Source organism: Roseivivax sp., from assembly GCF_054552075.1.
Map to the genome: position 1 here is coordinate 111805 of NZ_JBTOLZ010000001.1, position 55688 is coordinate 167492.

Here is a 55688-nt window from a genome sequence, read left to right on the forward strand (position 1 = left end):
GGCGACAAGGCGCAGCAGACCATCCAGCAGACCGCCCGCTCGCACGGGGTGAGCCTTCTGGAGGGCGCGCGCATCGCCGCCGAGGAAGGCGCGATCAAGGGCAAGGGTGGCGTCGCGCTCAAGGCGCTGGTCGACGACCTGGCGCGCTGGGGCCGGATGGTGCGCGGCCCGCTGGTGCAGGTCGAGACCGACCCCGACGCGGTGCTCGACACAGAGGCCGGGCCCGAGGCGGTGCGCTACGAGTACGGCCCGCCCGAGATCAGCCACATGGAGCTGGCCGAGATCGTGCTCGACGAATCGGGCTATACGGGCATGTGGCAGAACGACAAGACGCCCGAGGCGCCGGGCCGGCTCGAGAACCTCAAGGAGCTGGTGAAGGCGCTCGAGGGCTTCGAGAACCTGCAGGGGTTCCTCGAACACGTCAGCCTGGTCATGGACAACGAAAGCGACGACGGCGGGGCCAAGGTCTCGATCATGACGCTGCACGCGGCCAAGGGTCTGGAGTTTCCGGCGGTCTTCCTGCCGGGCTGGGAAGACGGGCTCTTCCCCTCGCAGCGCTCGATGGACGAACAGGGGCTGAAGGGCCTCGAGGAAGAGCGGCGGCTGGCCTATGTCGGCATCACCCGTGCCGAGGAGGTCTGCACGATCTCCTTTGCCGGAAACCGGCGGGTCTTCGGCCAGTGGCAAAGCCAGATGCCCTCGCGTTTCATCGACGAGCTGCCCGAGGCCCATGTCGAGGTGTTGACCCCGCCGGGGCTTTATGGCGGCGGCTACGGGGCGGCGGGCATGGCGGCCCATGCCTCGCCCGAGATCATGGCGCGTTCGGCCAGCGACCTGCACGACCGCGCGAGCCGCGCCGATGTCTACAACAGCCCCGGCTGGAAGCGGCTGCAGGCGCGCTCGGGCGAACGCCCGATGAGCCAGCCCCGCGAGGCGCGCCACCAGGTGATCGACCTCGACGCGACCTCGTCCTACGTGATGGGCGAGCGGGTCTTTCACCAGAAGTTCGGCTATGGCGCCATCGTCGGCATCGAGGGCGACAAGCTCGAGGTCGACTTCGAGAAGGCGGGCACCAAGAAGGTCGTGTCGCGCTTCGTCTGCGCCGCCGACGACGTGCCGTTCTGAGACCCGGCGCCCTGTCCGGCGCCCGGTCCGGCAGCAGTGGCGAGGCGCTGGCGTCCTCCCCGCACACTGCGGTGCCGCGAACGCTTGCTGCCGCCTGCCCGCATCTGCAATATGCGACGTCAGGCGGGGAAGAGCTGCGAGCCTAGATGGATATCTTTCAATTCAGCCAGGACACCGCGGCCTATATCACCATGGCCGTCATCCTGGGCATGCTGATCCTCTTCGTGACCGAGCTCTACCCGGTCGAGGTGGTGGCGATCGGCGGGGTGGCGGTGCTTCTGGTGCTGGGCGCGCTGCCCTATGAGGCGGCGCTCTCGGTCCTGTCGAACAACGCGCCCTGGACCATCGCGGCGATGTTCGTGGTCATGGGGGCGCTGGTCCGAACCGGGGCCCTCGAGGCCTTCACCAATTACGCGCAGGACAAGGCGCAGAAGCGGCCGAAGCTCGCGCTGTTCTCGATCATGGTGGTGGTGGTCGCCGCCTCGGCGGTGATGAACAACACTCCTGTGGTCGTGGTCATGCTGCCGATCTTCGTGCAGCTTGCCCGGACCTTGGGGCTCGCCCCATCCAAGTTGTTGATCCCGCTCAGTTACGCGGCGATCCTCGGGGGCATGCTGACGCTGATCGGCACCTCGACGAACCTGCTGGTCGACGGCGTCGCGCGGAGCCGCGGGCTCGAGCCCTTCACCATCTTCGAGGTCACGCCACTGGCCATCGTGCTGGTGCTGGTGGGGGTCACCTACCTGTATTTCATGGGGCCCCTGGTCCTGCCCGAGCGCTCCTCCATGGCGGGGATGCTGCAGGACCGCAGCCGGATGAAGTTCTTCACCGAAGCGGTGATCCCGCCCGATTCCAACCTGGTCGGCCGCGAGGTGCTGAGCGTCCAGCTTTTCAAGCGCGAGGGCGTGCGGCTGATCGACGTGATCCGCGGCGACCAGTCGCTGCGCCGCAACCTGCAGGGCGTCGAGCTCGAGGTCGGCGACCGGGTGGTCCTGCGGACCCAGATGACCGAGCTTCTGAGCCTCCAGCGCAACAAGTCGCTGAAGCGCGTCGACCAGGTTTCCTCGGTCGAGACGACCACGGTCGAGGTGCTGATCACCCCGGGCTGCAAGATGGTCGGCCGCTCGCTCGGCGCGCTGCGGCTGCGGCGGCGTTTCGGCGTCTACCCGCTGGCGGTGCACCGGCGGAACCAGAACATCGGGCGGCAGCTCGATGACCTGGTGGTGCGGGTCGGCGACACGCTGCTTCTTGAAGGCGCGCCAGACGACATCAAGCGCCTGGCCGAGGAAATGGCCCTGGTCGATGTCTCCCAGCCCTCGGCCCGGGCCTTCCGGCGCGGTCATGCGCCGATCGCGGTCCTGGCTCTGGCGGGCATCGTGGTGCTGGCGGCCCTGGGCGTCGCCCCGATCCTGGCCTTGGCCGTGGTGGCGGTCGCGGTGGTGCTCCTGACCCGCTGCATCGACGCCGACGAGGCGTTTTCCTTCGTCGAGGGCCAGCTCCTGGCGCTGATCTTCGCCATGCTCGCCATCGGCGCCGCGCTTGAGGAGACCGGCGCCGTGGGCATGATCGCGGGCTGGATCGCGCCCTGGATGCAGGGTCTCGACGGGGTTTTCGTGATCCTCGCGGTCTTCGCGCTGACCAGCGTGTTGACCGAGATGGTCTCGAACAACGCGGTGGCGGTGGTGATGACACCGATCGCCATTTCGCTGGCCGAGGCGCTGGGCATCGACCCCCGGCCGCTGGTCGTGGCGGTCATGGTGGCGGCCTCCTGCGCCTTCGCGACGCCCATCGGCTACCAGACGAACACGCTGGTCTATGGCCCGGGCGGCTACCAGTTCACCGATTTCCTCAAGGTGGGCGTGCCGATGAATATCCTGATCGCGGTGGTCTCTTCGCTGATGATCCCGATGATCTGGCCGTTGACGCCCTGAGAACCTTCCCTTCGATCCGGTAAAGCGCGGCGGGCTCACCGCCCCGGAACCCGCGTGCCCGCAGGCTTGTCCTGTCCGGGGCGCGCCGGGTCGTGCCTCTGGTCGGTCCGTGGCGCGGCCCCGGCAACCGGACGTCAGGGGCAGAGCGGAGGGACCCAAACATGAGCCTGATCGACCCCATGGGCCGCGAAAGCGCGCTCGAGGAGGAACGCCTCGCGTTCCTCGAAACCCTGGCCGAGCTGCGGCTGGCGCTGGGGGATCTCAAGGAAAAGATCCGCGCGGGCGAGATCGGCCGCGACGACAAGAGCCAGGGCAAGAAGCTCCTGGAAGAAAGCCGCTACTGGCTTAGGGCCCTGAGGGAAACGGAGGCTGAACTTGTCCGTATCGAACGCGAAAAGGCCGGGATCGCCGGCGACTGGGGGCTCGATCTCGAGGCCGCCCGCGAGGAACTTCGCTGCCGGCTGGCCCGGCTGCCGCGCTGCGGCTGCGCCCTGGGCGGCGGGGATGGGACTTGATCCCGGCACCGAGATCGCGCTGCCTTACCTCTTCGAGCTCTGGGCGCTGCCGCATCAGCTGGCCCCGCCGGGCGACTGGCGCAGCTGGGTGATCCTGGGCGGGCGCGGCGCGGGCAAGACCCGGGCCGGGTCCGAATGGGTGCGGACCGAGGTCGAGGGGCCGCGCCCGCGCGATCCCGGGCGGTGCCGGCGGCTGGCACTTCTGGGCGAGACGCTCGACCAGGTGCGCGAGGTCATGGTCTTCGGCGACAGCGGCATCCTGGCCTGCTGCCCGCCCGACCGGCGGCCGGTCTGGCAGGCCACACGGCGCTGCCTCGTCTGGCCGAACGGCGCCGAGGCCATGGCCTTTTCGGCGCAGGAGCCCGAGGCGCTCCGCGGTCCGCAGTTCGATGCCGCCTGGGCCGACGAGCTGGCCAAGTGGCGCAAGGCCGAGGAGGTCTGGGACATGCTGCAATTCGGGTTGCGGCTGGGCGCGCTGCCGCAGGCCTGCGTGACCACCACGCCGCGCAATGTGCCCGCGCTGAAGCGGCTTCTGGCGCGGGGCTCGACGGTGGTCAGCCATGCGCCGACCGCGGCCAACCGCGCCAATCTCGCGGCGAGCTTCCTGGCCGAGATGGAGGCGCGATACGCCGGCACCCGGCTCGGCCGCCAGGAGCTCGAGGGCGCGCTCCTGGAGGATGTGCCGGGCGCGCTCTGGACCCGCGACATGCTGGCGGCGGCGGGGTGCTCCGAGGTGCCCGAGCTGGCGCGCGTCTTGGTGGCGGTGGACCCGCCCGCGACCGGGCACCGGACCTCGGACGCCTGCGGGATCGTGGTCGCAGGGCTCGCGCGGGGTGGCGGGGCGGTGGTCCTCGAGGATGCCACCGTCCAGGGCGTCAGCCCCAAGGGCTGGGCCGAGGCCGCGCTGGGGGCCATGGCCCGCTGGCAGGCCGAGCGCATGGTCGCCGAGGTCAACCAGGGCGGCGACATGGTCGAGGCGGTCCTGCGCGCCATCGACCCCGAGGTCGCCCTGCGCAAGGTCCGCGCCTCCCGCGGCAAGGTGGCCCGCGCCGAGCCGGTCGCGGCGCTTTACGAACAGGGCCGGGTGGCGCATCTGCGCGGACTTGGCGCGCTCGAGGACGAGATGTGCCGGATGACCGCGACGGGCTACGAGGGGCAGGGCTCGCCCGACCGGGTCGATGCGCTGGTCTGGGCGCTGAGCGAGCTGTGCCTCGGGACGGGGAAGCGGGGCGTGCCGGGGGTGCGGGGGTTGTGAGGGGGGCTGGCGCGGGGCAAGACCATCGTGCACCATCTGCAACCCACGCCCTTCTTTTTGCGCCCGAATAGCACCGAAGGTGCCGGGCGCGCGCCGGACCGGCCCCTTGGGCCGGCGCTCTTGTGGGTGGCGCGCATAGCATGTCCCTAGCCCTGACCTTGTCGGGATAAAGCGCTTAGCCCCGAGGTCGGCAGCGCCGGCCCCCGGTCCGGCGCGCGCCCTCTGTGGCGCGTGTTGAGAGGAGGGGGCTGCGCTGGGAGGGCCTTGGCCGGGAGGACGCGCTATCGTTGTCTGTCTGTCGCGGCCTCCGTCCCGGCGAGCGTTCTCGATGTCCCCCGCCGAACCAGGATGTGCCTCTCGCCCCAGCGCCCACTCCCTCCCCCCCGTTGCGCCCCCACACCCCCCACCGCGCGCCCCGCTCAGACGTGGTTAACCGCCCAACCCCGATCCTGCCTCTCATGCCGCGGGGACATGCCCGGCGGCGAGCAGCGAGGGCCGGGCCAGATGGGCGTCAACTTCTTCCGCAAGACCGCAGCATCCGCGCCGGCGGCCAAGGCCTCGGCCACCGGCCCGATCCTCGCGCAGGCCAGCGTCGGGCGCATCGCCTGGTCGCCGCGCGACAGCGCCTCGCTGACCCGCACGGGCTTTGCCGGCAACCCGATCGGTTTCCGCGCGGTGAAGCTGGTGGCCGAGGCCGCCGCCGCCCTGCCGCTGGTCCTGCAGGACGCCCGCCAGCGCTACGAGAGCCACCCGCTCCTGGCGCTGCTTTCCCGGCCGAACCCCGGCCAGGGGCAGGCCGAGCTTCTCGAGGCGCTCTACGGACAGCTGCTCCTCGCCGGCGACGGCTACCTCGAGGTCGTCTCGACCGCCACCGGCCGGCCGCTCGAGCTGCACGTGCTGCGCTCCGACCGGATGCGGCTGGTGCCGGGGCCCGACGGCTGGCCCGAGGCCTATGATTACACCGTCGGCGGCCGCACCCACCGCTTCCCCGCCGAGGCGCCCGCGGGCGCGATCTGCCACCTGAAATGCTTCCATCCGCAGGACGACCACTACGGGCTCTCGCCGCTGCAGCCCGCGGCCCAGGCGCTCGACGTGCACAACGCCGCCTCGCGCTGGTCGAAGGGGCTGCTCGACAATGCCGCCAGGCCCTCGGGGGCGATCGTCTACACCGGGGGCGAGGGGCCGGGCACGCTCAGCCCCGAGCAATACGACCGGCTGGTGGGCGAGATGGAGGCCTACCACATGGGCGCGCGCAACGCCGGGCGGCCGATGCTGCTCGAGGGCGGGCTCGACTGGAAGCCCATGGGCTTCTCGCCCTCGGACATGGAGTTCCACAAGTCCAAGGAGGCCGCCGCCCGCGAGATCGCGGTCGCCTTCGGGGTGCCGCCGATGCTCCTGGGCATCCCCGGAGAGGCCACCTATGCCAACTACCAGGAGGCCCATCGCGCCTTCTACCGGCTGACCGTGCTGCCGCTGGCGACCCGTGTCGCCGCGCGGCTCGGGGCCTGGCTCTCGGCGCATCTCGGCGCCGATCTGAGCCTCAAGCCCGACCTCGACCAGGTGCCGGCGCTCGCCGCCGAGCGCGACCAGCAATGGGCCCGGATCGCCGGGGCGGACTTCCTGAGCGCGGGCGAAAAGCGCCGTCTCCTGGGGCTGCCGCCGCTGGCCGAGGGCGAGGGCGAGGCACAGCCATGAGTGCGCCTCGCCGCCCTGCTGAGAGCTTCGACTGCGCCCCCGGGCTGCAGCTCGCCGCGCACGAGCGGCTCTCGGAGCTGCAGTTCGCCACGCTCGGCCAGCGGCTCGACCGGATCGAGGCGCTGATCGCCCGGCTCGAGCGACGGCTCTGGCTCGCGGTCTACGGCGTGGTGGCGGCGATCCTGGTGCAGGGCGCGGCCGGTCTTCTGAGCGTGGTCCCGTGAGGCGGGGGAAAGGGCAAGTCATGGAACTGGAACATAAATTATGCCGCTTCGAGGCGCCGGTCACGGTCGGCGAGGGGCTCGAGCTCGCGGGCTACGCCTCGCGCTTCGGGGCCTGCGACCAGGGCGGCGACGTGGTGGCGCCGGGGGCCTATGCGGCCTCGCTGAAGCGGCTCGCCCAGGAGGGGCGCGCGGTGCGGATGCTCTGGCAGCACGACCCCGCCCAGCCGATCGGCGTCTGGTCCGAGGTGGCCGAGGACGCCACCGGGCTGCGCGTGAAAGGCCGGCTCCTGCGCGGGGTGGCCCGCGCCGAGGAGGCCGCCGAACTGGTGCGCGCGGGCGCCATCGACGGGCTGTCGATCGGCTACCGCACGCTCCGCGCCACCAAGAACGACCGGGGCCAGCGGGTCCTGACCGAACTGGAGCTTTGGGAGGTCTCTCTGGTGACCTTCCCGATGCTTCCCAGTGCGCGGGTCGCGGGCAAGGGCGACAGCCCCGGCGCCGCGGCCTGGCGCGAGCTGGCGGAGACGCTCCGGCGGCTCCGTCGCGAGATGGCGGGCGAAGGCGCCGCGCCGGGGCAGAAGGGAGCCAAGGGATGAGCGACAGGGATGCGACCGCGCCGCGGAGCGGTGACGGCGGCGCGATGGCCGAGGTCGGCCAGGCGCTGGCCGGGCTGATCGGCGACATCACCGCGATGCGGGCCGACCTCTACGAGAAACTCGACACACAGGAAGAGCGACTGACCATGCTTGATCGAAAATCCGCCATCCGCGCGGCCCGCCCGGCGCTGGCCGGGGCCACGCCCGCCGGGGCGCCGCACCAGGAAGCCTTCACCGCCTATCTGCGCAGCGGCGAGGAGGAGGCCCTGCGCGGCCTGACCCTCGAGGGCAAGGCGATGACCACCCAGGTCAATTCCGACGGCGGCTATCTTGTCGACCCCGAGACCTCGGCCAGCATCGCCGCGGTGCTCTCGGCCAGCGGCTCGATCCGCGCGGTGGCCAATGTCGTCAACGTCGAGGCCAGCTCCTACGACGTGCTGATCGACCGCAACGACGCCGGCGCGGGCTGGGCCAACGAGACCGCCGCCACCAGCGAGACCGGCACGCCCACGATCGAGCGGATCTCGGTGCCGCTCTTCGAGCTGAACGCCATGCCCAAGGCCTCTCAGCGGCTGCTCGACGACGCGGCCTTCGACGTGGAGGCCTGGCTCGCCGCGCGGATCGCCGAGAAATTCGCCCGTGCCGAGGCGGCGGCCTTCGTCTCGGGCGACGGGATCGACAAGCCCACGGGCTTCCTGACCCATCCGCAGGTCGACGAGGCGGCCTGGGCCTGGGGCCAGATCGGCACCGTGCCGAGCGGCGCCACGGCGGATGTGGGCGACGGCGACGCGCTGATCGAACTGGTCTATGCGCTCGGGGCCGAATACCGCGCGGGCGGGGTCTTCGTGATGAACTCCAAGACCGCGGGCGCGCTGCGCAAGCTCAAGGACGCCGACGGCCGGCACCTCTGGTCGGATGGCTTCGCCAGCGCCGAGCCGGCGCGGCTCCTGGGCTACCGGGTGGTGATCGCCGAGGACATGCCCGAGATCGCCGCCGGGGCCACGCCCATCGCCTTCGGGGATTTCCGCGCCGGCTACACGATCGCCGAACGGCCCGACCTGCGGGTCCTGCGCGACCCCTTCAGCGCCAAGCCGCATGTGCTGTTCTACGCCACCAAGCGCGTCGGCGGCGACGTGTCGGACTTCGCCGCGATCAAGCTTCTGCGCATCGCCGCGAGCTGATCCCCGCGCCCGAACCCCGGGGGGGCGGCGGAGCCCTGTGCCCGCCGCCCCCCTCCAAGACCCTGATCCCAGACCCGTGCCCGCCCCGATCCGAGGACACCCCCCGCGATGATGCTGACCGAAGAGACCCCCGTGCCCGAGGCCGCGCTGCCGGTCGATGCGCTGAAGCGGCACCTCAGGATGGGCTCGGGCTTTGCCGAGGACGACCTGCAGGACGCGGTCCTGGCCTCCTTCCTGCGCGCCGCGCTGACCGCCATCGAGGGCCGCACCGCCCGCGCGCTGATCGCCCGGCGTTTCCTGCTGACGCTCTCGGGCTGGCGCCGGGCCGAGGGGCAGGCGCTGGGCCTGGCCCCGGTCACCGCGATCGAGAGCCTGACCCTGATCGACCGCACCGGTGCGGCAGAACTCGTGCCCGCGACGCGCTACCGGCTCGACCGGGACGGGCAGGGCGCGCGGATCTGCCCCCTGGGGGCGGAGCTGCCCGCCGTGCCCGAGGGCGGCAGCGCCGAGCTGCGCTTCACCGCGGGTTACGGCGCCGATTTCGACGCGCTGCCGCCGGATCTCGCCCAGGCGGTGCTGATGCTGGCGGCGCATTTCTACGACCACCGGACCGACACGGCGCTGCCGGCGGGCTGCATGCCCTTCGGGGTCTCGAGCCTGCTTGCGCGCTACCGCCCGGTGCGGCTGGGGTTCTCGGCATGAGCGCGCCTCAGCTCTCGCGCCGGGTGACGCTGGAACGCCGGCTGACCGCGCCCGACGGCGTGGGCGGGCAGGCGGGTGGCTGGCAGGCGCTCGGCACCCTCTGGGCCGAGATGACGCCGCGCGCGGGCCGCGAGGGCCGCGGCGCGGGCGGGACGCTTGCGCGCGCCGGCTACCGCGTCACCATCCGCGCCCTGCCCGAGGGCAGCGCCTCGCGTCCCCGCGTCACCGACCGGCTGCGGCTCGGCGGGCGGGTGTTCGAGATCCTCGCGGTGCAGGAGGCCGATGCCGCCGCCCGCTACCTGGTCCTGACCGTGGAAGAGAGGGCGGGCGCATGAGCTACGCGATCTCCGAGGCGCTGCAAACGGCGCTTTTCGCCCGGCTGAGCGGCGATCCCGCGCTCACCGCGCTGGTCGGCGCCCATGTCTACGACGCCCTGCCCGAGGGCGCGCTGCCCGAGACCTATGTGACCCTCGGCCCCGAGGTGGTGCGCGACGCCTCCGACATGGGCGGCCGGGGCGCTTGGCACGAGGTCGAGGTCAACGTCTACTCCAGCGCCGCGGGCTTCCGCGACGCCAAGCGCGCGGCCGCCGCCATCGGCGCGGCGCTCGAGGCCCCGGGGCTGACCCTCGGCCAGGGCCGGCTTGTCGCGCTCACCTTCCGCAAGGCCGAGGCCCGCCACGTCCGCGACGGGCGCCGCCGCATCGCGCTGCGCTACCGCGCCCGCGTCGAGGCCACCTGAGACAGATCCCAAAGGAGAGCACCATGAGCGCCCAGAACGGCAAGGACCTTCTGATCAAGGTCGACCAGACCGGCGACGGCCAGTTCGTCACCATGGCGGGGCTGCGCGCCACGCGCATCGCCTTCAACGCCGAGCAGGTCGATGTGACCTCGCTCGAAAGCCAGGGCGGCTGGCGCGAGCTCCTGGGCGGGGCGGGGGTGAAAAGCGCCGCGCTCTCGGGTTCGGGGGTGTTCCGTGACGCGGCCACCGACGAACGCGCGCGGCAGATCTTCTTCGCCGCCGAGACGCCCGATTTCCAGGTGGTGATCCCGGATTTCGGCACCGTCACCGGGCCCTTCCAGCTCACCGCGCTGGAATATGCCGGCACCCACGACGGCGAGGCGACCTTCGAGGTTTCGCTCGCCTCGGCGGGGCTGCTGAACTTCGTCGCGGACGCGGGCTGAGCCCATGGCGAACCCCTGGCGCGGCGAGGTGGAGATCGAGATCGACGGGCGGGCCCATGTCATGCGGCTGACGCTCGGCGCGCTGGCCGAGCTGGAGGCGGCGCTGGGCACCGACAGCCTGGTGGCCCTGGCCGAACGCTTCGAGGCCGGGCGCTTTTCCAGCCGCGACGTGCTGGCGCTGATCGTCGCGGGGCTGCGCGGCGGCGGCTGGCAGGGCGGGCCGCGCGACCTCATGGCGGCCGAGATCGCCGGCGGGCCGGTGGCGGCCTCGCGCGCCGCCGCGCTGCTGCTAGCACGCGCCTTCGCGCTGCCCGACGAGGGGGACGCGCGATGAGCCCGCGCTTCGACTGGCCCGGGCTGATGCGCGCCATGCTGGCCCCGCCCGGCGGGCTCTCGCCCGAGCGGTTCTGGGCCCTGACCCCCGCCGAGCTGCGGCTGATCCTCGGCGCCCGCGCCGGGCCGCCGCCCATGGGCCGCGCGCGGCTCGATGCGCTGATGCACGCCTTTCCCGACCTGCCCAAGGAGACCCGCCCATGACCGACCCCGAGACCTTCGAAGCCGAGATCGACGCGCTCGACACCGCCCTGGCCGGGGCCAGCGGCATGGCGGCGGGCTTCAACGCCGAGATGCGGCGCATCCACGAGACCTTCGCGGCCACCGGCGGCGGGGTGCGGCGGCTGCAACGGGCGCTGTCCTCGGGGCTGTCCTCGGCGATCGACGGGGTGATCCTCGACGGGATGAGCCTCAGCCAGGCGCTGAACCAGGTCGCCCAGGCCATGGTCGACACCGCCTATCGCGCCGCCATCGACCCGGTAACAGATCACCTGGGCGGGCTGGTGTCGAGCGGGGTCAACGCGGTCCTCGGCGCGCATTCGCCCTTCGCCAAGGGCGCGGGCTTCGCCCAGGGGCGGGTCATGCCCTTCGCCTCGGGCGGGGTGGTCTCGGGGCCGGTCAGCTTCCCGATGCGCGGCGGGATGGGGCTCATGGGCGAGGCCGGGCCCGAGGCGATCCTGCCGCTGGCGCGCGGTGCCGACGGCAAGCTCGGCGTGCGCGCGGGCGGGGCCCAAGGCGCCCCGGTGCAGGTGGTGATGCATGTCACCACGCCCGATCTTGCCAGTTTCGAACGCTCGCAAAGCCAGATCGCCGCCCGCATGGCGCGGATGATCGGCCAGAGCGGGCGCAACCGCTAAGCCGGAGGGGCCAAGCGATGTTCCACGACGTGAGATTTCCCCCGCGGCTGAGCTTCGGCGCGCTGGGCGGGCCCGAGCGCCGCACCGAGGTGGTGACCCTCGCCAACGGCCACGAAGAGCGCAACACCCCCTGGGCGCAGTCGCGCCGCCGCTACGACGCGGGCGTCGGCCTCAGCGCGCCCGACGACATCGCCGAGGTGGTGGCCTTCTTCGAGGCCCGGCAGGGCCGGCTGCATGCCTTCCGCTGGAAGGACTGGGCCGACTTCAAGTCCTGCGCCCCCTCACGCGCGGTGCACTTCGAGGACCAGGTGATCGCCGAGGGCGACGGCGAGACCGCGGAGTTCCAGCTGGTCAAGCTTTACCGCTCGGGCGCCGAGAGCTACCGGCGCGAGATCACCAAGCCCGTGCCGGGCAGCGTGCGCCTGGGGCTGCACGACACCGAGCGCAGCGCCGGGGTGGATTTCACCGTCGACCATGCCACCGGGCTGGTGCGGTTTTTCGAGCCGCCGATCGCCGGAGTGGCGGTGACCGCGGGCTTCGAGTTCGACGTGCCGGTGCGCTTCGACACCGATGCGATCCGCAGCAGCGCGGCGACCTTCCAGGCGGGCGAGGTGCCCGACGTGCCGGTTGTGGAGGTGCGGGCATGAGCGGCCAGGGCGACGGCGCGGCGCTGCTCGATCACCTGGCCGGCGGGATCACCCATGTGGTGCGCTGCTGGGAGGTCACGCGCCCCGACGGGCTGCGGCTGGGCTTCACCGACCACGACCGCGACCTGGCCTTCGGCGGGCTGATCTTTCGCGCCGACACCGGGTTGACCGCCCGGGCGCTGGAACAGGGCAGCGGCCTGTCCGTCGACAACTCCGAGGCGCTGGGCGCGCTGTCGGATGCGGCGATCTCCGAGGCCGACATCGAGGCCGGGCGCTACGACGGCGCCGAGGTGCTGGCCTGGCTGGTGAACTGGCAGGACATCACCGCGCGGCAGGTGCTGTTCCGCGGCACCATCGGCGAGATCCGCCGCGCGGGCGGCACCTTCCAGGCCGAGCTGCGCGGCCTCTCGGACCGGCTCAACCGGCCCATGGGGCGTATCTTCCAGCGCCCCTGCACGGCGGTCCTGGGCGATGCCAGCTGCCGCTTCGACACCGGGGTGCCGGGCTATGCCTGGGAGGGGCCACTCGGGGCGCAGGATGCCGAGGGGGCGATCATGCTAAAGGACGCGGGCGGCTTCGTCGACGGTTGGTTCGCGCGCGGGCGGCTCGAGGTGACCTCGGGGGCGGCTGCGGGTCTTTCGAGCTGGATCAAGGAGGACCGCCGCGAGGGCATGACCCGCCGGCTGACCCTCTGGGAGCCCCTGCGCGCGCCGCTGGCCCCCGGTGACGGGCTGCGCCTCGTGGCGGGCTGCGACAAGCGGTTCGAGACCTGCCGCGAGAAGTTCGACAACCTCCTGAACTACCAGGGCTTTCCCGACATTCCCGGCGACGACTGGCTGGTCGTGCATCCCGCCAATACCGGCGAGACCTCGGGCGGGAGTCGGCGATGAGCGGGGCGCGCATCGTGGCCGAGGCGCGCGGCTGGATCGGCACGCCCTACTTGCACCAGGCCTCGGTCCGGGGCGCGGGCTGCGACTGCCTCGGGTTGATCCGCGGCCTCTGGCGCGAGTGGCACGGCACCGAGCCCGAGGCGGTGCCCGCCTACAGCCGCGACTGGGCCGAGCCGCGCGGCGAGGAGGCGCTCTGGCAGGCGGCGCTGCGGCATCTCGCCCCCGTGGCCCCCGAGGCCCCCTGGCAGCCCGGGCAGATCCTGCTTTTCCGCATGCGCGCGGGCGCGGTCGCCAAGCACCTGGGGCTCCTCTCCGAGGCCGGCCAAACGCCGCGCTTCATCCATGCCTATTCCGGCCATGGCGTCGTCGAATCGGCGCTCACCGCGCCCTGGGCCCGCCGCGTGGTGGCGCGCTTCTCCTTCCCCGACCCCGCGAAAGGTCCCGACTGATGGCAACCATCCTTCTCTCCGCCGCGGGCGCGGCCTTTGGCGGCTCGCTCGGCGGCTCCTTCCTGGGGCTCTCCATGGTCGCCTGGGGGCGCTTCGCGGGGGCGGCGCTGGGCCGGGCGATCGACCAGTCGCTGCTCGGCCAGGGCAGCGAGAGGGTCGAGACCGGCCGGGTCGAACGCTTCCACCTGGCCAATTCCGGCGAGGGCCGCGCGATCCCGCGGCTCTGGGGGCGGGCGCGGGTCGGCGGGCAGGTGATCTGGACCACCGGTTTCACCGAGACCACCCGCACCGAGGGCGGCGACGGCGGCAAGGGCGCGCCCGCGACGCCCGAGATCACCACCTACCACTACTCGGTCAGCCTGGCGCTGGCGCTCTGCGAAGGGCCCATTGCCGGGGTCAACCGGGCCTGGGCGGACGGGGTGGAGATCTCGCTCGAGGACCTGATGATCCGGGTCTACACCGGCGATGCGGACCAGATGCCCGACCCCAAGATGGAGGCGGTCGAGGGCGCGGGCCAGGTGCCCGCCTATCGCGGCACCGCTTACGTGGTGATCGAGGATCTGAAGCTCGAGGACTTCGGCAACCGGGTGCCGCAGCTCTCCTTCGAGGTGGTCAAGCCCGCCACCGCCGAGGACGACATGCCCGCGCTCCTGAAGGGCGTGGCGCTTCTGCCGGGCAGCGGCGAATACACGCTGGCCACTTCAAAGCTCTATTACGGCGGCGGCAGCGATCCTTCCGGCGCGATCAATGTCACCACCGCCGCCGAGGTCGCCGATCTGACCCGCGCGCTCGATGCGCTGGGCGACCAGGCGCCGGGCTGCGAGGCGGTGTCGCTGGTGGTGAGCTGGTTCGGTGACGACCTGCGCTGCGGGCTCTGCGAGCTGCGCCCCAAGGTCGAGCAGCGCACCGACGAGGCCGGCGGCATGCCCTGGTCGGTCGCGGGGCTGACCCGCACCAGCGCCTTCCAGGTGCCGCATCTGGACGACAAGCCGGTCTACGGCGGCACCCCCGCCGACGGCGCGGTGATCGAGGCGATCGAGACGCTGAAGGCGCGCGGCAAGGCGGTGATGTTCTACCCCTTCATCCTGATGGACCAGCTCGCGGGCAACGGCAAAACCGACCCCTATGGCCGCGCCGAACAGCCGCCGCTCCCTTGGCGCGGGCGGATCACCCTGGCGCGCGCACCGGGGCAGGCGGGCTCGACCGAGGGCACCGCGCTGGCCCGGGCCGAGGTGGCGGCTTTCCTCGGCACCGCGCGGGCGGTGGATTTCACCGTCAGCGGGCGCAAGATCACCTATTCCGGCCCCGCCGAATGGAGCTTTTCGCGCTTCATCCTGCACCAGGCCGCGCTGGCCCGGGCGGCGGGCGGGGTCGAGGCCTTCTGCATCGGCTCCGAGCTGCGCGGGCTGACCGCGATCCGCGACCACGAGGGCTTTCCCTTCGTCGCGGGCCTTACCGATCTGCTGGTCGAGGTGCGCGCGCTCCTCGGCCCCGAGGTCAAGCTGACCTATGCCGCCGATTGGTCCGAATACGCCAACCACCGGCCCGAGGACGGCTCGGGGGATCTCTATTTCCACCTCGACCCGCTCTGGGCGCACCCGGACTTGGATTTCATCGGCATCGACAACTACATGCCGCTCTCCGACTGGCGCGAGGGGGCGGACCACCTCGACGCGGAGGCCGGGTGGGACCGGGTGCATGAGCTCGCCTATCTCGACGCCAATATCGAGGGCGGCGAGGGGTTCGACTGGTATTACTCCAGCCCCGAGGCCGAGGCCGCCCAACGCCGCAGCCCGATCCGCGACAGCGCCCATGGCGAGGACTGGGTGTTCCGCAACAAGGACCTGCACGGCTGGTGGAGCCATTCGCACCACGACCGCATCGGCGGCATCCGCCAGGCCGCGCCCACCGCCTGGGTCGCGGGCTCGAAGCCCATCTGGTTCACCGAGCTTGGCTGCCCTGCCGTCGACAAGGGCACCAACCAACCGAATGTCTTCCTCGACCCGAAGTCCTCGGAAAGCGCGCTGCCGCGCGGCTCCAACGGGCTCCCGGACGTGGACATCCAGCGCCAGTATCTGCGCGCCATGCACCTGCATTGGGGCGATCCCGCCAACAACCCGGTCTCGCCGCTCTACGGCGGGCCGATGGTCGAGATGTCCCGCGCCTTCGTCTGGGCCTGGGACGCGCGGCCCTTCCCCTGGTTCCCGAGCCTCACCGAACGCTGGAGCGATGGGGTCAACTACCGGCGCGGGCATTGGATCACCGGGCGGCTCTCCTCGCGGCGGCTGGCGGACGTGGTGGCCGAAATCTGCGCGGGCGCGGGGCTGACCGCCTATGACACCGGCGACCTCGTCGGCATGGTGCGCGGCTATGTGATCCCCGAGGTCTCGGACGCCCGCCAGGCGCTGCAACCCCTGATGCTGGTCTATGGCTTCGACGCGGTGGAGCGCGAGGGCTGCCTGGTCTTCCTGATGCGCGAGGGGCGCGAGGCACAGGCGCTCGACCCCGAGCGGCTCGCCGAGCACCCCGACCTCGACCAGCCGCTGGTCCAGACCCGCGCCGGGGAGGCGGCGCTGTCGGGCCGGGTGCGGCTGCATTTCTACGAGGCCGAGGGCGATCACGACACCGTCGCCGAAGAGGCCGTCCTGCCCCAGGACCGGACCCATGCGGTGGCGGAAAGCGAGGTCACCCTGGCGCTCACCCGCGCCGAGGGGCGGCAGGTGGTGGAGCGTTGGCTCGCCGAGGCGCGGCTGGCGCGCGACCGGCTGAGCCTCGCCTTGCCGCCCTCGCGGCTGGGCCTGCGCGCGGGCGACGTGCTGGCGCTGCCCGGCCCGGGCGGCCCCGTCACCGCCCGCGTCGACCGGGTCGAGGTCACCGACCGGCAGCTGATCGAGGCGGTGCGCATCGACCCCGCCGCCTATACCCCCGCCGCCATGGCCGAGAGCCCGGCCCGGCTGACGCCTTACCTGGCCGCGACCCCGGTCACGGCGGTCTTCCTCGACCTGCCGCTCCTGACCGGGGACGAGCTGCCCCATGCCCCGCATGTCGCCGCCAGCGCCGAGCCCTGGCCCGGGTCGGTGGCGCTTTTCTCGGCGCTTGAGGATGCGGACTACCGGCTGAACCGGCTGCTGCCGCGCCGCGCGCTCATGGGCGAGACGAAAACCCCGCTGCTGCGCGCGCCTGCCGGGCGCTACGACATGGGCCCGGCGCTCGAGGTGGCGCTGGGGCCGGGGACGCTGCAGTCGATCTCGGAGGCGGCGCTTTTCGGCGGTGGCTATGCCTTCGCGCTGGGCGACGGCAGCCCCGGCAACTGGGAGGTCTTCCAGGCCCGCGACGTGCAGGCGCTGGGCGGCGGGCGCTGGCTTCTCTCGGCGCGGCTGCGCGGGCAGGCGGGCAGCGACGCGCTGATGCCCGAGGTCTGGCCCGCCGGCTCGCGCATCGTGCGGCTGGGCGGGGCGCTGGAACAGATCGACCTGGCCGCGAGCGAGCGGCGGCAGCCCCGGCATTACCGCTACGGTCCGGCCTCGCGGCCGATCGACGATCCGACCTATGCCCATGTCGTGCATGCCTTCGAGGGGATCGGCCTGCGGCCCTATGCGCCGGTGCACCTGAGCGCCCGGGCCTCGGGCGGCGATCTTGCGATCGGCTGGATCCGCCGGACCCGGATCGACGGCGACGACTGGGACCGGCCCGAGGTGCCCCTGGGCGAGGAGCGCGAGGCCTACCTGGTGCGGGTGACCCGCGCCGGCGTGCTCCTGCGCGAGGCCGAGGTCGTCACGCCCGCCTGGACCTACCCCGGCGCCGACCGCGCGGCGGACCTGGCGGGCGGGCCGGTGACGCTTTCGGTGGCGCAGCTCTCGGCGCGTTTCGGCCCGGGGCCTGCGGCGGGACTGGTGATCACCGCCTGAGGCAGGCCCCTCAGCTGGCGCAGGAGATGCAGCGCCGCGCCGTCGGATCGAGCGCCAGGCGTTTCTCGGCGATCCCCTCGCCGCAATCCTCGCAATAGCCGAACTCGCCCTCGGCGATGCGCTCGAGCGCCAGCCCCAGCCCGTGGCGCATCCCGTCGCGCCGGGCCTGGGTGGCCTTGGCCATGGCCTGGCTCTGCAGCGCGTCCTGCCGCGACAGCCGCCCCACGGCCTGCTGGTCGAGCTCCACCGTCGACTGCCCGCCCCGGCCCAGCCGGTCCTCTTCGTCCAGCGCGGCCAGCCGCTCTTCGATCAGGTGGCGGAAGCGCGCGAGATCCTGGTCATTCAAGGTTGTGATCCCTTGTCTCACAGCTTGGCGTTTCGCTTCCCCGACCCTATCTGATAAGGTCCCGGCGGCAAAGGAGAGACGCCATGGCGGAAACCAGGACGAACCTCAAAGAAATCGATCCGGTCTGGACCCGGATCATGGAAGAAGCCGAGGAAATCGTCTCTGACGAACCGCTGCTCGGCGGGATGGTGCATTACTCGGTGCTGCACCACCAGACCATCGAGCGGGCCCTGAGCTACCGCATCGCGGTGAAGCTGACCTCGGGCGAGATTTCCGAGCAGATCCTGCGCGAGATCTGCGACGAGGCCTATGGCTCCGACCCCGACCTGGCGCTGGCCGCGCGGGCCGATATCGTCGCGGTCTACGAGCGCGACCCGGCCTGCCACCGCTTCGTGCAGCCGCTGCTGTTCTTCAAGGGCTTCCAGGCGCTGCAATCCTACCGCGTGGCGAACTGGCTGTACCGCGAGGGTCGGCGCGACCTGGCGGCGCTTTTCCAGATGCGCTGCTCCGAGGTCTTCGGCGTCGACATCCATCCCGCCGCCAAGATCGGCCGGGGCATCATGATCGACCACGCCCATTCCATCGTGATCGGCGAGACCGCGCGCGTGGGCGACAACGTCTCGATGCTGCATTCGGTGACCCTGGGCGGCACCGGCAAGGAAGAAGAAGACCGCCACCCCAAGATCGGCGACGGCGTCCTGATCGGCGCGGGCGCCAAGGTGCTGGGCAACATCCGCGTCGGCAATTGCTCGCGGATCGCGGCGGGCTCGGTGGTGCTGGACGAGGTGCCGCCCTGCAAAACCGTGGCGGGCGTGCCCGCGCGCATCGTGGGCGAGGCGGGCTGCGACCAGCCCTCGGTCAGCATGGATCATCTGTTCGCCGGCAAGGGCTGAGGCCCGGGCCTTACGCCCCGGGTGCCGCAAGCGCCCGGGCGATGCGGTCGAGCAGCCGCGCGGCGGCCTCGGGCGCGGGACCCTGCGGCGCAAGCGCCAGGGCCAGCGTGAGGCGGCCTGCCATTTCCCCGACACCAAGTGCAAAAGAGGCCCCCTCGGGCAGGGCAGGGTCGAGGCTTTCGACGCCCAGATCGGCCAGGTCAACCAGGGGCAGCGCGCCCAGACCCTCGGCCTCCGCCGCCGCGGCGATCCGCGCGGCGCGTTCGGCGGCGCTCAAAGGTCCGGCGGTCTCGACGCTGCGCCTTAGGATGGCAGCCGGGGCCGAGGGCAGGTCGCCCGGCGCGGGGCTCGGCGCCTGCGCTGGCTCGACCCGCGCTTGCTCCGCCTGCGCTTGCTCCGCCTGCGCTTGCTCCGCCGGCGCCGCCACTGCCTCCGCCTCTTCCAAGTCCGCCGCGACGATCCGCCCGCCGGGGCCCGACCCACGCAGGCCGGCCAGGTCGATCCCCCGCGCCTTGGCGAGGTGGCGCGCATAAGGCGAGGCGAAGACCCGGCTCATGCGCCGCGCTCCAGGGTCACGATCTCGAAGGACGCGCGGGGTTCTTCGTCCGAGGCCAGCGCCGCGACCGCCCGCGCGATCTCGCGGCGGTGGCGGGCGATCCACTCGTAGGCCTCCTGGTGGCTCGGCCGTTCGCCGGGGCGCAGGCCCTGCATCAAGACCTCGGGCACCAGCGCAGTGCCCGCCTCGGTGCGGACCCGGTAGGCCTCGCGCGCGGCGTCGCGGCCCAGGACCTCGACCCGGCTCATCGGTAAAGCACCGCCCGCGCGGCGCGCAGGACGGCCTCGACCCCGGGCAGGGCGGCATCCTCGAGCGGCCCCGCCGCGGGCAAGGCCAGGTCCGCGGCCCCCAGCGTCGCGATGGGCGCGTCGAGCCAGTCGAAACCCTCCTGCATGAGGCTCGCCGCGATCTCCTTGCCGAAGCTCGCCACCGGCCAGCCTTCCTCGATCACCACGCAGCGATGGGTCTTCTTCAGGCTTTCCAGCAGCGTCTCCCGGTCCCAGGGGCGCAGGCAGCGCAGGTCGATGACCTCGGCCGAGACGCCCTCGTCCTCGAGCCGCTCGGCGGCCGTCCGGGCCAGCCCGACCGCGGGCCCATAGGCCACCAGCGTCACATCCTCGCCCGTGCGCCAGATCCGCGCCTGGCCCCAGGGCAGGGCGGGGGCCTCGGGCACCTCGAAGGCCTGGCCGTAAAGCCGGTCGCTTTCCAGAAGCACCACCGGCCCGGGGTCGCGGATCGCCGCGCGCAGAAGCGCGCCCGCATCCTCGGCGGCATAGGGCGCGGCCAGCTTCAGCCCCGGCACCCGCGCCAGGAGGGCCGCGAAATCATGGCTGTGCTGGGCGCCCATGCGTTCGCCCGCGCCATGCGGGCCGCGCAGGACCAGGGGGCAGTCGAGCGTGCCGCCCGACATGCTGCCGGTCATCGCGGCGGAGTTGATCAAGGGATCGAGCGCCTGCAACGCGTAGGAGAGGTTCAGCACCTCGACCACCGGGCGCAGCCCGGCGAAGGCAGCCCCCGTGGCCAGCCCCATGATCGCCGAATGCAAGGGCGGGGCGTCGATCACCCGGGCCGCGCCGAAACGTTCGATCAGCCCCTGGCTGACCTTGTAGGCGCCATGGGCGGCGCCAACCTCCTCGCCGATGAGAAAGACGCTTTCGTCTTCGCTCATCTCGGCGATGAGCGCCTGGCGGAGCGCCTCGCGGACGGTCTCCTGCGGGGCCTTGGGCCGGGCGCGGCGCGGGCGCGCCTGGGCGGGGGGCGTCGGCGCGGGGGCTTCCGCCGGGGGCGGTGGCGCAGCGCCCCCCTCGCGCAGCCGGGCGATCGGGGTCTCGACGGCGATCATCGCGCCGCCCTCGGTGACCAGGAAGGCGTCGATCACGCCCGAGGCCGGGGCCTCGAACTCCATCACCGCCTTGTCGGTCTCGATCTCGGCGATCACGTCGCCTTCCTCGACGAAGTCCCCCTCGGCGACGAGCCAGCGCGCCAGGCGGCCCTCCTCCATGGCGGGCGAGAGCGCGGGCATGGTGATCTCGCGGCTCATCGCGGCACCTCGGCGGAAAGCGCCGGGACGATGCCCTCGGGGCGGGCCGGGGCGCTGGCGCGGGCGAACTCCGCCGCCGCGGTCACGATCTCCTTCACCTCGGCGTCGACCTCCTTGAGGGTCTTCTCCGACAGCCCCTCGGCGACCAGCCGGGCGCGCTCGCGGGCGATCGGGTCGCGTTCGGCGCGGACCTTCTGCATCTCGTCGAGGGTGCGGTATTTCGCCGGATCGGCCATGGAATGGCCCCGGTAGCGGTAGGTCTGCGCCTCGATCAGATAGGGGCCCTTGCCCGCGCGCACGTGCAGCGCCGCGGTCTCGGCCGCCGCGGCGACGCGGGTCACATCCATGCCGTCGACCCGGGCCACGGGGATGCCATGGGCGGCCGCGCGGTCGCTGAGGCCCGGGCCTTTGCGCGATGCGCCGTCCTGGTTGTTCTCGATCACGAAAAGGAGCGGCAGCGCCCAGAGCGCGGCCAGGTGATAGCTCTCGGCCACCGGCCCGAGGTTCGCGGCGACATCGCCGTAGCTCGCCACGGTGATGTTGTTCGACCGCCTGTAACGCTCGGCGAAGGCCAGCCCGGCGCCGATCGGCACCTGCGCGGCCAGCATCCCGTGGCCGCCGTAGAAGCCGTCTTCCGGGCTGAACATATGCATCGAGCCGCCATGGCCCCGCGAATAGCCCGCCGCGCGGCCCAGAAGCTCGGCCATGATCCGGCCCGGCTCCATCCCGGCGGCCAGCATATGGCCATGCGCGCGGTAGGAGGCGACGCGCCGGTCGCCCGGGCGCAGCGCCCGTTCGAGCCCGGCGACCACGGCCTCCTGGCCGATGCAGAGATGGCAGTAGCCCTCGATCAGGCCCATGCCGAAAAGCTGGCCGGCCTTTTCCTCGAAGCGGCGGATCAGGAGCATCCGCCGGTAGTCGGTCAGCGCGTCTTCCCTGTCTGAACTGCCGTCGGCCACCATGATCCGCCCGTTGATCCGTCTAGACCGAAGACACTAGGCCCGGGGGTGCCGCGCGGCAATCAGCAATTGGGCACGTTGACCGCCAGCCCGCCGAGCGAGGTTTCCTTGTATTTCTCGGACATGTCGGCGCCGACCTGGCGCATGGTCTCGATGCAGGCGTCGAGCGGCACGAGATGCTGGCCGTCGCCTCTGAGCGACAGCGAGGCCGCCGAGACCGCCTTGATCGCGCCAAGACCGTTGCGCTCGATGCAGGGCACCTGCACGAGGCCCTTCACCGGGTCGCAGGTCATGCCGAGGTGATGTTCCAGCGCGATCTCGGCGGCGTTCTCGACCTGCTCGGGGGTGCCGCCCAGGACCGCGCAGAGCCCCGCCGCCGCCATGGCCGCCGCGGCGCCGACCTCGGCCTGGCAGCCGGCCTCGGCGCCCGAGATCGAGGCGTTGTATTTCACCAGCCCGCCGATCGCCGCGGCGGTCAGCAGGAAGTCCGGCAGCCGCTCGCGCGAGGCGCCGGGCACATGGTCGAGCCAGTAGCGGATGGTCGCGGGCACCACGCCCGCCGCGCCGTTGGTTGGCGCGGTGACCACCTGGCCGCCGGCGGCGTTCTCCTCGTTGACCGCCATGGCATAGGTCGAGATCCAGTCGTTGATCGTATGCGGCGCTGTGAGGTTCATGCCGCGCTCGGCCTCCAGCGCCTCGCGGATCGCGCCGGCCCGGCGGCGCACCTCGAGCCCGCCCGGCAGCCGCCCGTCGCCCGCGAGCCCGCGGTCGATGCAGCCCTCCATGACCTCCCAGATCCTGGTCAGCCCCTGGTCGAGCTTGGCGCGCGGGCCGCGCGACAGCTCGTTGGCGCGTTTCATCTGCGCCACCGAGAGCCCCGAGGCCCGGGCCATGCCGAGCATCTCCTCGCCGGTCTTGAAGGGATAGGGCACCGGCGGGCCTTGGTCGGTGTCGCGGCCCTCGGCCAGCTCCGCCTCGGTCAGGACGAAGCCGCCGCCGACGGAGTAATAGACCTCCTGCAGCAGCACGTCGCCCTGGGCGTCGGTCGCGGCGAGCCGCATGCCGTTGGCATGGCCGGGCAGGCTCTCGTCGTAGTCGAAGACCAGGTCGGTCTCGGGGTCGAAGGCCAGCTCGGGCAGCCCCTCGGGCGTCACCCGCTTGGTCTCGGCGATGCGCGCCAGCGCGGCCTCGGCCTTCTCGGCGTCGTAGCTGTCGGGCGCGAAGCCCGCGAGCCCCAGGATCACCGCGCGGTCGGTGGCATGGCCGTGCCCGGTGAAGGCCAGCGAGCCATGCAGCGAGGCCCGCAGCCCGCGGAAGCTGTAGTCCGAGGCCCGCATCGCGGCGAGAAAGCGCGCCGCGGCGACCATCGGGCCCATGGTGTGCGAGGAGGACGGGCCTATCCCGACCTTGAACATCTCGAAGACCGACAGGAACATCGCGGTTCTCCCTTGCAGATCCGCCGCCACCATAGCGGCGCGGCGCGCGCGCCATGGTCCGAAAGCGGCACTTTCCGCCGGGTTTCCCACATCCCGGGCGGGCTGGCCAGTGCGCCGGGCCGGGCGCCCCTTGGCCCCCGATTGGCCCCCCGGGGCGCCATTTTCGCGCCTCCCGGCCCGAATGACCCCTCGCACCTGCCGGGCTTGCGTCCTATAAGGGCGGCGCTGCTTACATCCGGGGGATCGCATGTCCACAGAGCTCTCGCCCATCGACAAGGCCAAGTTCGTGGCCGCCAAGACCGCTGCCGAATTGGTGCAGGACGGCATGCGTGTCGGCCTCGGGACCGGCTCGACCGCCGCCTGGCTGGTGCGCTGCCTGGGCGAGATGGTCCGCGAGGACGGGCTCGAGATCCGCGGCGTGCCAACCTCGACGCGCACCGCCGAACTGGCCCGCGAGGTCGGGATCGAGGTGATCTCGCTCGACGAGGCGCGCTGGCTCGACCTGACCATCGACGGCGCCGACGAGTTCGACGGCGACCTGAACCTGATCAAGGGCGGCGGCGGCGCGCTTCTGCAGGAGAAGATCGTGGCCACCGCCTCGGACCAGATGGTGGTGATCGCCGATGCCGCCAAGGAGGTCTCGGCGCTGGGGCATTTCCCGCTGCCCGTCGAGGTCGTGCCCTTTGGCTGGCAGACCACCCAGGCGCTGATCGAGGAGACGCTGATCTCCATGGACGTCATGGGGCGCAAAAGCTCGCTGCGGATGACCGGCGACCGGCCCTTCATCACCGACGAGGGCAATTACATCGTCGACCTGCACCTGGGCCGGATCGGCAACGCCCGGCAGATGGCGCTGGTGCTGAACCAGATGCCCGGGGTGGTCGAGAACGGGCTCTTCATCGACATCTGCGACAAGGTGATCGTGGGCTACGGCGACGGCCGGGTCGAGACGCGCGACATCAATGAGGGCACGGTGACCGAGAACCGGCTCGATTTCGTCGAGGACGACAACCTCTTCCGCGACCTCTCGGACTGACCCGGCCTAGGGGCCGGGGGCGGCGCCACGCGACCGATTTCCGCGCCGAAGGTCACCCCTCGCGCACGGGGCTTTGACCCATTGGCGGCTGGCCTTCACCGCGGCCCTGTGGTCTACCATGCCCGCAAACGGCTGATAGGGTGAGGCATGAGCGATTTCGACTACGATCTCTTCGTGATCGGCGGCGGCTCCGGCGGCGTGCGCGCGGCGCGGATCGCGGCCAGCGAGGCCGGCGCCCGCGTCGCCCTGGCCGAGGAAAGCCGCTACGGCGGCACCTGCGTGATCCGGGGATGCGTGCCGAAGAAGCTCATGGTCTTCGCCTCCGAGTTCTGCCACGTCCCCGAAGAGGCCCGCGGCTACGGCTGGTCGATGCAGGCCGACGGCTTCGACTGGACGGTCTTCTCCAAGCAGCTCCGCACCGAGCTCGGCCGGCTCGAGGGCGTCTACAAGAGCCTTCTCGACAAGGCCAACGTGGAGCGGTTCGACACCCGCGCGACCCTGCGCGACGCCCATACGGTCGAACTGGCCGACGGCACCACCAAGACCGCCAAGCACATCCTCGTGGCCACCGGTGGCCACCCGGTCCGGCCCGACATCCCCAATGCCGATCTCGGCATGGTCTCGGACGACATCTTCCTGATGGACGAGCTGCCGAAGTCGGTCCTGATCGTCGGCGGCGGCTACATCGCCTGCGAGATGGCCTGCATCCTGCACGGGCTGGGCGTCGAGGTCTCGCAATACATCCGCGGCGCGCAGATCCTGAACGGCTTCGACGACGAGGCCCGCGGGCTGATCGCCGACGCCATGGAGACCCGCGGCATCGACCTGCACACCGGCACCAACATCGTCGAGATGTGCCCCGCCGACGAGGCCGAGGCGCGTGATGCCGATGCCGCCCACATGGGCGCCGGCGTCGGCGAGACCGGCGCCATGGTCGGCGACAGCAGCATGAAGGGCACCGGCCAGGGCCGGTCGGGCGAAGGCAAGACCGGCCCGGTCTGGGTCAAGGCCACCTCGGGCCGCGAGAAGGTCTTCGACGCGGTGCTCTTCGCCACCGGGCGGGCGCCCAATTCCTCGGGCATGGGCCTCGAGGACGCCGGCGTGCGCCTCGGCCGCGGCGGCAAGGTCGAGGTCGACGACTACAGCCAGACCTCGGTGCCCTCGGTCTATGCCATCGGCGATGTCACCGACCGGGTGAACCTGACGCCGGTAGCGATCCGCGAGGGCATGGCCTTCGTCGAGACCGTCTTCAAGGGCAACCCGACGCCGGTCGATCACGCGCTGATCCCCTCGGCGGTCTTCACCCAGCCGGAACTGGGCTCGGTCGGGCTGACCGAGGAGAAGGCCGCCGAACAGGAAGAGGTCGAGGTCTATTGCACCTCCTTCCGCCCGATGCATTCGGCCTTCATCGGAAAACCCGATAGAGTGCTGATGAAACTGGTGGTCTCGAAGGCAAACCGCACCGTCCTGGGCTGTCATATCGTCGCGCCCGGCGCGGGCGAGATGATCCAGCTCGCGGGCGTCGCGGTGAAGATGGGCGCCACAAAAGAGGACTTCGACCGCACCTGCGCGGTGCATCCGACGATGTCCGAAGAGATCGTGACCATGCGCCAGCCGGTGCGCACAGCTTGAAATGAGGCCGGGCCTGCACAGCTAAAAGGACAGGAACCGGCGATGACCAAAGGGAAGGATTACGATGGCTGGAAATAGCGGCGGCCCCTGGGGCGGCGGCGGCGGCTCGGGCGGCAGGGACAACGGCCCCCAGCGCCCGCAGGGAGGCGGCGGCGGTGGCCGGCGCCCGGACAACAACCAGATGCCGGAAATCGACGAGCTGGTTCGCAAGGGCCAGGAGCGTCTGCGCGTCCTCATGGGCGGCAAGGGAGACGGCGGCCAGGGCGGCAGCGGCGGCTCCGGCGGGCCGGGCGGCTTCTCGCGCGGCACGCTGATCCTCGGCGGTGCCGTGGTGCTGGGCGTCTGGCTCTTCTCGAGCCTCTACACCGTGCGTCCCGAAGAGCAATCCGTGGAGCTGTTCCTGGGCGAATACTCCTCGACCGGCGATCCGGGCCTGAACTTCGCGCCCTGGCCGGTGATGAGCTACGAGGTGGTCAACGTCACCTCCGAGCGGACCGAGAACATCGGCGTGCGCCGCGGCCAGAACGGCGACGGACTGATGCTGACCACCGATGCGAACATCGTCGACATCGAGTTCCAGGTGGTCTGGAACATCAAGGATCCCGCCAAGCTCCTGTTCAACATCCGCGACCCGCAGCTCACCGTGCAGGCGGTGTCGGAATCGGTCATGCGCGAGATCATCGCGGCCTCGAACCTGGCCCCGATCCTCAACCGCGACCGTGGTCTGATCGCCGATACGGCGCTGCAGAATATCCAGGAGACGCTGGATGAATACGACAGCGGCATCAACGTGGTGCGTGTGAACCTCGACCAGGCGGACCCGCCGAACGAGGTGATCGACGCCTTCCGCGAGGTGCAGGCCGCCGAACAGGAACGCGACCGCCTGCAGCGCCAGGCCGACGCCTATGCCAACCGCGTCCTCGCCGAGGCCCGCGGTGAGGCGGCGCAGACGCTGGAACAGGCCGAGGCCTACCGCGCCCGCGTCGTCAACGAGGCCATCGGTGAGGCGTCCCGCTTCATCTCGGTCGCGCAGGAATTCAACGAGGCCCCGGAAGTGACCCAGCGCCGTCTCTACCTCGAGACCATCGAGCGCACGCTCGGCGACATCGACAAGATCGTGCTCGACGAGGCCGCGGGCGGCAACGGCCAGGGCGTGCTGCCCTATCTGCCGCTCAACGAGCTGAACCGGCGCGGCAACCAGTCCCAGCAGTCGGGAGGGTCGAACTGATGAAAAAGCTCAATCTCCTTCTGCTGGTCCTGGTGCCGGCGATCTTCGTCTTCCTCTCGGCGATCTTCATCGTCGACGAGCGCGAGAAGGCGCTGGTGCTGCAGTTCGGCCAGATCAAGCAGGTCCGCGAGGAGCCCGGCCTGGGCTTCAAGGTGCCCTTCATCCAGGACGTGGTGAAATACGACGACCGCATCCTGTCGCTCGACACCGAGACCATCGAGGTCACGCCCTCGGATGACCGCCGCCTGGTGGTCGACGCCTTCGCGCGCTACCGCATCTCCGACGTGGTGCAGTTCCGCCAGGCGGTGGGCGTCGGCGGCATTCGCGCCGCCGAGGACCGGCTGTCCTCGATCCTGAACGCCCAGATCCGCGAGGTGCTGGGTGCCGATCAGGTGACCTCGGACACCATCCTGTCCGAAGAGCGCCGCGGCCTGGCCCTGCGGATCCGCGAACAGGCGCGCAGCGAGGCCTCGAGCCTCGGCCTGCAGATCGTCGACGTGCGGCTGAAGCAGACCAACCTGCCGCAGCAGAACCTCGAGGCGACCTTCGCGCGGATGCGCGCCGAGCGTGAACGCGAGGCCGCCGACGAGATCGCCCGCGGTAACGAGGCGGCCCAGCGGGTCCGCGCGGCGGCCGACCGGACCGTGGTCGAGACCACCTCGAACGCGACGCGGGAGGCCGACATCATCCGTGGTGAGGCCGACGCCGAGCGGAACCGCGTCTACGCCGAGGCCTTCGGCGACAACCCGGAGTTCTTCTCCTTCTACCGGTCGCTCTCGGCGCTCGAACGCTCGCTGCAGCGGGACAACTCGACGCTGGTGATCTCGCCCAAGAGCGAGTTCGTCGGCCCGCTCTTCGACGCGATCCGGGCCGAGGGCCTCTCGGCGGTGAAGATCTCGGACACCGACATCGAGCGGCTGCGCGAGCTGGCGCCCGAGACCGAGATCTCGCCCGACCTGCCGGAAAGCGCGCGGGACCAGATCGACCCCGAAGGCGACGGCATGGGCCCGGTCGGCGACGGCCCGGCGCCCGAGCCCGAAGAGGTGGAAGGCGGCGGCGAGGCCGAAGCCGACACCGAGGGTAACACCGAAGGCGAGGGCTCCTCGGACGGCGAGGACAGCGCCCAGCCGACGAACTGAGCGCGATGACGGGCGAGATCGTCCTTGTCATGCTCGCCGGAGCACTGATCGTGGAGGGGCTGGCCTATGCGCTGGCCCCTTCGCTTGTCGAACGCCTGCTCGAGGCGCTCTCGGCCATGCCGCTCGAGACCCGGCGGCTCCTGGGCCTGGTGACGCTGGCCAGCGGCATCGTGGTGCTCTGGTTCGCGCATTGAGAGGGGGGCGCGGTCGGTGGGCCGCGCGTCACGCTATTAGTCCCGCAGGTCCCTGACTTCCCTGACCGGGCTTCCGGCACCATCCTCTCCGACAGAGCCCGAACCCCAGGTGACTACGCGGCGCGCCCCCCAAGCGCCGCCACCTCCCGCACAACCCGATCCCCCAGGGCGGCCCCTCCCGCGCCGCCCGCGCTTTCCATGTCTCACAAGCTCTTGACCCGACGCTTCGCGCTTTGAGAGCTGCGGGAAAGCGCCTATCTTTTCCCCAGGTGCCCCGCCGTCAGGCCGGGCCGCCGCAGGGATTTCGAGGTAAAGGGAGCCGGAATTGACCTCTCACGCATCTGCCATCGCCCGCACCGGCGACGACGACCTGGCGCGCCGCGCGCTTGGCTCTTTCTGGATCGCCAGCCTCTCGGTGCTGTTCCTCCTGGCCCAGGCGGTCTTCGCCGCGGCCCAGGGCAACGCGCCGCGCAGCTTCGCCGATCTTGCCGACCGGGTCAGCCCGGCGGTGGTCAATATCACCACCGAAACCATGGTCGAGGGCCGCGCCGGACCCGAGGGCATCGTGCCCGAGGGCTCGCCCTTCGAGGATTTCTTCCGCGAGTTCCAGGACCGCAACGGCCCCGGCCAGCGGCCGCGCCGCTCCTCGGCCCTGGGATCGGGTTTCGTGATCTCCGAGGATGGCTTCGTGGTCACCAACAACCACGTGATCGAGGGCGCCGACGAGATCCTGGTCGAGTTCTTCTCGGGCGAGGAGCTGCCCGCCGAGGTGGTCGGCACCGACCCCAACACCGACATCGCGCTTCTCAAGGTCGAGGCCGAGACCGCGCTGCCCTTCGTCTCCTTCGGCGACAGCGACGGCGCCCGGGTGGGCGACTGGGTGATCGCCATGGGCAACCCGCTGGGCCAGGGCTTCTCGGTCTCCGCGGGCATCGTCTCGGCGCGCAACCGGGCGCTCTCGGGCACCTATGACGACTACATCCAGACCGACGCGGCGATCAATCGCGGCAACTCGGGCGGGCCGCTCTTCAACCTCTCGGGCGAGGTCATCGGGGTGAACACCGCGATTCTCTCGCCCACCGGCGGCTCGATCGGCATCGGCTTCTCCATGGCCTCGAACGTGGTGACCCGGGTGGTCGACCAGCTGCGCGAGTTCGGCGAGACCCGGCGCGGCTGGCTCGGCGTGCGCATCCAGGACGTGACCGAGGACGTGGCCGAGGCCATGGACCTCGCCGCCGCCGCGGGCGCGCTGGTGACCGATGTGCCCGACGGCCCGGCCAAGGACGCGGGCATGCTCTCGGGTGACGTGATCGTGCGCTTCGACGGCCGCGACGTGGAGGACACCCGCAGCCTCGTGCGCCAGGTCGGCAACACCGAGGTCGGCAAGACCGTGCGCGTGGTGGTCAACCGCGAGGGCGAGACCGAGACGCTGATGGTTACGCTGGGCCGCCGCGAGGATGCCGAGGCCTCTAGCTCCGAGGAGACGCCGGAAGAGGAGGCGCCCGAGGCGCCCAGCTCGACCGACCTCCTGGGGCTGACGCTCTCGCCCGCGAGCCCTGAGCTGGCCGAGGAATTCGGCTTCGAGCCGGGCAGCGAAGGGCTGGTGGTGACCGAGGTCGACGAGGCCAGCGAGGCCTTCGACAAGGGCCTGCGCGCGGGCGACGTGATCACCGAGGCCGGCCAGTCGCCGGTCGCCGAGATCGCCGACCTCGAGGACCGGATCGCCGCGGCACGCGACGCCGGGCGGACCTCGATCCTGCTGCTGATCCGCCGCAACGACGACCCGCGCTTCGTGGCGCTGAGCCTCGGCGAGGAGTGAGCCGCCCGCCGCGCGACGCGGCGCGGAGATGACCCTGTGATCTGACGGTAGGCCGGGCCTTTGCCCGGCCTATTGCGTTGCGGGGTGGGGCGGGGTGGTGTCCGATGCCGATGCCGATGCCGATGCCGATGCCGATGCCTGTGCCGATGCTCGGTTCTCGGTGCTGGCGCGGGTGCGTGGCGAATGGGTCCGGTCGGGCGGGGCAGGGCCAGATGGCGGCCTTGCAGGCTCTGGCCGAACTTGGCGGCGGCGCGTTTCGTTAGCATTGACAGATCGGTATGGGGTGGCAACGACGGTGCTCCGTCACCGCCAACCCCAAGCCGCGCCCTTACCCCTCCGTCTCGGGCAGCTCCACCGCCACGAGGCCCAGCTCGCGCGCGGTCTCCAGCGCCAGCTTATCGCTCTCGAGCCCCCGGGCCTCCTGGAAGCTGCGGATCGCGGCGCGGGTCCGCGCGTCCATCCGGCTCGTCACCGGGCCCGCGTAGAGCCCCCGGGCCGAGAGCGCGCGCTGCACCGAGGCGATGAACTCCGGCGTGAAGACCGGCGGGCAGGGCGCGGGAAAGCGCATCTCCTCGCGCGGGCGCACCAGCTTCGGCACCAGCGTGTTGCGGTAGACCGGCGGCGCGGTGACATTGCCCTCGGCGTCGCGCTCGGCCTGCACGACCTGCACCTGGCCGGGCACCTGGGCATAGACCGCGGGCACCCGCTCGGTGGCGTAGCAGCCGCCCTCGGGCGCGGGCCGGGAATCGTCGTCGCCGAGCCCCATGGTGTTGAAGCCGGGCCGCGCGGAGGCCTCCTCGCCGGGGCCGGCGGGCGCGCAGGCCGCCAGGGCAAGCGTGATGGCCAGGCAGACGGTCCGGGCCGGTTTGGGGAACATATTGGCTGCTCTGGATTTTCTGCCGCGTCGTCGGGCGCAGACTAGCCGCTTTCCGCCCCGCGGGAAAGCGTCTCCGGGGCGCTGAGCAGCCGGTCGAGCAGGGGCGAGATGTCCTCGACCTCCTCGGCGATGACATGGGTCACGCCCGACTCGCGCTGGAGCCGCCCGGTGACCCGCAGCATCCGCCCCGAGATCACCGCCCGGCGGAAGCGTTCGTAGAGCTTGCGCCAGACGATCACGTTCACCACGCCGGTCTCGTCCTCGAGGGTGATGAAGATCACCCCCTTGGCGGTGCCCGGCCGCTGGCGCAGGATCACCAGCCCCGCCACCGCCACCCGCGCGCCCTCGGGCGGCAGGTCGAGCTCGGCGGCCGTCAGGCAGGCGGGCGGGCGCGGCCAGTCGCTGCCGTCGGCGCGGGCCCGGGCGGCTGCTGCGGGGCGGGAGGGAAGGATCTGCATGAGAACGAATATAGAACATCCACCCCTTCAGGGCAATCCGGGCCCGTGGGGTCTTTATCCCGCCAGCAGGGTTGCTAGGTAAGGCGCAACAGAAAACGAGGAGAACGGCCGCCATGGCGAAGATCACCTATGTCGAGTTCAACGGCACCGAGCACGAGGTCGACGTGAAGAACGGGCTGACCGTGATGGAGGGCGCGCGCGACAACGGCATTCCCGGCATCGAGGCCGACTGCGGCGGCGCCTGCGCCTGTTCCACCTGCCATGTCTACGTCGATCCCGCCTGGATCGAGAAGCTGCCCCCGAAGGAGGACATGGAAGAGGACATGCTCGACTTCGCCTATGAACCCGATCCGGCGCGCTCGCGGCTGACCTGCCAGCTCAAGGTCTCGGACGCGCTCGACGGGCTGCGGGTGCAGATGCCCGAGAAGCAGATCTGAGATGCGACTCGCGGCGGGGCTCCTGGCGCTCTTGGCGCTACCGGGCCTTGCCGCGCCGATCGCGGCGCAGGAGATCGCCGCGGCCCGCTATGACGGGCCGACCACGCGCTACGCCCACGGCGTCCTGGGCGACGCGGTGGAATACGAGGACCTCGTGGTCACGCTGACCGACGGCAGCCGCCACCGGGTGCACTGGGATGCGCCCATGGTCTTCGAGGACACCGCGCCGCGGCTCGCCGATGTGACCGGCGACGGCGCGCCGGAAGTGATCACCGTCGAGACCCACGCCGAGAAGGGCGCCCGGCTGGCCATCTGGCGGTTCAACGGCGCGGGGCTGGTGCCGCTCGCCCGCGGGGCCTTCATCGGCCAGACCCACCGCTGGCTGGCGCCCGCCGGGGCAGGGGATCTCGACGGCGACGGGGTGATCGAGATCGCCTATGTCGACCGCCCGCATCTGGCGCGCGTGCTGCGCCTGTTCCACATCGAAGGGGACGGTCTGCGCGAGGTGGCGCGGCTCACCGGCGTCAGCAATCACCGGATCGGCGAGGCGCGGATCTTCGGCGGCCTGCGCGCCTGCCCCGAGGGGCCGGCGCTGGTCCTCGCCGACGGGACCTGGCGCGAGGTGCTGGCAGTGCGCTTCGACGGGCGGGCGCTCAGCACCTCGGTGCTGCGCCCCTACGCCGGGCCGGAGACTGAGACGGGGTGCGGTGGGTGAGAGGGCGCCTGGAGCGGCTGAGGCTGGCAGCGTTTGAAGTTGCCGAGGTTCAGCTGAGGCGCTGGCGCACTGGACGGACCTAACCGCGCACATCATCGCTTGCCAAGGCCAAGGCCAAGGCCAAGGCCAAGGCCAAGGCCCACGCCTCACGCCCCAAGCCCACATCCAACAGCCCAAAGAAAAAGGCGCCGACCCGCTGTGGCCGACGCCTTTCCTAGTTCACATCGGGCTCAAAGCCTCGCTCAGCGGTCGAAACGCGCCTTGGGCTTGCCGCGCCGGGGCCCGGCCTCGCCCTGATCGGGGCGCTTGCCACCAGGCTTCGGCTTGGCGCCCATGGGCCGCTGAGGGCCCTTGCCGCGGGGCTTCGGGCCCCAGGGCGCGCCTCGCCCCTCGCCCTTGTCCGTGGGCTTGCCCTTGCGGGGACCCGCGCCGCGCGCCTCGCCCTCGCCCTGGGCCGGACGCGGCTTGCGCTGCGGCCGCTCGGAGGCGTCAAAGCGGTCCTTCCGCGCGGGCCGGTCGGACTTCTCGAACCGCTCGCCACGTGCGGGCCGGTCGGACTTCTCAAACCGATCACCACGCGCGGGACGGTCGGATTTCTCGAAGCGGTCGCCCCGTGCGGTGCGGTCGGTCTTCTCGAACCGCTCGCCACGCGCCGGGCGGTCGGACTTCTCGAACCGATCACCACGTGCCGGGCGGTCGGACTTCTCGAACCGATCCCCACGCGCCGGCCGATCACCCTTCTCGAACCGATCCCCACGCTCGGGGCGCGGTTTGCGGTCGCGCGGGGCGGGGGCGGAGCGGTCGAGGTCGGGGGCCCCGTCCAGCAGACGCAGGCGCAGGCCCTCCTCGATCTCGCCCTCGGCGCCGAGCTTCTCCATCAGGAGCGGCAGCGCCGGCTCGGCGATTTCCACGAAGGTCTCGCGCGGCTGCACGCGGATCGCGCCGATCGCCGCCTTGTCGAGCCCGCCGGCCCGCAACAAGAGCGGCAGGATCCAGCGCGGCTCGGCGCGCTGGTCGCGGCCCACCGAAAGCGCCACCCAGGCGCTCGGGCCGAAGGGCGCGCGGGCCTTGGGCGCGGGCCGCGCCTCCGGGTCCGACAGCTCCTCGGGGGCGGAATGGCTCTGGCGGTAGAGCCGCAGGTAAGCGGCGGCCACGGCCTCGGGGCTCTGGCTCTCGAGCAGGCGGGTGGCAAACCCGGCCTCCTCCTCGGAGATCGCCTCCTGCCAGGTCGGATCGGCCAGAAGCCGCTCCTCGTCGCGGCGCAGGATCTCCTCGGCGCCGGGCGCCTGGGTCCATTCGGCGCTGACGCGGGCGCTTTTCAGAAGCCGCTCGGCGCGCTTGGTCAGCTTCGGCGGCACGATCAGCGCCGAGAGCCCCTTGCGGCCCGCGCGGCCGGTCCGGCCCGAGCGGTGCAGCAGCCCCTCGGCATTGGTCGGCAGCTCGGCGTGGATCACCAGCTCGAGGTTCGGCAGGTCGATGCCGCGCGCCGCCACGTCGGTGGCTACGCAGACCCGGGCGCGACCGTCGCGCATGGCCTGCAGCGCATGGCTGCGCTCGGCCTGGCTCAGCTCGCCCGAGAGGCAGACCACCTGGAAGCCGCGGTTGGCGAAGCGCGCGGTCAGCCGGTTCACCGTGGCGCGGGTATTGGCGAAGACGATGGCGTTCTGCGCCTCGTGGAAACGCAGCACGTTGATGATCGCGGTCTCGGCGTCCTGCGGGGCGACCTGCAGCGCCTGGTAGGCGATGTCCGCGTGCTGGCCGCGCTCGGACAGCGTGGTCACCCGCACCGCCTCGCGCTGGTAATGCTGCGCCAGCGTCACGATGGCCGGCGGCACGGTGGCCGAGAACAGAAGCGTCCGGCGCGTCTCGGGCGCCTCGCCCAGCATGAACTCCAGGTCCTCGCGGAAGCCCAGGTCGAGCATCTCGTCGGCCTCGTCCAGCACCACCGCGCGCAGACCCGAAAGGTCCAGCGCCCCGCGCCGGATGTGATCGACAAGCCGCCCCGGCGTGCCGACAACGATATGCGCCCCGGCCTCGAGCGCGCGGCGCTCGGCGCGCATGTCCATGCCGCCGACGCAGGCGGTGACCCGCGCGCCGGTGCGGGCATAAAGCCAGTCGAGCTCGCGGGTGACCTGGAAGGCCAACTCGCGGGTCGGCGCGACGATCAGCGCCAGCGGGATGCCCGGCCGGTCGAGGGTCTCGGCTTCGCCTAGCAGCGTCGGCCCGATGGCCAGCCCGAAGCCCACCGTCTTGCCCGAGCCGGTCTGCGCGGAGACCAGGAGGTCGGCCTCGGCCAGCGCGGGGTCGGTCACCGCCTCCTGCACCGGCGTCAACGTGTCGTAACCGCGCTCGGCGAGCGCATCGGATAGGGGCTGGAGCATGAGGGGGAACCGTTCTCAGTAAAGTGCCGGCGCGGAAGAGCCGCGCCGCGGCCGCCGTGGTCGGAGGCCCGAAGGCGCCCCATTAGCGCCTTTGCGGGGCTCTGTATAGATGCGATCTCGTGCTGCCTTTGTCGCAGGGGGGCCGGAGGGCAGGCTGGGCGGATTGTGGCTTGGGTTTGGGTGGGGAGAGTTGTGGGCGCGGGCGGAGTGTAGGGTCGCTGGTTTGCTCGGAGCATGGTGCGACCGCGCTTACGCATCCACCGCAGCGCAGCGGGCGCCGGAGAGCCGGAGCGTCGCGCAGGCCCCAGCTCACCAACCGCTCCTCAGATCCGATGGACCGCCCCGGGCCCAGCCCCCGCGCGGCCAGCCCCGCTCAGGGGATCGGCGCCATCAGCGCGTCATCCAGCCGGCAGTCCCGCACCACGTCCGCTCCGCAGTCGCGCGGCGCGAGGTCGCGGGTCAGGCAGAGCCGCGCCTCCTGGATCCGCCCCGACCGGCAGGTCACCGTCAGCATGTCCGGCGCGAGGCCGGGATTTTGCTTCAGGAAAGCCTCCTCGACCAGCGCTGCGGGCAGGCGCACGGGATTTTCCAGCCGCGCGAAGACCCCGGGGCGGGTGAGGCTCTCGAAGGCCGCCTCGGCCTGGGCGAAATACTCCGCCGCGCTCAGCCCGGAGCAGGTGCCGTGTTTCTTCCACTGGTGCCAGGCGAGCCCCGAGGTGCCCATGATCCGCGCCATATCGCCGGTCATGGCCCGCGAGGGCGGGCGTTCCGTGGTCGGGCAATAGGCCGGCCAGCCCTCCTCGAACTGCGGCCAGAGGCCGTGCAGGATCCAGCCCGCGTCGCGCTCGGGCGCGCATTGCGGCGAGCCGCGGGCGTCGCCCTCGAGCGCGCACCAGGTCGGCGACCAGGAAAGCGCCAGCACGTAGTAGTCGAAGACGCCCGCGGGCTCGCCCTCGGCGCGGGCCGGGCCGGCGCCCGGCGGGAGGAGCCCCAGGGCCAGGGCGAGGCCCAGGGCCAGGGCGGTGATTTGCTCTTTCATCCGACGCATGGCCGGACTATATAGCGCGCAAGTTCCCCGACAACGGAAACCGTCCCGGACCGCCCGGGACCTCCCTGGGCCCGAAGCCTGGGGGGCGCAGAAAGACTATTGAAGGAGAGATCATGGCCAAGCTGTTGCATCCCAAGGCCACCGCGGTCTGGCTCGTCGACAACACGACCCTGACCTTCAAGCAGATCGCCGATTTCACCGGCATGCACGAGCTCGAGATCCAGGGCATCGCGGATGGCGACGTGGCCGGGGGCGTGAAGGGCTTCGACCCGGTCGCCAACAACCAGCTGACCCAGGACGACATCGACAAGGCCGAGACCGATCCGCTGCACAAGCTGAAGCTGAAGCACAACCCCGCCGCGGTCGACGAGGACAAGCGGCGCGGTCCGCGTTACACGCCGCTCTCGAAGCGCCAGGACCGCCCGGCGGCGATCCTCTGGCTGGTGAAGTTCCACCCCGAGCTGTCGGACGGCCAGATCTCCAAGCTCGTCGGCACCACCAAGCCGACGATCCAGTCGATCCGCGAGCGCACGCATTGGAACATCTCCAACCTGCAGCCCATCGACCCGGTGGCGCTGGGGCTCTGCCGCCAGTCCGAGCTGGATGCCGCGGTGGCCAAGGCCTCCAAGGGCAAGGAGCAGGTGATGAACGACGACGAGCGCCGCAAGCTCGTCTCGACCGAGCAGTCGCTCGGCATGGACACCGAGCCGCGGCTGCCTTCCTCGATCGAGGGGCTGGAGAGTTTCTCGCTCTCCGATCCGCGCGGCGAGGACGAGGGCACCTCGGGCGGCAACGAGAACTACGCCGACGCGGAGTCGTTCTTCAACCTGCCCGAGAGCAGCGACGACGAGGAAGACGAGGACGAGAACGAGCGCGGCTGAGGCCGGGTGTCGGAGCGTTCGGAAGGGCCCGTGCCGCTGGCGCGGGCCTTTTTGTTTGGGGGGGGTGTTCACCGACGGTGCCTAGCTCTGCACCGCCCCACCGCCACAACGCACGCCACGCACCACCCGCGCACGCCCTTGCGCCCGAACAGCACCGAAGGTGCCGGGCGCGCGCCGGACCGGTCCTATGGGCCGGCGCTCTTGTGGGTGGTGCGCCTAGCATGTCGCTAGCCCTGACCTTGCCGGGATAAAGCGCTGGAGCTCAGAGGTCGGCAGCGCCGGCCCCCGGTCCGGCGCGCGCCCTCTGTTGGAAGAGGGGGGGCAATGTGGGAGCGTTTTGGGAGGGCGGGCGCGTTGTCGCGTCGCGTGCTGCGGGAATTGATGGGTGCGCGGGTTTAGGGAGCAATAAGCCGTCGAACGCGGTTTGCGTGACTCACCTGAGTCTTGCCCTTGGGACCGAGAGCGTAGCTCTCAGATCCGTGGAAACTCACTGAGAAATTGAACCTTTAGGAAGCGCGTGGCGCGCAGCGGACCAAGCCTTGCCACCATAGCTAGACCAACCCGGGACGCCAGTTCAGTGCCAACCGATGCATCGCCAACCGACGCAGCCCAAGCCCACCGGCCCAAGCCTACCGGCCCAAGCCCATTAACCCCAACCCTAAATCCGCTTCCGCGCGTTCAGCGCCGCGGTGATCGTGCCGTCGTCGAGGTAGTCCAGCTCCCCGCCGATCGGCACGCCCTGCGCCAGCGAGGAGAGCGCCACGCCCGAGCCCTCGAGCTGGTCGGCGATGTAATGCGCCGTGGTCTGCCCGTCGACGGTGGCGTTGAGCGCCAGGACCACCTCCTCGACACCCTCCTCGGAGACCCGCTCCACGAGCTTGGGAATGCGCAGCTCCTCGGGCCCCACCGCGTCAAGCGCCGAGAGCGTGCCGCCCAGCACGTGGTAGCGCCCCTTGAAGACGCCCGAGCGCTCCATCGCCCAGAGGTCGGCCACGTCCTCGACCACGCAGAGGATACCGCTCGCCCGGCGCGGATCGGCGCAGATGCCGCAGACCTCGGTGGTGCCGATATTGCCGCAGCTCAGGCATTCCCGGGCGCTCCGGGCCACCACCTGCATCTGCTCGGCCAGGGGCTGCAGCAGCACCGCGCGCTTGCGGATCAGATGCAACACGGCGCGCCGGGCCGAGCGCGGCCCGAGCCCCGGCAGCTTCGCCATCATCTCGATCAGGGCGTCGATCTCGGAGCGTTCGGCCAAAACCTTGGGCCTCAGAACGGCAGGTTCATGTCCTTGGGCAGGCCCAGGCTCTCGGTCAGCTTGGACATCTCTTCCTGCTGGCGCTCCTGGGCGCGCGCCTGGGCGTCCTTGATCGCCGCCAGGATCAGGTCCTCGACCACTTCCTTGTCGTCGCCGTTGAAGATCGACGGGTCGATGTCGAGCGACTTCAGGTCGCCCTTGGCGCTGCAGCGCGCCTTCACCAGGCCGGCACCGGCCTCGCCCTCGACCACGATGTTGTGCATCTCTTCCTGCAGCTCGGCCATCTTGCCCTGCATCTCCTGGGCCGCCTTCATCATCTTGCCCATGTCGCCCAGGCCGCCAAGTCCCTTGAACATCTCGTCTCTCCTTTGAATCTCGCCGCGGCCCCCGGGGCCCCGCGCGTCGGTTCCGTCAGTCGTCCTCGAAGGGGTCCCATTCGTCCTCGACCTCGGGCAGCGCCTCGGCCTCGGCCTCCTGGGCCTCTTCCTCGGGAGTGCGCACCTTGAGGATGCGCGCCTTGGGAAAGGCCTCGAGGACCGCCTTCACCATGTCGTGGCCAGCGGCCTCCTGTTCAAGCGCCAGCTCCGCGGCGTGTTCGGTCTCGTAGATCGTCGGCGCCTCGCAGCCGTTGACCAGGGTGACCGCCCAGCGGTTGCCGGTCCAGCGGGTGAGCGCCGCGCCGAGCCGCTGCGCCAGGTCCTGGGGCGCATCCTCGGTCGGGGTGAACTCGATCCGGCCGGGCTGATAGGCGGCGAGGCGGATGTATTTCGCGACCTCGACCTGCAGCACCCCGTCGCGATGCGCGCGGATGAGCTCGATCACATGCTCGAAGGTCGGATAGCGCGCCAAGGCCTCCTCGGCGGCTAGCGCGCGGACGGCCGAGCCCGACTGCGCCGAGGGGCCCGAAGGCCCGGCATGGGTGGGGGCGGGCGCGCTCTGGGACCCCTGCGCCGAGGCGCCGCCCCGGGCGCCCAGCCCGGCACCGCCGCCACCGCCGCCGCCGCCGCCCGGCGGGCCGGGAGGCGGGCTCTCGGACTGGAGCTTGCGCAGCAGCTCCTCGGGCGAGGGCAGCTCGGCCACATGGGTCAGCCGGATCACCGCCATCTCGGCGCCCATCATGGCGTTGGGCGCGGCGGCCACCTCTTCGAGCGCCTTCAGAAGCATCTGCCACATGCGCGTCAGCGGCCGCATGCCGAGCGACTGCGCCAGGCTCTGGCCGCGGGTGCGCTCCTCGGGCGAGATGGTCGGATCCTCGACAGCCTCGGGGGTGATCTTCACCACGGAAATCCAATGGGTGATCTCGGCCAGGTCGCGCAGGATCGCCATGGGATCGGCGCCATCGGCGTATTGCGCCGAGAGTTCCGCCAGCGCGCCCGCCGCATCGCCGCGCATGATTGTCTCGAAGAGGTCGAGCACCCGCGCCCGGTCGGCGAGCCCCAGCATCGCGCGGACCTGTTCGGCGGTGGTCTCGCCGGCGCCATGGCTGATCGCCTGGTCGAGAAGCGAGGTCGCATCCCGCGCCGAGCCCTCGGCCGCGCGGGTGATCAGCGCCAGCGCGTCCTCGGCGATCTGCGCCTCCTCGCGGTCGGCGATGCGGCGCAACAGCCCGATCATCACCTCGGGCTCGATCCGGCGCAGGTCGAAGCGCTGGCAGCGGGACAGCACCGTGACTGGCACCTTGCGGATCTCGGTGGTGGCGAAGATGAACTTCACATGGGCGGGGGGTTCCTCCAGCGTCTTCAGGAGCGCGTTGAACGCGCTCGTGGAGAGCATGTGAACCTCGTCGATGATGTAGATCTTGTAGCGCGCCGAGGCCGCCCGGTAATGCACGCTGTCGATGATCTCGCGGACGTCGCCGACGCCGGTGTTCGAGGCCGCGTCCATCTCGAGGACGTCGACATGGCGGCCTTCCATGATCGCCTGGCAATGCTCGCATTGGCCGCAGGGGTCGGTCGTGGGCCCGCCGGAGCCGTCTGTGCCGATGCAGTTCATGCCCTTGGCGATGATCCGCGCGGTGGTGGTCTTCCCGGTGCCGCGGATGCCGGTCATGATGAAGGCCTGGGCGATGCGGTCGGCGGCGAAGGCGTTCTTCAGGGTCCGCACCATGGCGTCCTGGCCGACCAGATCGGCGAAGGTCTCGGGCCGGTATTTCCGAGCGAGGACCTGGTAGGCTTGGGCTGTGGGCGTGTCGCTCATGCGCGGGATGGTCCTGTCTCTCTGCGGACTTGTCCAGTGCTCGGGGCGCGGGCCGCGCCAAAATCTTAGATAAGATTTTGGCGCCCCACAAAGTTATTTAACTTTGTGGGGCGCCGCAGGCTCAGTCGAGCGCGGCGTCGCAGCGCGCGCAGACATCGGTATGGGCGTGCTGGCCCACGTCCGGCAGGATCTTCCAGCAGCGCTGGCACTTCTGGCCCTCGGCCTCGGCGAAGACCACCGCGATGCCCGGCACCTCCGCCAGGCGGTAGGCGCCCTCGGGGGCGGGATCGGTGGTCAGCGTGATGTCCGAGGTGATGCAGAGCGTCGCGAAGGTCTCGGGGTTGGTCACGACCGCCGCGGCCTCCTCGGTCAGATGCACCACCGGCGCGGCCTCGAGCGAGGCGCCGATCACCTTGTCGCGGCGCTTCTCCTCGAGCGCCCCGGTGACCACGCGGCGCACCGCGCGCACCACCTCGGAGCGTTCGGCCAGCGCGTCGTCGCGCCAGTCGGCCGGTGTCTCGGGCATGTCCTGCAGGTGCACCGAGCTGCCCGCGCCGGGGAAGCGTTCGAGCCAGACCTCCTCCATGGTGAAGACCAGGACCGGCGCGAGCCAGGTGGTCAGCCGCTCGAAGAGCAGGTCCAGCACGGTCAGCGCGGAGCGCCGCACCAGGCTGTCCTCGGGATCGCAGTAAAGCGCGTCCTTGCGGATGTCGAAGTAGAAGGACGACAGGTCGATGGTGGCGAAGTTGAAGATCGCCTGGAAGACCTTCTGGAAGTCATAGGCGTCGTAGCCCTCGCGCACCACGCCGTCGAGCACCGCGAGCTTGTGCAGGATCAGCCGCTCCAGCTCGGGCATCTCGGCGGGGGCCACCGCCTGGGCGGGGTCGTAATGCGCGACATTGCCCAGCAGGAACCGCAGCGTGTTGCGCAGCCGGCGGTAGCTGTCGGCCACGCCCTTCAGGATCTCCGGCCCGATGCGCTGGTCGGCGGTATAATCCGACTGGCTGACCCAGAGCCGCAGGATGTCGGCGCCGTATTGCTTCACCACCTCCTCGGGCACGATGGTGTTGCCCAGCGACTTGGACATCTTGTTGCCCTTCTCGTCGAGCGTGAAACCATGGGTCAGCACGCCGCGATAGGGGGGCCGGCCGCGGGTGCCGCAGCTTTGCAGGAGCGAGGAGTGGAACCAGCCGCGATGCTGGTCGGTGCCCTCGAGGTAGAGGTCCGCGATCCCGTCCGCGGCGCCGTCCTCGCGGTCGTCCAGCACGAAGGCATGGGTCGAGCCGCTGTCGAACCAGACGTCGAGGATGTCGAAGACCTGCTCCCAGTCGTTCGGGTCATAGTCGTTGCCGAGGAAGCGCTCCTTGGCGCCCTCCTTGTACCAGGCGTCCGCGCCCTCGGTCTCGAAGGCCTCGAGGATGCGGGCGTTCACGGTCTCGTCGCGCAGGAGGAACCCCGGGTCGGTCGGCCGCGCGCCCTTCTTGGTGAAGCAGGTCAGCGGCACGCCCCAGGCGCGCTGGCGCGAGAGCACCCAGTCGGGCCGCGCCTCCATCATCGCGTGCAGGCGGTTGCGGCCCGAGCGCGGCGTCCAGGTCACCTGGTCGATGGCGGTGAGCGCGCGCTTTCGGATCGTGGTGCCGAGCGCGTCCTGCCCGTCGCCCACGTCGCGGTCGATGGCGGCGAACCACTGCGGCGTGTTGCGGTAGATCACCGGCGCCTTGGAGCGCCAGGAATGCGGGTAGGAGTGCTTGATCTTGCCGCGCGCCAGGAGGCCGCCGACCTCGACGAGCTTGTCGATCACCGCCTTGTTGGCGTTCCCCTCCTTGCCGTTCTCCTTGAGGATCCGGGTGCCGCCGAAGAACGGCAGGTCCTCGCGGAAGGAGCCGTCGTCCATCACGTTGTAGGTGATCACCTGGTCGAGCATCCCCAGCCCGCGATAGAGGTCGTATTCCTCCATCCCGTGCGAGGGCGCGCAATGCACGAAGCCGGTGCCTTCCTCGTCGGTGACAAAATCCGCGGCGCGGAAGTCGCGCAGCCCGTCCCATTCGCCTGCGCCGCCCTCGGCCCCGGCCAGCGGGTGGGCGAGCTTCAGCGCCGCGAGCTGCGCGGGCGTCACGTCGCGGAGACGGCGCCACTGGCCTTCTTCGAGGCGGGCACGGGTGAAGGTCTGCTCGGCCAGCTTGTCGGCCAGGATGAACCGCTCGCCCACCGAGGCCCAGCATTCCTCGGGCGTGCCGGTGACCTCGTAGAGCCCGTAGGAGAAGTCCTCGCCGAAGACCACGGCCTTGTTCGAGGGGATGGTCCAGGGCGTGGTGGTCCAGATCACCACGTTCGCGCCGACGAAGGTCTCGCGCGCCTCGGCGCGGGCCTGCACCACGGCCTCGCGTTCGGCGTCGCTGGCTTCCTCGTCCGAGACGTCGGCCTCAGGCAGGGAGAAGTCCACCACCGGGAATTTCACCCAGATCGTGAAGCTTTCCTTGTCGTGGTATTCGACCTCGGCCTCGGCCAGGGCGGTCTTCTCGATCGGCGACCACATGACCGGCTTGGAGCCCTGGTAGAGCGTGCCGTTCATCAGGAATTTCTGGAACTCGCCGGCGATGATGCGCTCGGCGCGGTAGTCCATTGTCAGATAGGGCCGGTCCCAGGCGCCGGTGACGCCGAGCCGCTTGAACTCGTCGCGCTGCACGTCGATCCAGCCTTCGGCGAACTTGCGGCACTCCTGCCGGAAGTCGACGATGTCGACGGCGTCCTTGTCCATGCCCTTGGCGCGGTACTGCTCCTCGATCTTCCATTCGATCGGCAGGCCGTGGCAGTCCCAGCCGGGGATGTAGCGCGCGTCGCGGCCCATCATCTGCTGCGAGCGCACCACCATGTCCTTCAGCACCTTGTTCAGCGCGTGGCCGATGTGCAGGTGGCCGTTGGCATAGGGCGGGCCGTCGTGCAGCGTGAAGGCCGGGCGGTCCTCGGCCTTGTCGCGCAGGCGGTCGTAGACGCCGATCTCCTCCCAGCGGGCGAGCCAGTCGGGTTCGCGCTTGGGCAGGCCCGCGCGCATCGGGAAATCAGTCTTGGGAAGGCTCAGCGTGTCCTTGTAGTCAGGCGTGTCGGTCACGGTGTCGGCGCACATTTCGGGCGTCCTCGGAAACGGAATTGGGGTGTCACGATGAGGGGCGGCGCGGCGGGGCAGACGCCTTTGTCCCGGCGGACCGTATCAGCACGGCGCCGGGCAGATAATTCGCTGGATGATCGGGATCAGGGTCATCTTGGCCGGGGTTATAGGCGCGGGCGGGGCGATGGTCCAGAGGGCGCGGGGATGGGGGTGTTCCGGCGGAAACCGGCGCGCGGACGGGCGGAAATCCGCCCGCGGGCAGGGGGCGGGCCCTGCCGCGGTGCGGCGCGGCGGGAACCGGCCGGGGCGCGGGGCGGCTTTCGGCGGGCGCTGGCCCAGCCGGGGCAGGGCGCGAACCCCGCGCTCGGCGTGGCGCGTTTGTGGTCCAGACTGTCCCCGGTGCCCCCCGCCGCCGCATCCCCCGCTGCGGCGCCCAAGGCCCAGAGAGGGCCCACCGGGGGCGCAGCCAGCGAAAGGAACCAGACATGGCCTATAGCGACCACACGCGCCACGACATGAACCCCTACACCGGGCAGGTGAAGGACCCGATCGCCGCGCCGCGCTCGGGCCGGAGCGCGCTTTCGGGCATCCTCGTGGTGCTCGGGCTGATCGTCGCGCTGATCTTCGGCTTCAGCGTGATCGGCGGCGGCACCGGCCCGGTCGAGACCACCCCCGCGGCCGACAGCGCCGCACCGGCGGATGGCGCGGCCCCGGCCCAGGGCGAGGCGGCCCCGACCGCCCCCGCGGCCGAGGAGAACGCCGCCCCGGCCGGTGACGCCGCGCAGTAAGCGCCTCGGCGGCCTGAGACGGACGAGGGCCCGTCCCGGAGTGGGGCGGGCCTTTTTGTTTCGGCCGGATAGGGGGCGGCTGCGTGTCGGGCGAGCGTCGGGCCGGAGGTCGGGCTTGTCGCCGCGTAGCCCGTCGCGCCCAAGGCCCCGCCAGCGGCGCACCGCTTCGGCCAAGCGACCGCCAAAAGGCCGCCGCCGAACCCGCCTCAGGCCCCGCCGGACTTCTTCTCGAAAAGCCCCGTCAGGCTGGTCGTCACGATCCGCCGCACCGAGGGGCGGCGCTCGGGCGTGAAGGGCAGGGGGCGGCAGACCTCCATGGCAGCGACGCCCACCCGGGCGGTCAGCGCACCGTTCACCAGCCCCTCGCCGAAGCGCCGCGAGACCCGCGCCAGCAGCCCGCCGCCGAGGATCGGCTCGATCATGTCGTCGCCCACCGCCACCGCGCCGGTGGCCACGAGATGCGAGAAGACCGCCCGCGTCAGCCGCCAGGCCCCAAGCGTGCCCGAGCGGCCGCCGTAGATCTCGGCGATGCGCCGGATCATCCGCAGGTTGGCGGAAAGCGCCGCCGCCACATCGGCGAAGGCCAGGGGCACCAGCGCGGTGACCGCCGCGACCTGCCGGGCGGCGGCCTTGACCTCGGCCTCGGCGCGGGCGTCGAGCGGGGCGAGCAGCTCGCGTTCGCCCAGGGCCAGGAGCGCCTCGGCGTCGAGCACCTCGGCCTGGCGTTCGGCCAGCCGCTCGCGGCCCCAGCGGGCGTCCTCGCGGCCCGCATAAAGCGTCATCAGCCCCGAGATCACCTCGCGCGCGGTGTCGAGGTTCTGCCCCGACCGCGCCGTCTCGGCCTTGCGCTGCAGCCGGTCGAGCCGCGCCAGCCGGGCAAAGGCCGACATCTCCTTCACCGCGATCATCAGGCAGACCAGCAGGAAAAGCCCGAAGAGCCCGGTCATCAGCCAGCCGAGGATCGGGTTGGCGGCGATCAGCCCGGTGACGAAGCCCCAGGCCGCGACTGAGAGGACCGAGACCAGGATCGCGCCCGCGAGCCCCCAGAACCAGCGCGCCAGCCGCGAGGTCCGGCGCCCGGCCAGCGCCGCGGCGGCGGCCATGGCGGCGCCTTCGGGCGGGGCGCCGCCCGCGCCGGTCTCGGGCACCGGCGGCGCCTCGGCGGGGCCGGGGGTCGCGGGGCTGCTCTCGTCGAGCTCGATCAGGACAGGGCGTTTGCGCTCGCTCACAGGCGGTCTCCGATCAGGAATTCGGCGGCGCGGTCGAGCCGGATGTGCGGCGGCCCGTCGCCGGGGCGCAGCGACAGGGGCGCGGGCGCGAAGCCCATGCCGCCGTAATCGCCCGCAATCCAGTCGCCTGCGCCGCCGTTCAAGAGCGCCCGCGGGTCCTCGGGCAGCTCGCCCGGCCAGAGCGCCGCCTCGCGGCCGGTCTCCAGAAGCCGCCCGCGCACGCAGTCGAGCCGCTCGCCCTTGACCTCGCGGGTCTCCTCGACGGTGGCGCGCAGGCTCGCGAGCGCCATGGCGCGGGTCTTGGCACCGGCGAACTCCGCCCGGTCCGAGGCCGCCCGCGTCATCGCCTGCATCAGCCGCGCCAGCCGGTCGTGCTGGCTGTGGTGCAGGTGGTCGGCCTTGGTCGCGGCGAAGAGGATACGCTCCACCCGCCGCCCGCGCAGAAGCTGGCTCAGGAAGGCGTTGGGGCCGGGGCGGAAGGCGGTCAGGATCTCCGCCATGGTGCGGGTCAGATCCGCGAGCGCCTCGGGCCCCTTGTGCACCGCGCCGAGGGCATCGACCAGCACCACCTGCCGGTCGATCCGGGCGAAGTGGTCGCGGAAGAAGGGTTTGACGACGCGGGACTTGTAGGCCTCATAGCGGCGCTCGAACTCGCGGTAGAGCGAGCGGCGCGGGGCCGAACCACCCGGCGGCAGCGGCGCGAAGGTCAGGACCGGCGAGCCCGCGAGATCACCCGGCAGCAGGAAGCGCCCCGGGGTGCAGTCGGAATAGCCCGCCTCGCGCGCCGCCTGCAGGTAGCTCGTGAAGCGCTGCGCCAGCGCCTGGGCGCGGGCCTCCTCGAGCGGCGCGCCGGGGTCGGTCTCGGAGAGGGCCGCGCGGAAGTCCTCGGCTGCGGCCCGCGCTTCGAGCCGCGCCAGGGTCTCGCGCGACCACTCGGCGTAGCTTTTCTCCAGAAGCGCCAGGTCGAGCAGCCATTCGCCGGGGTAATCCACGATGTCGAGATGCACCGTCCGCGGCCCCTGGAAACCGCCGAGGAACCCCGTCGGCTTGACCCGGAGCGAGAGCCGCAGCTCCGAGATCGCCCGGGTGCTCTCGGGCCAATGCGGGCTGGCCGAGGTCAGGGCGGCCAGATGCGTCTCGTAGTCGAAGCGCGGCAGCGTGTCGTCGGGCTGGGGCTGCAGGTAGGCCGCGGTGATCCGCCCCTCGGCGGCGGCGGCGAGCTGGCCCATGCGGCCGCGCTCCATCAGGTTGGCGATCAGCGCGGTGATGAAGACCGTCTTGCCCGACCGCGCGAGCCCGGTGACCCCGAGCCGGATCACCGGCTCGAAGAAGGCCCCCGAGACCCGGTCGCCCATGGCCTCGGCGCCGCGCGTCAGCCTGTCTGCCAGCTCGTCGAAAATCAAACCGCCTCCGCGTTCCGCTTGCGCCTGTTTTGCCTTGCCTCGGGGGAAGATAAGCGCTTGCGCGCCGGGCTGCCAGAGCGCCGGGCGGTTGGGCTGTGCCGGGGCCTTGTCCCATGCCTCGCGCGCACCGCCCTCTTGCCGCGCGCCGCGGCTTTGGCTAGGCGCAGGTCCCATGCCCCGTTACGCGCTTTTGGTGGAATATGACGGCGCCCCCTTCGCCGGGTGGCAGCGCCAGGCCGATCAGCCCTCGGTGCAGGGCGCGATCGAGGCCGCGCTCGCGCGTCTCGAGCCCGGCCCGCACACGATCGCCGCGGCCGGACGGACGGATTCGGGCGTGCATGCCCGCGGTCAGGTCGCCCATGCAGATCTGGCCAAGGACTGGACGCCCTTCCGCCTGCAGGAGGCGCTGAACTACCACCTGAAGCCCGCCCCCGTGGCGATCCGCGCCGCCGCGCGGGTGAGCGAGGACTTCCACGCCCGCTTCTCGGCCGGAGAGCGGCGCTATCTCTTCCGTGTGCTGAACCGCCGCGCCCGCGCGGTGCTGGAGGCGGGCCATGTCTGGCAGGTGCAGAAACCCCTCGACCTCGAGGCCATGCGCGCGGGCGCCGCGCATCTGGTCGGCAAGCACGACTTCACCACCTTCCGCTCGACCATGTGCCAGGCGAAGAGCCCGGTGAAGACCCTCGACGCGCTGGAGATCACCGAGCGCGAGACCGAGGCCGGGCGCGAGATCCGCTTCGCCCTGCGCGCGCGCTCCTTCCTGCACAACCAGGTGCGCTCCTTCGTGGGCACGCTGGAGCGCGTGGGCGCCGGCGCCTGGGCCCCCGAGGACGTGGCCCGCGCGCTCGCCGCCGCCGACCGCGCCGCCTGCGGGCCGGTCGCGCCGCCGCAGGGGCTTTACCTGATGGGGGTGGGCTACCCGGAGGATCCCTTCGGCTGAGGGGTCTTCGCCGGTTTTTCTGGCGCTGGGTTTGGCGGCTGGCGCTTTTCTTTGACCTTGGAGCCCGTTGAGGGGGCGAGGGGGCTGTCTGCCCCCTCGCGCTCCCCCGAGAGGTATTTTTGGCCCGGTCAGGCCTGGGTGGGGGTGCGCGGGATGGTGAGGGGGGCGCGCCGGGCCATGCGTGGGGCGTCGCGCGGGGGGCTGCGGTCGACTGTCGCGGCGCTGGACGCGGGGGAGGGCGCGGCTAGGTCCGGCGGCATGGAACGCGCATTGGTGATAGGCGCCTCGGGCGGCATCGGACTTGCTCTGGCCGCCGAGCTGGAAGAGCGGGGCATGGAGGTGACCGGGCTGTCGCGGTCCCGCGACGGGCTGGACGTGACCGACGAGGCTTCGGTGGCGGCGGCGCTGGGGGCGCTCGAAGGGCCCTACCACCTGGTCTTCTGCGCCACGGGCGCGCTCGAGATCGGCGGCGCGCGCCCCGAGAAGACCATCCGCGAGCTCGACCCCGAGGCGGCGCTGGCGCAGTTCCGGCTGAACGCGCTGGGCCCGGCGCTGGTCCTGAAACACGCCCTGCCGCTGGTGCCCCGGCGCGAGCGCGCGGTCATGGCGGTGCTCTCGGCGCGGGTCGGCTCGATCGGCGACAACCGGATCGGCGGCTGGTATTCCTACCGCACCGCCAAGGCGGCGGTGAACCAGCTCGTGCATGGCGCGGCGGTGGAGTTCGCCCGCTCGCACCGGCACCTGGCCTGCGTCGCGCTGCATCCCGGCACCGTGGCCACGGCCTTCACCGAGAAATACGCCGACAAGCACCCGACCGTGAGCCCCGGTGAGGCCGCGAGGCGGCTGGCCGACGTGCTGGAGCAGCTCGAGCCCGCGCATACCGGCGGTTTCTACGACTACGCCTTCTCGGAGATCCCCTGGTGAGCCGGCTGGTCCTGGTCCTGGGCGACCAGCTCTCCGAGGGGCTCTCGGCGCTGCGCGCGGCCGACCCCGAGCGCGACGTGGTGGTCATGGCCGAGGTCGCCGAGGAGGCGGGCTATGTCGCCCATCACCCCAAGAAGATCGCGCTGATCTTCGCGGCCATGCGCAAGTTCGCGGCGCGGCTGCGCGAGGCCGGCTGGGAGCTGCGCTACACCGCGCTCGACGACACCGAGAACAGCGGCTCGATCCCGGGCGAGCTTCTGCGCCGGGCCGAGGAGCTGGGCGCCAGCGAAGTGATCGCCACCCAGCCCGGCGAGTTCCGCCTGATCGCCGCGCTCGACGAGATGGGACTGAAGGTCACCCAGCTGACCGACGACCGCTTCCTCACCGATCTCGACTGGTTCGAGGATTGGGCGCGGGGCCGCAAGAGCCTTCGGATGGAATATTTCTACCGCGAGATGCGCAAGTCCACGGGCTACCTCATGGAGGAGGGCAAGCCCGCGGGCGGCCAGTGGAACTTCGACCACGACAACCGCAAGCCCGCCCCGGGCGAGATCGAGGCCTCGGGGCCGATGCGTTTCACCCCCGACGAGACGGTCGAGGAGGTGCTCGACCTCGTCGAGCGCCGCTTCGGCAACAGTTTCGGCGAGACCCGGCCTTTCTGGTTCGCCACCGACCAGGGCGAGGCGCGCCGGGCGCTGACGCATTTCGTCAAGACCGCCCTGCCGCGCTTCGGCGACTACCAGGATGCCATGATGGGCGAGGAGCGCTTTCTCTATCACGGGGTGATCTCGGGCTACATGAACATCGGGCTCCTCGACCCGCGCGAGGTCTGCGACGCGGTCGAGGCGGCCTGGCGCGAAGGCGATGTGCCGATCAATGCCGCCGAGGGCTTCATCCGCCAGGTGATCGGCTGGCGCGAATACATGCGGGCGATCTATTTCCGCGAGGGCCCGGAATATCCCCGGCGGAACTGGCTGAACCACCAGCGCGGGTTGCCGCCGCTTTACTGGGGAGGCGAGACCCGGATGCGGTGTCTTGCGAAGGCCGTGGAACAGACCCGCGAGGAGGCATATGCCCATCACATCCAGCGGCTCATGGTCACCGGCAACTTCGCGCTTCTGGCGGGCATCGACCCCGCCGAGGTCGAGGAGTGGTACATGCGGGTCTATTTCGACGCCTTCGAATGGGTGACCGCGCCCAATACCGTGGGCATGAGCCAGTTCGCAGACGGCGGGGTGATCGCCTCGAAGCCCTATGTCTCCTCGGGCAGCTACATCGACCGGATGTCGGATTACTGCGGCGACTGCGCCTACAGCGTGAAGACCAAGACCGGCGAAGGGGCCTGCCCGTTCAACCTCCTTTACTGGCATTTCATGGACCGCCACCGGGAGCGTTTCGCGAAGAACCCGCGGATGGCGCAGATGTATGCGACCTGGGACCGGATGGGCGCGGAGAAGCAGGAGACGATCCGGGAAGAGGCGGAGGACTTCCTGCGGCGGCTGTCGGATGGGGAGGTGGTTTGAGGGTGGGGTGCTCTAGGCTGTTGGAGTGATTTCGGGTGGACCGTGGCGGGCTTCGGGGCCACGCTCCTTCAGAGCCTTCAGAGCCTTCAGAGCCTTCAGAGCCTTCAGAGCCTTCAGAGCCTTCAGAGCCTTCAGAGCCTTCAGAGCCTTCAGAGCCTTCAGCGGAACTTACGCCCGCGCCCCAAGTGCCTGCTTGGAGCTCTAAGCGCTGCCAGCTAGCCAAAGCGTCGGTTCCAAGGGCTGCGCCTCCATCCAGCGCCACTTGCGCCCGAATAGCATCGAAGATGCCGGGCGCGCGCCGGACCGGCCCCTTGGGCCGGCGCTCCTGTGGGTGGCGCGCTTAGATCGCCCCGAGCCCTGACCTTGTTGGGATAAAGCGCGCAGCTCAGAGGGCGGAAGCGCCGGCCCCCGGTCCGGCGCGCGCCCTCTGGTGGGGCGAGGTGAGAGGGGGGCGTGGGGTGACGGAGGGCGTCGGCAGCGCCATAGCGCCCGACGTGCAGGGGCGCTGGGCCGAATTGGGCGCAAGGAGGGACCGGGCGCTGCGAACCATTGAACTCGCCGCAGGCAGACTCCGCGTCCAACACGCCCTCACCCCAACTCCGTAACCACCCGCGCTCCAGGCTCCAGCGTCCGGTGCACCGGGCATTTGTCGGCGATCTCCAGAAGCCGCGCCCGCGTCTCCTCGTCGAGATCCCCTTCGAGCCGCAGCACCCGGTGGAAGACATCGACCTTGGCCGCGCCCGAGGCGGCGTCCTCGGCGTGGCGCTTGTCGTGGCAGACGTCGACCTCGACATGGCTCAGCGGCAGCCCCTTGCGGCGGGCGTAGAGCCGGAGCGTCATCGCCGTGCAGGCGCCGAGCGCGGCGCACAACAGGTTGTAGGGCGTCATCCCCTGGTCGCTGCCGCCCACCGCTTCCGGCTCGTCGGCGGTGATGTGATGCGGCCCGGCGACCACGTCCTGCAGGAAGCCCGCGGCGTCGTTCTCGGTCACGCGCACCACGCCCTCGGGCGCTTCGGGGCGGGCGGGCGGCGCGGGCAGATCGAGGTAGCGCCGGGCCCAGGCGGTGATCACCGAGGCCGCGTATTCGGCGTCCTCGGGGCGGCTGACCAGGTGGTCGGCCTCGTCGAGCGTGACGAAGCTTTTCGGATGCTTGGCGTGGGAGAAGATCGCCGTGGCGTTCTCGATCCCGACCGTGGCGTCGCGCGGCGCGTGCAGGACCAGGAGCGCGCGTTTCAGCCCGGCGATGGCGGGGGCGAGCCGGGCCTCGGAGACATCCTCGACGAAGCCCTGGCCGATGCGGAAGGGCCGCCCGGCCAGCGAGACCTCGGCGACGCCGTCGCGGGCGATCTCTGGCAGGGCGGCGGCGAAGTTATGGGTGACATGGCCGGGGTCGCAGGGCGCGCCGATGGTGGCCACCGCCCGGGCCGAGGGGATCTGGCCCGCGGCCTTCAGCACCGCCGCGCCGCCCAGCGAATGGCCGATCAGCAGCGTCGGCGCGAGGTCGCGGGCGGCCAGCGCCTCGGCCGCGGCCACGAGGTCATCCACGTTCGAGGTGAAGGAGGTGTTCTCGAACTCGCCGCCGGAATGGCCGAGCCCGGTGAAGTCGAAGCGCAGGACGGCGTAGCCCTCGGCGGCGAGCTGCCCCGCGATGCGGCGGGCGGCGGCGATGTCCTTGCCGCAGGTGAAGCAATGGGCAAAGAGCGCGGCGGCGCGGGGCGGCCCCGCCGGCAGGTCGAGCCGGCCCGCGAGAAGGTCGCCATTGGCGCCGGGGAAGGTGAGTTTCTCGGTCGGCATGGCGGTCTCCTTTGGGGCGGTGCGGGGCTGGGGCTGTCTTGGGCTGCTTGCGAGGTGATCTAGGCAGAGCGCGGGTGGCGATTGGGGAAGATTTCCCGGGTTTCACGCCATTCTGATCTGGGTTTCGGGGGCTGCAGCCTTCGGCGTCGGGGCTGCGCGCTGCTTTGACCGCTCTCGCAACCTGCGCCCGGACCGCGCCGCAGGCGCAGGGCGCGCGCCGGACCGGCCCGGTGGGCCGGCGCTCCTTGGGGTGGCGTGCTTAGCGTGCCGGTTGTCCTGACCTTGTTGGGATAAAGCGCGCCGCTCGGCGGTCAGAAGCGCCGGCCCCCGGTCCGCCGCGCGCCCTGCGCCTGCTCTGGGGGAGGGCTTTGAGGTGTGACGTGGATCTATTCTTAGGGGGCGGGGATCGTTTTCCAAGGGTTTGGGCGGGATCGCGCAGTCCGACGGTTTGGGGAACGCATCCTCTTGGGGCCGCCTCGCTCGAGGCGTCACCCGCCCCGCAAAGACCCTCAGTTCCCGTCGCCCGCTTCCCCTGCTTCGCCGTCCGCGTCATCGGCGCCACCATCGCCGTCACCCGCCTCCGAGGCCTCGCTCGCCCCCGCGGTGCCGCCGGTCAGCGCGCCGTTGACCCAGTCGCCGCTGGCTTCCTCGCCGGTGGCGTAGCGCATGGTGCCCTCGCCCTGGCGCTTGCCCTCGACGAAGGTGCCCTCGTAGACATCGCCGTTGGCATAGGTCGCGACGCCTTCGCCGGAGATCGCGCCATTGTCCCAGTCGCCCTCGTAGCTGAAGCCGTCGGGCATCTCGATCCGGCCCTCTCCGTGGCGCTCCCCGTCCTGGAAGCCGCCGGTGTAGACAGTGCCGTCGGGATAGGTGGCGGTGCCCTGGCCCTCGCGTTCGCCTTCGACCCAGGCGCCCTCGTAGCGGTAGCCGTCGGGGTAGGTCATCACGCCTTGGCCGTGGTTTTTGGCGTTCACGAAGCCGCCCTCGTAGACCAGCCCGTTGGCGTATTCCGCGCGGCCCTGGCCTTCGATCACGCCTTCGACCCAGTCGCCCTCGTAGGTCGAGCCGTCGGGATAGGTGATCTTGCCGCGGCCATTGGCGAGATCGCCCGCGAATTCGCCCTCGTAGACCGAGCCGTCGGGATAGCTCACCCGGCCCTGGCCCTCGATCTCGCCGGCGACCCATTGGCCGGTGTAGACATAGCCGTCCTGGCCCCGGAAGGTGCCCTCGCCCTCGCGCTGGTCGGCGACGAAGGCGCCTTCGTAGACATCGCCGTTGGCATAGGTGACCTTGCCCTGGCCCTCGCGGCGGCCGGCCACCAGTTCGCCCTCGTAGACATCGCCGTTGGGCTGGGTGAGCGTGCCGGTCCCGTCGATCTGGCCGTCGTCCCACATTCCTTCGTAGATCAGCCCGTCGGGCATGGTCAGCTTGCCCTCGCCGTCGCGCAGGCCGGCCGAGACCCGGCCCTCGTAGACCGAGCCATCGGGATAGGTGATCGTGCCATTGCCTTCCTTCTGGCCGTTCACCCAGTCGCCCTCGTAGGTGTAGCCGCCGGGCGAGGTCATGGTGCCGCGCCCGTGGTGCAGGGCGTTGCGGAAGGAGCCCTCGTAGCGCACGCCGTTGGCATAGACGGCGATGCCCTTGCCGGTGATCTTGCCGTCGACCCAGGTGCCCTCGTAGGTGCCGCCGTCGGCGAAGATGATCCGGCCCACGCCGTCGGGTTTGCCGGCCTCGAACTCGCCTTCGTAGACCGAGCCGTTGGGAAAGCGCGCCTCGCCCTGGCCGCGGATCTCGCCCGCGACCCATTCGCCGGTGTACTCGTAGCCGTTGGGCAGGCGGTAGGTGCCGGTGCCGTGCTGGAGGCCGTCCTGGAAGGTGCCCTCGTAGACGCCGCCGTCGTCGTATTGCTTGGTGATGACCTCGCCGTCCTGGGCGAGCCCCGCCCCGGCTGCGGCGAAGAGCGCGGCCAGGAGCGCCGCGCGCGAAAGTCCCTTGTGGAATGCCATGTCTGCTCTGCCCCGCCCAGATTGGCCGCGTGCTGCGGGCTTGTGTCGAAACTAGTGAAGGCGGGGGGCTGACACAACGGCTTTCCCGGAGAGGGGGAGGGTGAGGGGCGGTTGGGAGGCGGTGGGGAGTGTGTTGGGACTTCGGGTGGTGGGCCTTGGTGCCACTCACCTCCAAATGGACCCGAACACCCAAACGCCACTCATCCCTGCGCCCCAGCCATCGCAGACCCTCTTCTCGCGCCCGGACAGCACCGAAGGTGCCCGGGGCGTGTTGGCCCCTGACATTGGAGAGCGTCGCGCCTCCTTGCGCCCGAATAGCACCGAAGGTGCCGGGCGCGCGCCGGACCGGCCCCTTGGGCCGGCGCTCCTTCGGGCGGCGTGCGCCGATCATCGCTCGTCCTGACCTTGGATGGATAAAGCGCCTCGCTCGGAGGGCAGCAGCGCCGGCCCCCTGTCCGGCGCGCGCCCTCTGGTGGGCTTGGTTGTTCTGTGGTTCCGGGCGCCTGGGAGCGACCGCGCGAGCTATCCAAGTGTCAACACGGGATGCCGTCCGCGCAATCACCGTCGTCCTTCAGATCAGCCGTCATCCGCTATCCGGCCGTCCACACATCCACCCAGCCACCCGCGACCACCCATCCACCCGCAGCCACCCCGCCGCCCAACCGCCCACCCGACACCCCCACCCACACTTCCCCTCGCGTGGCGTTCTGCTATGTGGGCGGCAAACCACTGCAAGGTGACGGATCATGCCCGATAAGTTCCGGCTGACGCTGGCGCAACTGAACCCGACCCTCGGAGACCTCTCCGGCAACCGCGCCAAGGCGCGCGACGCCTGGGAGGCGGGCCGCGCGGCGGGGGCCGACCTCGTGGCGCTGCCCGAGATGTTCATCACCGGCTACCAGACCCAGGACCTGATCCAGAAACCCGCCTTCCATGCCGCCGCCATCGAGGAGGTCCGCGCGCTCGCCCGCGACTGCGCCGAGGGCCCGGCGCTGGCCATCGGCGCGCCCTGGCTCGAGGGCGCCGAGCTCTTCAACGGCTACCTGATCCTGCAGGGCGGCGAGGTGCGGACCGCGGTCCTCAAGCACCACCTGCCTAACTACGCGGTCTTCGACGAGGTGCGGCTCTACACGCCGGGGCCGATGGGCGGGCCCTACGCGGTGGGCAACACCCGGATCGGCAGCCCGATCTGCGAGGACGCCTGGTTCGAGGATGTGGCCGAAACCCACCAGGAGACCGGCGCGGAGTTCCTGCTGGTGCCCAACGGCTCGCCCTACCACCGCGAGAAACACGACGAACGGCTGAACCACATGGTCGCGCGCAGCGTCGAGACCGGCCTGCCGCTGATCTATCTCAACATGGTCGGCGGCCAGGACGACCAGGTCTTCGACGGCGGCTCCTTCGTCCTGAACCCCGGCGGGCAGCTCGCCTGCCGGCTGCCGGTCTTCGACGAGACCGT

General features: G+C 71.2%; 52 protein-coding genes (2 of these 52 only partly in view). 34 read left to right on the plus strand and 18 right to left on the minus strand.

Translation table 11 applies throughout. The features are described 5' to 3' along the window. The 19 genes from ACX938_RS00535 to ACX938_RS00625 all read left to right on the plus strand — a co-directional run. Positions 1-1125, plus strand: the 3' end of a protein-coding gene (locus tag ACX938_RS00535) for an ATP-dependent helicase (RefSeq protein ID WP_459429551.1). It extends 1338 nt beyond the left edge of the window; 1125 of the gene's 2463 nt are visible here — the last part of the coding sequence; its start codon lies beyond the left edge, outside the window; the stop codon is at positions 1123-1125. 146 nt (positions 1126-1271) lie between these two features. Then, positions 1272-3056: an SLC13 family permease gene (locus ACX938_RS00540; protein ID WP_459429552.1), complete on the plus strand. Its 1785-nt coding sequence runs from the start codon at positions 1272-1274 to the stop codon at positions 3054-3056. Between the two features lie 161 nt (positions 3057-3217). After that, entirely contained in the window at positions 3218-3571 is a 354-nt protein-coding gene (locus ACX938_RS00545; RefSeq protein ID WP_232752500.1) for a hypothetical protein, read from the plus strand. Continuing rightward, a complete protein-coding gene (locus ACX938_RS00550; protein ID WP_459429553.1) occupies positions 3561-4826 on the plus strand; it encodes a DNA-packaging protein in 1266 nt (421 codons plus the stop codon). The genes ACX938_RS00545 and ACX938_RS00550 overlap by 11 nt, the downstream gene beginning before the upstream one ends. Positions 4827-5330: 504 nt before the next feature. Then, positions 5331-6521: a phage portal protein gene (locus tag ACX938_RS00555; protein WP_459429554.1), complete on the plus strand. Its 1191-nt coding sequence runs from the start codon at positions 5331-5333 to the stop codon at positions 6519-6521. Then, positions 6518-6745, plus strand: a complete 228-nt coding sequence (locus ACX938_RS00560; protein ID WP_232752497.1) for a GTA head formation protein, RCAP_rcc01685 family — start codon at positions 6518-6520, stop codon at positions 6743-6745. The genes ACX938_RS00555 and ACX938_RS00560 overlap by 4 nt, the downstream gene beginning before the upstream one ends. Positions 6746-6765: 20 nt before the next feature. Continuing rightward, positions 6766-7341 carry an HK97 family phage prohead protease gene (locus ACX938_RS00565; RefSeq protein WP_459429555.1) on the plus strand — a complete coding sequence of 192 codons (576 nt, stop codon included), beginning with the start codon at positions 6766-6768 and terminating at the stop codon, positions 7339-7341. Next, positions 7338-8522 (plus strand): phage major capsid protein, encoded by a 1185-nt coding sequence (locus tag ACX938_RS00570; protein WP_459429556.1) that lies wholly within the window; start codon positions 7338-7340, stop codon positions 8520-8522. Before ACX938_RS00565 ends, ACX938_RS00570 begins: the two co-directional genes overlap by 4 nt. Positions 8523-8630: 108 nt before the next feature. Further along, entirely contained in the window at positions 8631-9224 is a 594-nt protein-coding gene (locus ACX938_RS00575; protein ID WP_459429557.1) for a head-tail connector protein, read from the plus strand. Then, on the plus strand, positions 9221-9559 hold the full coding sequence (locus ACX938_RS00580; protein ID WP_459429558.1) for a head-tail adaptor protein: 339 nt from the start codon (positions 9221-9223) through the stop codon (positions 9557-9559). Before ACX938_RS00575 ends, ACX938_RS00580 begins: the two co-directional genes overlap by 4 nt. Further along, positions 9556-9963, plus strand: coding sequence for a DUF3168 domain-containing protein (locus tag ACX938_RS00585; protein ID WP_459429559.1), 408 nt, complete (start codon positions 9556-9558; stop codon positions 9961-9963). Before ACX938_RS00580 ends, ACX938_RS00585 begins: the two co-directional genes overlap by 4 nt. 23 nt (positions 9964-9986) lie before the next feature. After that, positions 9987-10406 carry a phage major tail protein, TP901-1 family gene (locus ACX938_RS00590; protein ID WP_459429560.1) on the plus strand — a complete coding sequence of 140 codons (420 nt, stop codon included), beginning with the start codon at positions 9987-9989 and terminating at the stop codon, positions 10404-10406. Positions 10407-10410: 4 nt separating this feature from the next. Beyond that, positions 10411-10740, plus strand: a complete 330-nt coding sequence (locus ACX938_RS00595) for a gene transfer agent family protein (protein WP_459429561.1) — start codon at positions 10411-10413, stop codon at positions 10738-10740. Continuing rightward, positions 10737-10943 carry a phage tail assembly chaperone gene (locus tag ACX938_RS00600; protein WP_459429562.1) on the plus strand — a complete coding sequence of 69 codons (207 nt, stop codon included), beginning with the start codon at positions 10737-10739 and terminating at the stop codon, positions 10941-10943. The genes ACX938_RS00595 and ACX938_RS00600 overlap by 4 nt, the downstream gene beginning before the upstream one ends. Next, positions 10940-11596 (plus strand): phage tail tape measure protein, encoded by a 657-nt coding sequence (locus tag ACX938_RS00605; protein WP_459429563.1) that lies wholly within the window; start codon positions 10940-10942, stop codon positions 11594-11596. The genes ACX938_RS00600 and ACX938_RS00605 overlap by 4 nt, the downstream gene beginning before the upstream one ends. Before the next feature lie 17 nt (positions 11597-11613). Then, positions 11614-12243, plus strand: a complete 630-nt coding sequence (locus ACX938_RS00610; protein ID WP_459429564.1) for a phage distal tail protein, Rcc01695 family — start codon at positions 11614-11616, stop codon at positions 12241-12243. Next, positions 12240-13133, plus strand: coding sequence for a DUF2163 domain-containing protein (locus ACX938_RS00615; protein WP_459429565.1), 894 nt, complete (start codon positions 12240-12242; stop codon positions 13131-13133). The genes ACX938_RS00610 and ACX938_RS00615 overlap by 4 nt, the downstream gene beginning before the upstream one ends. After that, complete coding sequence (locus ACX938_RS00620) at positions 13130-13582, plus strand: NlpC/P60 family protein (protein WP_459429566.1); 453 nt, start codon at positions 13130-13132, stop codon at positions 13580-13582. Before ACX938_RS00615 ends, ACX938_RS00620 begins: the two co-directional genes overlap by 4 nt. Continuing rightward, positions 13582-17490, plus strand: a complete 3909-nt coding sequence (locus tag ACX938_RS00625; protein WP_459429567.1) for a baseplate multidomain protein megatron — start codon at positions 13582-13584, stop codon at positions 17488-17490. The genes ACX938_RS00620 and ACX938_RS00625 overlap by 1 nt, the downstream gene beginning before the upstream one ends. 10 nt (positions 17491-17500) lie before the next feature. Here the strand turns inward: ACX938_RS00625 and ACX938_RS00630 are convergent, their stop codons facing one another. Continuing rightward, positions 17501-17836 (minus strand): TraR/DksA family transcriptional regulator, encoded by a 336-nt coding sequence (locus ACX938_RS00630; protein WP_459429568.1) that lies wholly within the window; start codon positions 17834-17836, stop codon positions 17501-17503. An 83-nt stretch (positions 17837-17919) separates the two neighbouring features. On the opposite strand from ACX938_RS00630, the gene cysE reads away from it, so the two are divergent. After that, the gene (gene cysE, locus ACX938_RS00635) at positions 17920-18729 is read left to right on the plus strand and encodes a serine O-acetyltransferase (protein ID WP_232752482.1); all 810 of its coding nucleotides are present in this window, start codon (positions 17920-17922) and stop codon (positions 18727-18729) included. A 10-nt stretch (positions 18730-18739) separates the two neighbouring features. Here the strand turns inward: cysE and ACX938_RS00640 are convergent, their stop codons facing one another. Genes ACX938_RS00640 through ACX938_RS00660 form a run of 5 tightly spaced genes read right to left on the minus strand, consistent with a single transcriptional unit; the run spans position 18740 to position 23220 of the window. Then, positions 18740-19285 carry an E3 binding domain-containing protein gene (locus ACX938_RS00640; RefSeq protein ID WP_459429569.1) on the minus strand — a complete coding sequence of 182 codons (546 nt, stop codon included), beginning with the start codon at positions 19283-19285 and terminating at the stop codon, positions 18740-18742. After that, positions 19282-19533 (minus strand): hypothetical protein, encoded by a 252-nt coding sequence (locus ACX938_RS00645; protein WP_459429570.1) that lies wholly within the window; start codon positions 19531-19533, stop codon positions 19282-19284. The genes ACX938_RS00640 and ACX938_RS00645 overlap by 4 nt, the downstream gene beginning before the upstream one ends. Beyond that, positions 19530-20825, minus strand: coding sequence for a pyruvate dehydrogenase complex E1 component subunit beta (locus ACX938_RS00650; protein WP_459429571.1), 1296 nt, complete (start codon positions 20823-20825; stop codon positions 19530-19532). The genes ACX938_RS00645 and ACX938_RS00650 overlap by 4 nt, the downstream gene beginning before the upstream one ends. Beyond that, entirely contained in the window at positions 20822-21787 is a 966-nt protein-coding gene (locus ACX938_RS00655) for a thiamine pyrophosphate-dependent enzyme (protein ID WP_459429572.1), read from the minus strand. The genes ACX938_RS00650 and ACX938_RS00655 overlap by 4 nt, the downstream gene beginning before the upstream one ends. Positions 21788-21846: 59 nt before the next feature. Further along, the gene (locus ACX938_RS00660; protein ID WP_459429573.1) at positions 21847-23220 is read right to left on the minus strand and encodes an L-serine ammonia-lyase; all 1374 of its coding nucleotides are present in this window, start codon (positions 23218-23220) and stop codon (positions 21847-21849) included. Between the two features lie 247 nt (positions 23221-23467). Here ACX938_RS00660 and rpiA point away from each other — a divergent pair, with 247 nt between their 5' ends. The 6 genes from rpiA to ACX938_RS00690 all read left to right on the plus strand — a co-directional run bounded on the left by rpiA (position 23468) and on the right by ACX938_RS00690 (position 30268). Continuing rightward, on the plus strand, positions 23468-24256 hold the full coding sequence (gene rpiA, locus ACX938_RS00665) for a ribose-5-phosphate isomerase RpiA (RefSeq protein WP_232752476.1): 789 nt from the start codon (positions 23468-23470) through the stop codon (positions 24254-24256). 147 nt (positions 24257-24403) lie between these two features. Beyond that, complete coding sequence (locus ACX938_RS00670; protein ID WP_459429574.1) at positions 24404-25888, plus strand: FAD-dependent oxidoreductase; 1485 nt, start codon at positions 24404-24406, stop codon at positions 25886-25888. A gap of 64 nt (positions 25889-25952) precedes the next feature. Continuing rightward, complete coding sequence (gene hflK / locus ACX938_RS00675) at positions 25953-27116, plus strand: FtsH protease activity modulator HflK (protein ID WP_232752474.1); 1164 nt, start codon at positions 25953-25955, stop codon at positions 27114-27116. Further along, a complete protein-coding gene (gene hflC, locus ACX938_RS00680) occupies positions 27116-28255 on the plus strand; it encodes a protease modulator HflC (RefSeq protein WP_459429575.1) in 1140 nt (379 codons plus the stop codon). Before hflK ends, hflC begins: the two co-directional genes overlap by 1 nt. A gap of 5 nt (positions 28256-28260) precedes the next feature. Further along, complete coding sequence (locus tag ACX938_RS00685; protein ID WP_232752472.1) at positions 28261-28449, plus strand: DUF2065 domain-containing protein; 189 nt, start codon at positions 28261-28263, stop codon at positions 28447-28449. 370 nt (positions 28450-28819) lie between these two features. After that, positions 28820-30268 (plus strand): Do family serine endopeptidase, encoded by a 1449-nt coding sequence (locus ACX938_RS00690; RefSeq protein ID WP_459429701.1) that lies wholly within the window; start codon positions 28820-28822, stop codon positions 30266-30268. Between the two features lie 328 nt (positions 30269-30596). Here ACX938_RS00690 and ACX938_RS00695 read toward each other — a convergent pair whose 3' ends face one another. After that, positions 30597-31145 (minus strand): peptidoglycan-binding domain-containing protein, encoded by a 549-nt coding sequence (locus tag ACX938_RS00695; protein WP_459429576.1) that lies wholly within the window; start codon positions 31143-31145, stop codon positions 30597-30599. Positions 31146-31186: 41 nt separating this feature from the next. After that, positions 31187-31603: an OB-fold nucleic acid binding domain-containing protein gene (locus ACX938_RS00700; RefSeq protein WP_459429577.1), complete on the minus strand. Its 417-nt coding sequence runs from the start codon at positions 31601-31603 to the stop codon at positions 31187-31189. 113 nt (positions 31604-31716) lie between these two features. Between ACX938_RS00700 and ACX938_RS00705 the strand changes: the two genes are divergently transcribed. Beyond that, positions 31717-32040, plus strand: a complete 324-nt coding sequence (locus ACX938_RS00705; RefSeq protein WP_232752469.1) for a 2Fe-2S iron-sulfur cluster-binding protein — start codon at positions 31717-31719, stop codon at positions 32038-32040. A gap of 1 nt (position 32041) precedes the next feature. After that, positions 32042-32755: an FG-GAP repeat domain-containing protein gene (locus tag ACX938_RS00710; protein ID WP_459429578.1), complete on the plus strand. Its 714-nt coding sequence runs from the start codon at positions 32042-32044 to the stop codon at positions 32753-32755. A gap of 242 nt (positions 32756-32997) precedes the next feature. Here the strand turns inward: ACX938_RS00710 and ACX938_RS00715 are convergent, their stop codons facing one another. Further along, positions 32998-35136 carry a DEAD/DEAH box helicase gene (locus ACX938_RS00715; protein ID WP_459429579.1) on the minus strand — a complete coding sequence of 713 codons (2139 nt, stop codon included), beginning with the start codon at positions 35134-35136 and terminating at the stop codon, positions 32998-33000. Positions 35137-35509: 373 nt separating this feature from the next. Beyond that, complete coding sequence (locus tag ACX938_RS00720; protein WP_459429580.1) at positions 35510-36175, minus strand: ribonuclease T2 family protein; 666 nt, start codon at positions 36173-36175, stop codon at positions 35510-35512. A gap of 122 nt (positions 36176-36297) precedes the next feature. On the opposite strand from ACX938_RS00720, the gene ACX938_RS00725 reads away from it, so the two are divergent. Beyond that, on the plus strand, positions 36298-37065 hold the full coding sequence (locus ACX938_RS00725; protein ID WP_459429581.1) for a DUF1013 domain-containing protein: 768 nt from the start codon (positions 36298-36300) through the stop codon (positions 37063-37065). A gap of 658 nt (positions 37066-37723) precedes the next feature. Here the strand turns inward: ACX938_RS00725 and recR are convergent. The 4 genes from recR to ileS all read right to left on the minus strand — a co-directional run bounded on the left by recR (position 37724) and on the right by ileS (position 43640). After that, positions 37724-38320 carry a recombination mediator RecR gene (recR, locus tag ACX938_RS00730; RefSeq protein ID WP_232752464.1) on the minus strand — a complete coding sequence of 199 codons (597 nt, stop codon included), beginning with the start codon at positions 38318-38320 and terminating at the stop codon, positions 37724-37726. An 11-nt stretch (positions 38321-38331) separates the two neighbouring features. Then, a complete protein-coding gene (locus tag ACX938_RS00735) occupies positions 38332-38676 on the minus strand; it encodes a YbaB/EbfC family nucleoid-associated protein (RefSeq protein WP_232752463.1) in 345 nt (114 codons plus the stop codon). A gap of 55 nt (positions 38677-38731) precedes the next feature. Further along, positions 38732-40525, minus strand: coding sequence for a DNA polymerase III subunit gamma/tau (locus tag ACX938_RS00740; RefSeq protein ID WP_459429702.1), 1794 nt, complete (start codon positions 40523-40525; stop codon positions 38732-38734). A 112-nt stretch (positions 40526-40637) separates the two neighbouring features. Then, entirely contained in the window at positions 40638-43640 is a 3003-nt protein-coding gene (gene ileS, locus ACX938_RS00745; protein ID WP_459429582.1) for an isoleucine--tRNA ligase, read from the minus strand. A 467-nt stretch (positions 43641-44107) separates the two neighbouring features. On the opposite strand from ileS, the gene ACX938_RS00750 reads away from it, so the two are divergent. Then, positions 44108-44410 carry a hypothetical protein gene (locus tag ACX938_RS00750; protein ID WP_459429583.1) on the plus strand — a complete coding sequence of 101 codons (303 nt, stop codon included), beginning with the start codon at positions 44108-44110 and terminating at the stop codon, positions 44408-44410. 206 nt (positions 44411-44616) lie between these two features. Here the strand turns inward: ACX938_RS00750 and ACX938_RS00755 are convergent, their stop codons facing one another. Together ACX938_RS00755 and ACX938_RS00760 are read right to left on the minus strand one after the other, a co-directional pair. Further along, positions 44617-45639 (minus strand): YcjF family protein, encoded by a 1023-nt coding sequence (locus ACX938_RS00755; protein WP_459429584.1) that lies wholly within the window; start codon positions 45637-45639, stop codon positions 44617-44619. Continuing rightward, positions 45636-47042, minus strand: coding sequence for a YcjX family GTP-binding protein (locus tag ACX938_RS00760; protein ID WP_459429585.1), 1407 nt, complete (start codon positions 47040-47042; stop codon positions 45636-45638). The genes ACX938_RS00755 and ACX938_RS00760 overlap by 4 nt, the downstream gene beginning before the upstream one ends. Before the next feature lie 172 nt (positions 47043-47214). Here ACX938_RS00760 and truA point away from each other — a divergent pair, with 172 nt between their 5' ends. The 3 genes from truA to ACX938_RS00775 all read left to right on the plus strand — a co-directional run bounded on the left by truA (position 47215) and on the right by ACX938_RS00775 (position 50429). Then, positions 47215-47982 (plus strand): tRNA pseudouridine(38-40) synthase TruA, encoded by a 768-nt coding sequence (truA, locus tag ACX938_RS00765; RefSeq protein ID WP_459429586.1) that lies wholly within the window; start codon positions 47215-47217, stop codon positions 47980-47982. A gap of 258 nt (positions 47983-48240) precedes the next feature. Then, positions 48241-48906, plus strand: coding sequence for an SDR family NAD(P)-dependent oxidoreductase (locus tag ACX938_RS00770; protein ID WP_459429587.1), 666 nt, complete (start codon positions 48241-48243; stop codon positions 48904-48906). Beyond that, entirely contained in the window at positions 48900-50429 is a 1530-nt protein-coding gene (locus tag ACX938_RS00775; RefSeq protein ID WP_459429703.1) for a cryptochrome/photolyase family protein, read from the plus strand. The genes ACX938_RS00770 and ACX938_RS00775 overlap by 7 nt, the downstream gene beginning before the upstream one ends. 588 nt (positions 50430-51017) lie before the next feature. Here the strand turns inward: ACX938_RS00775 and ACX938_RS00780 are convergent. Next, positions 51018-52223: a bifunctional alpha/beta hydrolase/OsmC family protein gene (locus tag ACX938_RS00780; protein WP_459429588.1), complete on the minus strand. Its 1206-nt coding sequence runs from the start codon at positions 52221-52223 to the stop codon at positions 51018-51020. A gap of 509 nt (positions 52224-52732) precedes the next feature. Next, the gene (locus tag ACX938_RS00785) at positions 52733-54229 is read right to left on the minus strand and encodes an MORN repeat-containing protein (RefSeq protein ID WP_459429589.1); all 1497 of its coding nucleotides are present in this window, start codon (positions 54227-54229) and stop codon (positions 52733-52735) included. Between the two features lie 746 nt (positions 54230-54975). Between ACX938_RS00785 and ACX938_RS00790 the strand changes: the two genes are divergently transcribed. Next, positions 54976-55688: the beginning of an NAD+ synthase gene (locus ACX938_RS00790; RefSeq protein ID WP_459429590.1), read on the plus strand. It continues 949 nt past the right edge of the window; only the first 713 of its 1662 coding nucleotides appear in the window; it begins with the start codon at positions 54976-54978; the stop codon falls past the right edge of the window.

Bases quoted from the DNA above. Each gene is read 5' to 3' on its own strand.
- ACX938_RS00715 (WP_459429579.1), bottom strand. From the start codon at position 35,136: ATGCTCCAGCCCCTATCCGATGCGCTCGCCGAGCGCGGTTACGACACG.
- ACX938_RS00725 (WP_459429581.1), top strand. From the start codon at position 36,298: ATGGCCAAGCTGTTGCATCCCAAGGCCACCGCGGTCTGGCTCGTCGAC.
- ACX938_RS00700 (WP_459429577.1), bottom strand. From the start codon at position 31,603: ATGCAGATCCTTCCCTCCCGCCCCGCAGCAGCCGCCCGGGCCCGCGCC.
- truA (WP_459429586.1), top strand. From the start codon at position 47,215: ATGCCCCGTTACGCGCTTTTGGTGGAATATGACGGCGCCCCCTTCGCC.
- ACX938_RS00620 (WP_459429566.1), top strand. From the start codon at position 13,130: ATGAGCGGGGCGCGCATCGTGGCCGAGGCGCGCGGCTGGATCGGCACG.
- ACX938_RS00660 (WP_459429573.1), bottom strand. From the start codon at position 23,220: ATGTTCCTGTCGGTCTTCGAGATGTTCAAGGTCGGGATAGGCCCGTCC.
- ACX938_RS00785 (WP_459429589.1), bottom strand. From the start codon at position 54,229: ATGGCATTCCACAAGGGACTTTCGCGCGCGGCGCTCCTGGCCGCGCTC.
- ACX938_RS00565 (WP_459429555.1), top strand. From the start codon at position 6,766: ATGGAACTGGAACATAAATTATGCCGCTTCGAGGCGCCGGTCACGGTC.
- ACX938_RS00605 (WP_459429563.1), top strand. From the start codon at position 10,940: ATGACCGACCCCGAGACCTTCGAAGCCGAGATCGACGCGCTCGACACC.
- ACX938_RS00615 (WP_459429565.1), top strand. From the start codon at position 12,240: ATGAGCGGCCAGGGCGACGGCGCGGCGCTGCTCGATCACCTGGCCGGC.
- ACX938_RS00610 (WP_459429564.1), top strand. From the start codon at position 11,614: ATGTTCCACGACGTGAGATTTCCCCCGCGGCTGAGCTTCGGCGCGCTG.
- ACX938_RS00585 (WP_459429559.1), top strand. From the start codon at position 9,556: ATGAGCTACGCGATCTCCGAGGCGCTGCAAACGGCGCTTTTCGCCCGG.
- ACX938_RS00550 (WP_459429553.1), top strand. From the start codon at position 3,561: ATGGGACTTGATCCCGGCACCGAGATCGCGCTGCCTTACCTCTTCGAG.
- ACX938_RS00735 (WP_232752463.1), bottom strand. From the start codon at position 38,676: ATGTTCAAGGGACTTGGCGGCCTGGGCGACATGGGCAAGATGATGAAG.
- ACX938_RS00560 (WP_232752497.1), top strand. From the start codon at position 6,518: ATGAGTGCGCCTCGCCGCCCTGCTGAGAGCTTCGACTGCGCCCCCGGG.
- ACX938_RS00600 (WP_459429562.1), top strand. From the start codon at position 10,737: ATGAGCCCGCGCTTCGACTGGCCCGGGCTGATGCGCGCCATGCTGGCC.
- ACX938_RS00695 (WP_459429576.1), bottom strand. From the start codon at position 31,145: ATGTTCCCCAAACCGGCCCGGACCGTCTGCCTGGCCATCACGCTTGCC.
- hflK (WP_232752474.1), top strand. From the start codon at position 25,953: ATGGCTGGAAATAGCGGCGGCCCCTGGGGCGGCGGCGGCGGCTCGGGC.
- ACX938_RS00640 (WP_459429569.1), bottom strand. From the start codon at position 19,285: ATGAGCCGGGTCTTCGCCTCGCCTTATGCGCGCCACCTCGCCAAGGCG.
- ACX938_RS00540 (WP_459429552.1), top strand. From the start codon at position 1,272: ATGGATATCTTTCAATTCAGCCAGGACACCGCGGCCTATATCACCATG.
- ACX938_RS00710 (WP_459429578.1), top strand. From the start codon at position 32,042: ATGCGACTCGCGGCGGGGCTCCTGGCGCTCTTGGCGCTACCGGGCCTT.
- ACX938_RS00555 (WP_459429554.1), top strand. From the start codon at position 5,331: ATGGGCGTCAACTTCTTCCGCAAGACCGCAGCATCCGCGCCGGCGGCC.
- ACX938_RS00705 (WP_232752469.1), top strand. From the start codon at position 31,717: ATGGCGAAGATCACCTATGTCGAGTTCAACGGCACCGAGCACGAGGTC.
- ACX938_RS00590 (WP_459429560.1), top strand. From the start codon at position 9,987: ATGAGCGCCCAGAACGGCAAGGACCTTCTGATCAAGGTCGACCAGACC.
- ACX938_RS00645 (WP_459429570.1), bottom strand. From the start codon at position 19,533: ATGAGCCGGGTCGAGGTCCTGGGCCGCGACGCCGCGCGCGAGGCCTAC.
- ACX938_RS00595 (WP_459429561.1), top strand. From the start codon at position 10,411: ATGGCGAACCCCTGGCGCGGCGAGGTGGAGATCGAGATCGACGGGCGG.
- ACX938_RS00750 (WP_459429583.1), top strand. From the start codon at position 44,108: ATGGCCTATAGCGACCACACGCGCCACGACATGAACCCCTACACCGGG.
- ACX938_RS00650 (WP_459429571.1), bottom strand. From the start codon at position 20,825: ATGAGCCGCGAGATCACCATGCCCGCGCTCTCGCCCGCCATGGAGGAG.
- ACX938_RS00575 (WP_459429557.1), top strand. From the start codon at position 8,631: ATGATGCTGACCGAAGAGACCCCCGTGCCCGAGGCCGCGCTGCCGGTC.
- hflC (WP_459429575.1), top strand. From the start codon at position 27,116: ATGAAAAAGCTCAATCTCCTTCTGCTGGTCCTGGTGCCGGCGATCTTC.
- ileS (WP_459429582.1), bottom strand. From the start codon at position 43,640: ATGTGCGCCGACACCGTGACCGACACGCCTGACTACAAGGACACGCTG.
- ACX938_RS00625 (WP_459429567.1), top strand. From the start codon at position 13,582: ATGGCAACCATCCTTCTCTCCGCCGCGGGCGCGGCCTTTGGCGGCTCG.
- ACX938_RS00770 (WP_459429587.1), top strand. From the start codon at position 48,241: ATGGAACGCGCATTGGTGATAGGCGCCTCGGGCGGCATCGGACTTGCT.
- ACX938_RS00545 (WP_232752500.1), top strand. From the start codon at position 3,218: ATGAGCCTGATCGACCCCATGGGCCGCGAAAGCGCGCTCGAGGAGGAA.
- ACX938_RS00580 (WP_459429558.1), top strand. From the start codon at position 9,221: ATGAGCGCGCCTCAGCTCTCGCGCCGGGTGACGCTGGAACGCCGGCTG.
- ACX938_RS00685 (WP_232752472.1), top strand. From the start codon at position 28,261: ATGACGGGCGAGATCGTCCTTGTCATGCTCGCCGGAGCACTGATCGTG.
- ACX938_RS00780 (WP_459429588.1), bottom strand. From the start codon at position 52,223: ATGCCGACCGAGAAACTCACCTTCCCCGGCGCCAATGGCGACCTTCTC.
- cysE (WP_232752482.1), top strand. From the start codon at position 17,920: ATGGCGGAAACCAGGACGAACCTCAAAGAAATCGATCCGGTCTGGACC.
- rpiA (WP_232752476.1), top strand. From the start codon at position 23,468: ATGTCCACAGAGCTCTCGCCCATCGACAAGGCCAAGTTCGTGGCCGCC.
- ACX938_RS00670 (WP_459429574.1), top strand. From the start codon at position 24,404: ATGAGCGATTTCGACTACGATCTCTTCGTGATCGGCGGCGGCTCCGGC.
- ACX938_RS00720 (WP_459429580.1), bottom strand. From the start codon at position 36,175: ATGAAAGAGCAAATCACCGCCCTGGCCCTGGGCCTCGCCCTGGCCCTG.
- ACX938_RS00655 (WP_459429572.1), bottom strand. From the start codon at position 21,787: ATGGTGGCCGACGGCAGTTCAGACAGGGAAGACGCGCTGACCGACTAC.
- ACX938_RS00570 (WP_459429556.1), top strand. From the start codon at position 7,338: ATGAGCGACAGGGATGCGACCGCGCCGCGGAGCGGTGACGGCGGCGCG.